Origin of the sequence: Cytophaga aurantiaca DSM 3654 (assembly GCF_000379725.1) — a bacterium.
GTDB classification, from domain to species: Bacteria; Bacteroidota; Bacteroidia; order Cytophagales; family Cytophagaceae; genus Cytophaga; species Cytophaga aurantiaca.
The window spans coordinates 1-57,671 of record NZ_KB903625.1 but is presented as its reverse complement, the minus strand read 5'-3'; the positions used below and the strand labels follow the sequence as shown (position 1 = coordinate 57,671).

Annotated in this window: 52 protein-coding genes (1 of these 52 running past the window's edge); 30 read left to right on the top strand and 22 right to left on the bottom strand. The window is 38.7% G+C overall.

Annotation, left to right across the window (positions count from 1 at the left end):
* The 3 genes from A3EE_RS0105090 to A3EE_RS0105080 all read left to right on the top strand — a co-directional run.
* On the top strand, positions 1–23 hold the final stretch of the coding sequence (locus tag A3EE_RS0105090; RefSeq protein WP_018342363.1) for an SAM-dependent methyltransferase. 880 nt of this gene lie to the left of the window's left edge; the window shows 23 of its 903 coding nt (coding positions 881–903); its start codon lies off the left edge, out of view; the stop codon is at positions 21–23.
* Between the two features lie 132 nt (positions 24–155).
* Positions 156–887, top strand: a complete 732-nt coding sequence (locus A3EE_RS0105085) for an SDR family NAD(P)-dependent oxidoreductase (protein ID WP_018342362.1) — start codon at positions 156–158, stop codon at positions 885–887.
* 58 nt (positions 888–945) lie between these two features.
* Positions 946–1,665 carry a hypothetical protein gene (locus A3EE_RS0105080; protein ID WP_018342361.1) on the top strand — a complete coding sequence of 240 codons (720 nt, stop codon included), beginning with the start codon at positions 946–948 and terminating at the stop codon, positions 1,663–1,665.
* Positions 1,666–1,856: 191 nt separating this feature from the next.
* Here the strand turns inward: A3EE_RS0105080 and A3EE_RS0105075 are convergent, their stop codons facing one another.
* From A3EE_RS0105075 to A3EE_RS21190, 6 genes are all read right to left on the bottom strand, one after another.
* On the bottom strand, positions 1,857–2,414 hold the full coding sequence (locus A3EE_RS0105075) for a DUF4256 domain-containing protein (protein ID WP_018342360.1): 558 nt from the start codon (positions 2,412–2,414) through the stop codon (positions 1,857–1,859).
* Positions 2,415–2,469: 55 nt separating this feature from the next.
* Positions 2,470–3,048, bottom strand: coding sequence for a YdeI/OmpD-associated family protein (locus tag A3EE_RS0105070; protein ID WP_018342359.1), 579 nt, complete (start codon positions 3,046–3,048; stop codon positions 2,470–2,472).
* A gap of 187 nt (positions 3,049–3,235) precedes the next feature.
* Complete coding sequence (locus tag A3EE_RS0105065; RefSeq protein WP_018342358.1) at positions 3,236–3,622, bottom strand: DoxX family protein; 387 nt, start codon at positions 3,620–3,622, stop codon at positions 3,236–3,238.
* Between the two features lie 279 nt (positions 3,623–3,901).
* Complete coding sequence (locus A3EE_RS0105060; RefSeq protein ID WP_018342357.1) at positions 3,902–4,360, bottom strand: SRPBCC domain-containing protein; 459 nt, start codon at positions 4,358–4,360, stop codon at positions 3,902–3,904.
* A 2-nt stretch (positions 4,361–4,362) separates the two neighbouring features.
* On the bottom strand, positions 4,363–4,680 hold the full coding sequence (locus A3EE_RS0105055) for an ArsR/SmtB family transcription factor (RefSeq protein WP_018342356.1): 318 nt from the start codon (positions 4,678–4,680) through the stop codon (positions 4,363–4,365).
* A gap of 241 nt (positions 4,681–4,921) precedes the next feature.
* On the bottom strand, positions 4,922–5,383 hold the full coding sequence (locus A3EE_RS21190; RefSeq protein ID WP_018342355.1) for an OsmC family protein: 462 nt from the start codon (positions 5,381–5,383) through the stop codon (positions 4,922–4,924).
* A gap of 170 nt (positions 5,384–5,553) precedes the next feature.
* Here A3EE_RS21190 and A3EE_RS0105045 point away from each other — a divergent pair, with 170 nt between their 5' ends.
* From A3EE_RS0105045 to A3EE_RS0105000, 10 genes are all read left to right on the top strand, one after another.
* Entirely contained in the window at positions 5,554–7,947 is a 2,394-nt protein-coding gene (locus tag A3EE_RS0105045; RefSeq protein ID WP_018342354.1) for a heavy metal translocating P-type ATPase, read from the top strand.
* Between the two features lie 91 nt (positions 7,948–8,038).
* Positions 8,039–8,200 carry a cbb3-type cytochrome oxidase assembly protein CcoS gene (ccoS, locus tag A3EE_RS0105040; protein ID WP_018342353.1) on the top strand — a complete coding sequence of 54 codons (162 nt, stop codon included), beginning with the start codon at positions 8,039–8,041 and terminating at the stop codon, positions 8,198–8,200.
* Between the two features lie 6 nt (positions 8,201–8,206).
* On the top strand, positions 8,207–10,336 hold the full coding sequence (ccoN, locus tag A3EE_RS0105035; RefSeq protein ID WP_018342352.1) for a cytochrome-c oxidase, cbb3-type subunit I: 2,130 nt from the start codon (positions 8,207–8,209) through the stop codon (positions 10,334–10,336).
* Between the two features lie 3 nt (positions 10,337–10,339).
* On the top strand, positions 10,340–10,546 hold the full coding sequence (locus tag A3EE_RS0105030) for a hypothetical protein (RefSeq protein WP_026209601.1): 207 nt from the start codon (positions 10,340–10,342) through the stop codon (positions 10,544–10,546).
* Positions 10,547–10,576: 30 nt separating this feature from the next.
* Positions 10,577–11,377 carry a cbb3-type cytochrome c oxidase N-terminal domain-containing protein gene (locus A3EE_RS0105025; RefSeq protein ID WP_245553803.1) on the top strand — a complete coding sequence of 267 codons (801 nt, stop codon included), beginning with the start codon at positions 10,577–10,579 and terminating at the stop codon, positions 11,375–11,377.
* Between the two features lie 133 nt (positions 11,378–11,510).
* Positions 11,511–12,929 carry a cytochrome c oxidase accessory protein CcoG gene (gene ccoG / locus A3EE_RS0105020; protein WP_018342349.1) on the top strand — a complete coding sequence of 473 codons (1,419 nt, stop codon included), beginning with the start codon at positions 11,511–11,513 and terminating at the stop codon, positions 12,927–12,929.
* Positions 12,930–12,934: 5 nt separating this feature from the next.
* Positions 12,935–13,372, top strand: a complete 438-nt coding sequence (locus A3EE_RS0105015) for a FixH family protein (protein ID WP_018342348.1) — start codon at positions 12,935–12,937, stop codon at positions 13,370–13,372.
* 1 nt (position 13,373) lies between these two features.
* Complete coding sequence (locus tag A3EE_RS0105010; protein ID WP_018342347.1) at positions 13,374–14,072, top strand: sulfite exporter TauE/SafE family protein; 699 nt, start codon at positions 13,374–13,376, stop codon at positions 14,070–14,072.
* Between the two features lies 1 nt (position 14,073).
* On the top strand, positions 14,074–15,432 hold the full coding sequence (gene hemN / locus A3EE_RS0105005) for an oxygen-independent coproporphyrinogen III oxidase (protein ID WP_018342346.1): 1,359 nt from the start codon (positions 14,074–14,076) through the stop codon (positions 15,430–15,432).
* Between the two features lie 7 nt (positions 15,433–15,439).
* Complete coding sequence (locus A3EE_RS0105000) at positions 15,440–16,186, top strand: acyl-CoA desaturase (RefSeq protein WP_018342345.1); 747 nt, start codon at positions 15,440–15,442, stop codon at positions 16,184–16,186.
* Between the two features lie 182 nt (positions 16,187–16,368).
* Here A3EE_RS0105000 and A3EE_RS0104995 read toward each other — a convergent pair whose 3' ends face one another.
* From A3EE_RS0104995 to A3EE_RS0104980, 4 genes are read right to left on the bottom strand one after another with little or no spacing between them, the layout of a single operon-like run.
* Complete coding sequence (locus A3EE_RS0104995) at positions 16,369–17,430, bottom strand: response regulator (RefSeq protein ID WP_018342344.1); 1,062 nt, start codon at positions 17,428–17,430, stop codon at positions 16,369–16,371.
* Positions 17,427–18,638, bottom strand: a complete 1,212-nt coding sequence (locus A3EE_RS0104990) for a PAS domain-containing sensor histidine kinase (RefSeq protein WP_018342343.1) — start codon at positions 18,636–18,638, stop codon at positions 17,427–17,429. The genes A3EE_RS0104995 and A3EE_RS0104990 overlap by 4 nt, the downstream gene beginning before the upstream one ends.
* Before the next feature lie 56 nt (positions 18,639–18,694).
* Positions 18,695–19,081 carry a hypothetical protein gene (locus tag A3EE_RS0104985; RefSeq protein ID WP_018342342.1) on the bottom strand — a complete coding sequence of 129 codons (387 nt, stop codon included), beginning with the start codon at positions 19,079–19,081 and terminating at the stop codon, positions 18,695–18,697.
* A 16-nt stretch (positions 19,082–19,097) separates the two neighbouring features.
* A complete protein-coding gene (locus A3EE_RS0104980; protein WP_018342341.1) occupies positions 19,098–19,493 on the bottom strand; it encodes a hypothetical protein in 396 nt (131 codons plus the stop codon).
* A 336-nt stretch (positions 19,494–19,829) separates the two neighbouring features.
* On the opposite strand from A3EE_RS0104980, the gene A3EE_RS0104975 reads away from it, so the two are divergent.
* The 4 genes from A3EE_RS0104975 to A3EE_RS0104960 all read left to right on the top strand — a co-directional run bounded on the left by A3EE_RS0104975 (position 19,830) and on the right by A3EE_RS0104960 (position 25,534).
* Positions 19,830–20,213: a hypothetical protein gene (locus A3EE_RS0104975; protein ID WP_018342340.1), complete on the top strand. Its 384-nt coding sequence runs from the start codon at positions 19,830–19,832 to the stop codon at positions 20,211–20,213.
* A gap of 243 nt (positions 20,214–20,456) precedes the next feature.
* Complete coding sequence (locus A3EE_RS21185) at positions 20,457–21,272, top strand: helix-turn-helix domain-containing protein (protein WP_018342339.1); 816 nt, start codon at positions 20,457–20,459, stop codon at positions 21,270–21,272.
* A 376-nt stretch (positions 21,273–21,648) separates the two neighbouring features.
* The gene (locus tag A3EE_RS0104965; protein ID WP_018342338.1) at positions 21,649–24,708 is read left to right on the top strand and encodes a sensor histidine kinase; all 3,060 of its coding nucleotides are present in this window, start codon (positions 21,649–21,651) and stop codon (positions 24,706–24,708) included.
* Positions 24,709–24,778: 70 nt separating this feature from the next.
* Positions 24,779–25,534 (top strand): LytR/AlgR family response regulator transcription factor, encoded by a 756-nt coding sequence (locus tag A3EE_RS0104960; protein WP_018342337.1) that lies wholly within the window; start codon positions 24,779–24,781, stop codon positions 25,532–25,534.
* A 98-nt stretch (positions 25,535–25,632) separates the two neighbouring features.
* Here A3EE_RS0104960 and pbpC read toward each other — a convergent pair whose 3' ends face one another.
* A complete protein-coding gene (gene pbpC / locus A3EE_RS0104955; RefSeq protein ID WP_018342336.1) occupies positions 25,633–28,029 on the bottom strand; it encodes a penicillin-binding protein 1C in 2,397 nt (798 codons plus the stop codon).
* The gene (locus tag A3EE_RS0104950) at positions 28,026–33,566 is read right to left on the bottom strand and encodes an alpha-2-macroglobulin family protein (RefSeq protein WP_018342335.1); all 5,541 of its coding nucleotides are present in this window, start codon (positions 33,564–33,566) and stop codon (positions 28,026–28,028) included. The genes pbpC and A3EE_RS0104950 overlap by 4 nt, the downstream gene beginning before the upstream one ends.
* 458 nt (positions 33,567–34,024) lie before the next feature.
* Here A3EE_RS0104950 and A3EE_RS0104945 point away from each other — a divergent pair, with 458 nt between their 5' ends.
* Positions 34,025–35,629: a Na+/H+ antiporter gene (locus tag A3EE_RS0104945; protein ID WP_018342334.1), complete on the top strand. Its 1,605-nt coding sequence runs from the start codon at positions 34,025–34,027 to the stop codon at positions 35,627–35,629.
* A 48-nt stretch (positions 35,630–35,677) separates the two neighbouring features.
* Positions 35,678–36,319 (top strand): suppressor of fused domain protein, encoded by a 642-nt coding sequence (locus A3EE_RS0104940; protein WP_018342333.1) that lies wholly within the window; start codon positions 35,678–35,680, stop codon positions 36,317–36,319.
* A gap of 476 nt (positions 36,320–36,795) precedes the next feature.
* Here A3EE_RS0104940 and A3EE_RS0104930 read toward each other — a convergent pair whose 3' ends face one another.
* Positions 36,796–37,236, bottom strand: coding sequence for a hypothetical protein (locus A3EE_RS0104930; RefSeq protein ID WP_018342331.1), 441 nt, complete (start codon positions 37,234–37,236; stop codon positions 36,796–36,798).
* A 279-nt stretch (positions 37,237–37,515) separates the two neighbouring features.
* Here A3EE_RS0104930 and A3EE_RS0104925 point away from each other — a divergent pair, with 279 nt between their 5' ends.
* Both A3EE_RS0104925 and A3EE_RS22165 read left to right on the top strand, forming a co-directional pair.
* Complete coding sequence (locus A3EE_RS0104925; protein ID WP_018342330.1) at positions 37,516–37,860, top strand: hypothetical protein; 345 nt, start codon at positions 37,516–37,518, stop codon at positions 37,858–37,860.
* Between the two features lie 51 nt (positions 37,861–37,911).
* Positions 37,912–38,037, top strand: coding sequence for a hypothetical protein (locus A3EE_RS22165; RefSeq protein WP_018342329.1), 126 nt, complete (start codon positions 37,912–37,914; stop codon positions 38,035–38,037).
* Between the two features lie 178 nt (positions 38,038–38,215).
* Here the strand turns inward: A3EE_RS22165 and A3EE_RS0104915 are convergent, their stop codons facing one another.
* Together A3EE_RS0104915 and A3EE_RS20030 are read right to left on the bottom strand one after the other, a co-directional pair.
* On the bottom strand, positions 38,216–38,662 hold the full coding sequence (locus A3EE_RS0104915) for a hypothetical protein (protein ID WP_018342328.1): 447 nt from the start codon (positions 38,660–38,662) through the stop codon (positions 38,216–38,218).
* Positions 38,663–38,782: 120 nt separating this feature from the next.
* The gene (locus A3EE_RS20030) at positions 38,783–39,256 is read right to left on the bottom strand and encodes a hemerythrin domain-containing protein (RefSeq protein WP_018342327.1); all 474 of its coding nucleotides are present in this window, start codon (positions 39,254–39,256) and stop codon (positions 38,783–38,785) included.
* Between the two features lie 144 nt (positions 39,257–39,400).
* Here A3EE_RS20030 and A3EE_RS20025 point away from each other — a divergent pair, with 144 nt between their 5' ends.
* The 3 genes from A3EE_RS20025 to A3EE_RS21780 all read left to right on the top strand — a co-directional run bounded on the left by A3EE_RS20025 (position 39,401) and on the right by A3EE_RS21780 (position 41,341).
* Positions 39,401–40,087: a hypothetical protein gene (locus tag A3EE_RS20025; RefSeq protein WP_018342326.1), complete on the top strand. Its 687-nt coding sequence runs from the start codon at positions 39,401–39,403 to the stop codon at positions 40,085–40,087.
* A gap of 170 nt (positions 40,088–40,257) precedes the next feature.
* Positions 40,258–40,953, top strand: a complete 696-nt coding sequence (locus A3EE_RS0104900) for an SH3 domain-containing protein (RefSeq protein WP_018342325.1) — start codon at positions 40,258–40,260, stop codon at positions 40,951–40,953.
* Positions 40,954–41,191: 238 nt separating this feature from the next.
* The gene (locus A3EE_RS21780) at positions 41,192–41,341 is read left to right on the top strand and encodes a hypothetical protein (protein WP_018342324.1); all 150 of its coding nucleotides are present in this window, start codon (positions 41,192–41,194) and stop codon (positions 41,339–41,341) included.
* A gap of 161 nt (positions 41,342–41,502) precedes the next feature.
* Here the strand turns inward: A3EE_RS21780 and A3EE_RS21180 are convergent, their stop codons facing one another.
* Complete coding sequence (locus A3EE_RS21180) at positions 41,503–43,875, bottom strand: sensor histidine kinase (RefSeq protein ID WP_018342323.1); 2,373 nt, start codon at positions 43,873–43,875, stop codon at positions 41,503–41,505.
* Between the two features lie 710 nt (positions 43,876–44,585).
* On the opposite strand from A3EE_RS21180, the gene A3EE_RS0104885 reads away from it, so the two are divergent.
* The 3 genes from A3EE_RS0104885 (at position 44,586) to A3EE_RS0104875 (ending at position 48,757) form a co-directional block, all read left to right on the top strand.
* Positions 44,586–45,593, top strand: a complete 1,008-nt coding sequence (locus A3EE_RS0104885; RefSeq protein WP_018342322.1) for an LLM class flavin-dependent oxidoreductase — start codon at positions 44,586–44,588, stop codon at positions 45,591–45,593.
* Between the two features lie 65 nt (positions 45,594–45,658).
* Complete coding sequence (locus tag A3EE_RS0104880; RefSeq protein WP_018342321.1) at positions 45,659–47,812, top strand: hypothetical protein; 2,154 nt, start codon at positions 45,659–45,661, stop codon at positions 47,810–47,812.
* Positions 47,813–47,905: 93 nt separating this feature from the next.
* Positions 47,906–48,757 (top strand): DUF2911 domain-containing protein, encoded by an 852-nt coding sequence (locus tag A3EE_RS0104875; protein WP_026209598.1) that lies wholly within the window; start codon positions 47,906–47,908, stop codon positions 48,755–48,757.
* A 109-nt stretch (positions 48,758–48,866) separates the two neighbouring features.
* On the opposite strand, the gene A3EE_RS0104870 is transcribed toward A3EE_RS0104875, so the two are convergent.
* The 5 genes from A3EE_RS0104870 to A3EE_RS0104850 all read right to left on the bottom strand — a co-directional run bounded on the left by A3EE_RS0104870 (position 48,867) and on the right by A3EE_RS0104850 (position 54,766).
* Complete coding sequence (locus A3EE_RS0104870; RefSeq protein ID WP_018342319.1) at positions 48,867–49,844, bottom strand: c-type cytochrome; 978 nt, start codon at positions 49,842–49,844, stop codon at positions 48,867–48,869.
* A 138-nt stretch (positions 49,845–49,982) separates the two neighbouring features.
* Positions 49,983–50,456, bottom strand: a complete 474-nt coding sequence (locus tag A3EE_RS0104865) for a hypothetical protein (RefSeq protein WP_018342318.1) — start codon at positions 50,454–50,456, stop codon at positions 49,983–49,985.
* Positions 50,453–52,159, bottom strand: a complete 1,707-nt coding sequence (locus A3EE_RS0104860) for a sodium:solute symporter family protein (protein WP_018342317.1) — start codon at positions 52,157–52,159, stop codon at positions 50,453–50,455. Before A3EE_RS0104860 ends, A3EE_RS0104865 begins: the two co-directional genes overlap by 4 nt.
* Positions 52,156–52,278, bottom strand: a complete 123-nt coding sequence (locus A3EE_RS22160) for a hypothetical protein (RefSeq protein ID WP_018342316.1) — start codon at positions 52,276–52,278, stop codon at positions 52,156–52,158. Before A3EE_RS22160 ends, A3EE_RS0104860 begins: the two co-directional genes overlap by 4 nt.
* Before the next feature lies 1 nt (position 52,279).
* Entirely contained in the window at positions 52,280–54,766 is a 2,487-nt protein-coding gene (locus A3EE_RS0104850) for a PIG-L family deacetylase (protein ID WP_018342315.1), read from the bottom strand.
* A 277-nt stretch (positions 54,767–55,043) separates the two neighbouring features.
* Here A3EE_RS0104850 and A3EE_RS0104845 point away from each other — a divergent pair, with 277 nt between their 5' ends.
* The 3 genes from A3EE_RS0104845 (at position 55,044) to A3EE_RS0104835 (ending at position 57,279) form a co-directional block, all read left to right on the top strand.
* Positions 55,044–55,283: a DUF2798 domain-containing protein gene (locus A3EE_RS0104845; protein WP_018342314.1), complete on the top strand. Its 240-nt coding sequence runs from the start codon at positions 55,044–55,046 to the stop codon at positions 55,281–55,283.
* 23 nt (positions 55,284–55,306) lie between these two features.
* The gene (gene fabF / locus A3EE_RS0104840; RefSeq protein WP_018342313.1) at positions 55,307–56,554 is read left to right on the top strand and encodes a beta-ketoacyl-ACP synthase II; all 1,248 of its coding nucleotides are present in this window, start codon (positions 55,307–55,309) and stop codon (positions 56,552–56,554) included.
* A gap of 113 nt (positions 56,555–56,667) precedes the next feature.
* Positions 56,668–57,279 carry a TetR/AcrR family transcriptional regulator gene (locus A3EE_RS0104835; protein WP_018342312.1) on the top strand — a complete coding sequence of 204 codons (612 nt, stop codon included), beginning with the start codon at positions 56,668–56,670 and terminating at the stop codon, positions 57,277–57,279.
* An 83-nt stretch (positions 57,280–57,362) separates the two neighbouring features.
* Here A3EE_RS0104835 and A3EE_RS22105 read toward each other — a convergent pair.
* Positions 57,363–57,671 (bottom strand): TolC family protein (locus A3EE_RS22105; protein WP_033417573.1); only part of this gene is annotated, 309 nt, incomplete at its 5' end.

Sequence of the window (57,671 nt, the reverse complement as noted above, 5' to 3'; positions counted from 1 at the left end):
GATTGGTTTTTGAAAAGAAATAATGTTTGCGGATTTAATGTATTTAGAAAAGCGCTGAAATTTTTCTTCAGCGCTTTTATTTTTTAAGGATTTCTGACTGCTCATAAAACTTTCAATTATATTGCAATTGCATCAATAACAATACTCCAATAGAAATGGCTCGGATATTTATTACAGGTTCAGCCGATGGGCTCGGTCAGCTGGCTGCAAAGTTTTTAATTGATCAGGGACATCAGGTTGTATTGCACGCGCGCAATGCAGAACGTGGGAAGGAAGCGTTGCATAAAGTGCCGTCTGCCGAAAAGGTGTTGATCGCGGATTTATCCGATATCAAAGAAACAAAAAAGCTGGCTGCAGAAGTAAATACACTAGGCCACTTTGATACTGTCATACACAATGCAGGTATATACAATCAACAACCCCAGTTAATGTTTTATGTTAATACGCTCGCACCTTATATGTTAACGTGCTTGATTGAAAAACCGAAGCGTCTTATTTACATGAGTTCAGGCATGCACGTACAGGGAAGTTCAACATTGCCGGATGCAGCGCATATAGATCGCATCAATTATTCGGATACAAAATTTCATGACGTACTATTGTCTATGGCAGCAGCACGCAAGTGGCCGGAGGTGTTTTCCAATGCTGTCAATCCGGGTTGGGTACCAACTAAGATGGGTGGTAAAGGTGCGCCGGATGATCTGAACAAAGGTGCAGAGACACAGGTGTGGCTTGCGGTAAGCAATGACGACAAAGCAAAAGTAAGCGGTCGTTATTTTCACCACAAAAAAGAACAGCGCTGCCATGCAGAAGCTATGAATAGTAAGTTACAGGATGAACTACTGAACTTGTGTGAACAGGTGAGTGGTGTGCGGTTTTCGGAATGATTTTATACACGCTTATCTCAAGAAAATATTTTTTTATCTTCACTAAAACAATTTTTATATGGCAGTTAAACTTATCGGGATCATTTCTTTTTTAATGATCATCTCATGCACTGAATCAACTAATCAATCTGAGAAGATCGTTACAAATGACAGCATACAAAAAAAGCTGTCTGATAAAAAAGATTCACTTGAAACAATTGTTGTTATTGATACTTTTTTATTCAAAGAATTGCCATTGGGTTATGCTGATTTATTTGCATTCAAATTTCCTAAAAGATGGGAATCGGGTACTGCGGAAAATGATGGAGACAACAATCCAAAGAATAGTGACTATGGAAATGCGAATGATAATTTCTTATATAATAAAGGACAGTATTATTATTCTGAGAATTATTTTTCACTACCTAGTTACAGTAATATCATTGATACAAGTTTAGTGGGGAAGGATAGTACTGGTTTGCGGATCGTAAAAAACATAAAATTCAGGTTGCCGGATTTTAAACAGTATAAGGTTTATTTTTCATACATGCTTCAGCCTTATAATGATGTTTACGTTGGTGAATATGGAAACCTTATTTTATATGATCGTAAAACGAAAGATATACGATTTGTACCTATTTATCTGTTTGAAGCAAAATTCGAGTATTGTGCTCAGCAATATTTTTATATAGATAAAGACTATACAATTAGACTTAGAAGTTTTTCCTGGGATGAGCCTTATATATATATGAATGCTAAAAGTATTTCTCTGGAGCAGTTAGAGCGTGGGTGGCGGTGAGATAGCTTATTGTCTGAACCGTTGATTAAGCTGATTTTTATGATTCACTATGATTGTTCATTGTTAAATAGCATAGCTTTAATTTTTCATTTCTTAAATAAATTAGATGATTGAAGAAATGTGTTTCAGAATGCTGTTCGTTAGCGTTTCAGCGTAATCATATAAATCAGTTTAATTAACGGTTCAGACAATCATACTTTCAATACACCTCTAAATCCTCTTGCAGCATAATACGATTCTGCACCGTTGTGATATAGAAAAACGGTATCATAACGACGGTCGCAAAAAAGTGCACCACCTAGTTTTCGGATCGGAGCAGGGGTTTGAATCCAGCTGGATGTTTTCAAATCAAATTTTCCAAGTTGCTGCAGCTCTCTGTATTGTTCTTCTGTTAACAGTTCAATGCCCATTTCTGAAGCCATTTCAACAGCACTGTTTGCAGGTTTGTTTTCTTTGCGTGATTCCAGTGCCTGGTGATCGTAACAGATGCTTCTGCGTTCCTTCGGACTTTCTGCTGCGCAATCCATAAAAATATATTCAGATGTTTTTTTGTCGAAGCCAACAACATCCGGTTCTCCGCCTGAATTTTGCATTTCATTCAGTGACCACAATTTCTCCGGACTCTTTTCAATTTTAGCCTGAACCTTTGACCAGTCGAGGCCTTTGTGACGCGCCATATTTTTTTCAAAACGTAAAGCAAGTGTATCAAGAAGTTCTTTGCTTTGTGCAGGAGATAATTTCTTTTTCATATTATCAATATCAATTTTTATCAATCAAATCAATTTCATCAATGGTTCAGACTTTCTAATCATTCAAACCTCTGCCTTCCATAATATCCGGAATACATTTTTCTATACGTGCTTCACGTGTTTTCGTTTGTTTGGCAGAAGAGAAGTGAAGCAAGTATCCGCGCTGCCTCCCGGGAGTTAAGGCATTGAATGCTTTTTTCAATGCAGCATCATCTTTTAACACCGCTTTAAATTCATCCGGCATGGTGTACTCCGAAGTCTTTTTCAATTCTACTTTCGCTCCTGATTTTTCAACGGCAATGGCTTCTTTGATGCAGGACTTGATTGCGGCTTTTAACTTTGTTATTTGCTGAACAGATGTAAACCGCATCTGTCGTGCTGCCTGCACATTTTCTGATTGCTGGATCAGAATGTCTTTCGGATCTTTTAATAACGCACCTTTAAAAAATAACAAGCCACAATATTCTTTGAATGTATGGATCAATACAATATTTTTGTTTTCATGTGTATAACACGGACAGCCCCATTTCAGAACCTCATCCAGTCCGCAGTCCAGAACAATCTCTCTTAATTGTTCAATTTCTTTCTGCCATTTCTTTTCTTTCGTGAAATAAAAATCAACTTTTGGATTCATGTTTCTAATTATGAGTTATGAATTATAAATTATGAATGATGTTGCTTAATTCAAAGAATTTTGTTGAATTGATTGATATAAATTCCATTACTGTTTACTAAAAGTCAACAGTAATGGAAGCCGGAAAAACCTTAATAATAACAACTGCCTGGCTTTCATTGCCGTCCCATTTATGGGACGGATAATTTTACAAACTCACCACGCCTGTTTTTCTATCTGCTGGCCTGAAGTACCAGGATGTTACTGTAAGCACCAATAATAACGATGGACCGAAATAGGCCAGTGCTTCTTTGTCGCACGTTGCTGCATGCGAAAAGAGTGCACCCGACATGGCAAAGAAGAAACCTGCATAAGCCCATTCTTTTACCAGAGGAAATTTCGGAACAAGTATAGCAACAACACCTAACAATTTCCAAATACCTAATATAGTAAGGAAGTAAAGCGGGTAGCCTAAATGTGCCATCATATCTGCTTCTTCTTTCATTTTAATTAGTTGTACAATACCGGTGGAAGTCATTCCTAGCGCTAACCAACAGGTTGCAATCCAATAGATGATTTTGTTTGTTTTTGACATAGTATATTTAGTTTAATTTAGTAAGTATTAATTTTTACGAGATCTTAACCAAGAACATTCAACGGCCTCATTTCAAATTGCGTTAAGAAATTTTGGTTCATGGAGCTTTTTGAACGCTACAACTAGTCCTTTTTCCAGGACGATTTTGTAGCGTTCGCGGAATGAACCAAAATTTTAGCTTATTTGAAATCAGCCTTGATTTTTTGGTTCTTTTGCATCAAGGCAAAAGAACAGAAGAATAAAAGAGAAAGATGAATTGAGTTAAGAAAGGAAAACTGTTCATCGCTTTAATATCTCCTGTATTCTATTATGCGCCATATTTATTCCTTGTGCAAACGGGAGCTGCAGCATGCGATCTCTGTCTGCAACAGATTTATATACGATCTGCATGGTGAGTTTGCTGGTGCCTGCTGTTAGCTTTTCAAATTCTAAATATTCGATCTGAACAGGGAAGGGCGTGTTCTCCATTTCAAATGTGCGTGTTATTTTTTTGTTCGAAACAAATTCGTGAATCACGCCATTAAATAAATGTTTGTTTCCTTTCGGATCCGAAGTTTCAAACTGATAACTGCCGTGTTTTTTACTTTCAAGTTTTATTACTTTAGTACCCATCCATTGTTCAACAATTTCAGCATCTTCATATGCTTTGAAAAGTAAGTCTACAGGTAAGTCAAACTCACGTCTAATGAAGAGTTCCTGTTTGCCGTCTTCTGCGTGAATCTTTGTTTTTGGTTCCATAACTATTTTTTATGCTTTTTCATAATGCTTTCCAACTTGCTGAATCGGTCTTCCCACATGCTTCGGAAGGGCTCAAGGAATTCTGCTACTTCTTTCATTTTTTTAGCATTGATGTGATAGTATATTTCTCTGCCGTTTTGCTCCTGCTTCAGCAATTCACATTCTGTTAATATTTGTAAGTGTTTGGAAACCGTAGGGCGTGCCGTATCAAAATTGGATGCAATGGCACCTGCAGTCATAGCCTGAGAAGCAACCAGTAAGAGTATGGCTCTTCTTGAAGGATCCGCGATGGCTTGAAATACGTCTCTTCGTAAATTCATTGTGTAGTTATTTGACTACAAATATATGTGAAGTTATTTGACTACGCAAATGTTTGTGCAATTAAATGAAGGGGCAGGACACGATTAAGGGAATTACAGGATAGACAGGATTAGTTCGGTTCAAAGAAATTCACAATTGTCCTTGAAAGATGGGTTTTATTAAAAAAGGATTTTGTTTATCGAAACGGTTTGGAATTTGTTTTTTGTTTTTTGAAATTTTGAAACAGATTAGAATTTACCTCTATGAATTTTTATACACGCTTCTTTTTGAATGCATGTATTCTACCTGCGGATGTATGTCTAGGGGAATACGTAAAATTTTGCTCATGCAGAAAAATGATTCGGCTTCGGTTATACAGTCGGTTGCAGTTTTGCGTGACATTTCGTCGCTTAATGTTATGGTAGGCTGTAATAAGATTGCAACAGGATGGTATGCATCCTTGCTTTGTTCCATTTTTATAAAACATTGACTTCGGTAACCAACGATTTTCAATCCGGCTGCTTCAGCAGAATCCAGGAAGGCTTTCATAAAACAGGAGGATAGTGATCCAGCCAACAGCTGTTCGGGTGTCCAACGTTTTTTCTCTTCAGACACAGGTGTTTCAGGTGAAAATGTTTCCAGCTCTGCTAAGCCTGGTGAGCGTAACAATCCACTTCTTTTTTCCTTCCAGGACAAATGTACTTCGTAAAAATATTCTTTCATGGTTCTTAGATAATTCTCAAAGATAGCATATCTGAAGAGCAGCAAAGATGATAAACCTTAGTCGAGGTAATGATTTTTATCATGCTTCCCTTCTGTTCGTTTCTTCTACTTTGTACTGTGAATTATAGCGTTTTAGCATCGTTTATACAGGCTATTAGAATACGATCGATATGGTACAGACATTGAAAGAAACAGCACTAACATGTTATCATTGCGGTGAAGTTTTTCGTGGTAACACGTTTCGTTTAGACGATAAATCCTTTTGCTGCAATGGTTGTAAGATGGTGTATGAACTGCTGGAAGAGCGGTCTATGTGTACCTATTATACATTGGAGAATCAGCCCGGAAATAAAATAAAAGACAACACCCATACAGATTTTGCATATCTGGATAATCAGGAGATTGTAGCTTCGCTATTGAACTTTCAGGATGGAACACTTTCCGGCATTACTTTTTATATTCCATCCATTCATTGCAGTTCCTGTATCTGGCTGCTTGAAAATCTGCATAGCATTCACAAAGGTATTATCACTGCAGATATTCAGTTTCAGCGTAAGGAATTGAATGTACAATTCAATACAGATATTACGTTGCGAGAACTCGCAGGTCTACTTGAATCCATTGGTTATGCCCCGCTGATTACGATGGAAGGTAAGGAGATGACAACGCATACAGTGCAGCGAAGTATTTATTATAAACTGGGTATTGCCGGTTTCTGTTTCGGAAATATTATGATGCTGAGCTTACCTGAGTATCTATCGGTCTTTCAGGATGAGAACGGAGATCTGAAACATCTGTTTGCATTACTGAGTTTGTTGCTGGCAATGCCTGTATTTTTTTATAGTGCTTCGGGTTATTTTACATCGGCCTGGCAGGCACTTAAAAATAAGGTGGTGAATATTGATCTGCCGATTGCATTGGGATTAACTGCTGCCTTTGCACAAAGTACAATTGAAATTCTTAACGGTACTGGAAATGGTTATCTGGATTCGCTTTCCGGATTGGTTTTCTTTTTGCTGATCGGAAAATGGTATCAGCAAAAAACGTATGCGTCTTTATCTTTTGATCGCGATTACAAATCGTATTTTCCTCTGGCTGCATGTAAGGTGACAGAGAATGGTACAACGTATGTAGCACTGCAAGACTTGCAGGTGAATGATTTGATCCTGCTTCGTAATCAGGACCTGATCCCTGCAGATGGAATTTTAATGGAAGGCACCGCACATATTGATTATAGCTTCGTAACCGGTGAATCAATTCCTGTAGTAAAGAGCAGCGGAGAACAATTGTTTGCAGGTGGTAGACAGAAAGGCGCCGCGATCAAAGTTAAAATTATCCGCCCGGTTTCGGAAAGTTATCTTACACAGCTCTGGAACAAAGATCAGACAAAGGATTCCCGCTATGGTATTACAGAATTTACAAATACTATAGGGAAATATTTTACTATTGCTGTATTGTTGTTGAGTGCAGGAACTTATCTCTGGTGGATGAATACAAGTTCATCAACCGCTTTGTATGCGGCAGTATCGGTGCTCATTATTTTTTGTCCGTGTACGCTGGCTCTTGCGATTCCGTTCTGCTTTGGTCATGCCATGAATGTACTTGGCCGCAATGGATTCTATTTAAAAAACCCGCAAACCATTGAAAAGCTTTCCGGCAACAAAGTGATTGTTTTTGATAAAACAGGAACACTTACATCTGCGGCTGATTCAGAAGTGATTTTTGAAGGAACACTTACTGCTGAAGAACAACGGGGGATAAAATCATTGGTGCAAAATTCTGCGCATCCCTTATCCCGTATGATCGATAATCATCTGAAAGATCAAAAAGGAATCGCTGTAGATGCTTTTACAGAGATCACTTCTCAGGGCATCAGTGGTGAAATAGGAAATATGCATATACACATCGGAGCTGCAGCATTTACAGGTGTATCCCAAGATAAACGTCCGATTGATGGAAACGGCACGCGTGTGTATGTAAATATAAACGGGATGATCAAAGGATATTACAGGTGTCGTAATGCCTACAGACCTCAGTTGAAAGAAGTTCTTACAGAATTAAAATCCGATTATCAGTTGAATATATTATCCGGTGATACCGATGCCGAGAAAAATTTCCTGAGCGGGTATGTTGAATCTTTCCGCATGCATTTTCAGCAATCGCCTGAAAACAAACGTGCCTACATCGAATGGCTTTCTGCACAACATAAAGTGATCATGATTGGTGATGGACTCAACGATGCAGGTGCATTGCAGCAGAGTACCTGCGGTATCAGTATGACAGAAACCAGCGGAAGTTTTTCTCCGGCATCAGATGTGATAGTAGATGCTGCCTCCTTTCAAAAGCTTCCAGCATTTTTGAAATATGCAAACGCCTGTACGAAAACAGTGTATTGGAGTCTGGGTGTATCGCTGCTCTATAATCTCATTGGATTGTATTTCGCCATGCAGGGATATCTTAAACCTCTTGTAGCAGCGATTCTCATGCCGGTAAGCTCCGTGTCTATTGTATTGTTTGTAACGGCAATGAGCAGTTATTGGGCAAAACGATTTAAGCTTCTCTGAAAAAAAATGATATCTGTCAGTCCGGATGCTGTCGTGGCTCATTCCGTGTGTAGGCAGCAGTATCTTTCTTTGTATACGAATTACACAAACTATGAACGTAATCATTATTCTGGTCTGTTGCAGCCTGCTTGTTGCAGGATCATTTCTTGGAGCCTTCTTATGGGCTGTTAAGAATGGTCAGTACGATGATGAATATACTCCATCTGTTCGGATGTTGTTTGATTCTGAAAAAAAATCACAAACAAAAAAATAGTATTGTATGCAGTTACAAAAGTTTTCCTACGATAATACGATCGTCCGGAATTTTGCCTTCGCAACCATTATCTGGGGTATCATCGGTATGCTGGTGGGCCTAACCGCTGCATTGCAGCTGGCTTGGCCTGCATTGAACTTCGGACTGGAGTTTACCACTTTCGGACGGATTCGTCCTTTGCATACCAACGCAGTAATTTTTGCCTTCGTAGGAAATGGTATTTTTACAGGTGTATACTATTCGTTACAACGTCTCTGTAAGGCACGTATGTACAGCGATCTGTTGAGTAAAATTAATTTCTGGGGCTGGCAGCTGATTATCTTTTCAGCAGTGATTACACTTCCGTTAGGGTATACTACCAGTAAAGAATATGCTGAACTGGAGTGGCCTATTGATATTGCAATCACGCTGATCTGGGTTGTATTTGGCTGGAACATGTTTGCAACAATTCTGAAACGCAGAGAGAAACATTTATACGTAGCCATCTGGTTTTACATTGGAACATTTGTAACCGTAGCGGTACTGCATCTGGTAAACTCTTTTGAAATTCCGGTTTCATTTATGAAAAGTTATTCCTGGTATGCAGGAGTGCAGGATGCATTGGTGCAATGGTGGTATGGCCACAATGCGGTAGCATTTTTCCTTACAACTCCATACTTAGGTTTGATGTATTACTTTGTACCAAAGGCAGCAAACAGACCGGTGTATTCATACCGACTTTCTATCATCCATTTCTGGGCACTCATTTTTTTATATATCTGGGCGGGTCCGCATCACTTGCTGTATACCGCGTTGCCGGATTGGGTACAATCGTTGGGTGTAGTATTCTCTATCATGCTGATTGCGCCATCTTGGGGCGGTATGCTGAATGGCTTGCTAACACTGCGTGGTGCCTGGGATAAAGTACGTGAAGATGTGGTATTGAAATTTATGGTGGTTGCTCTTACTGCTTATGGTATGGCAACGTTTGAGGGGCCGATGCTTTCATTGAAAAATGTAAATGCGATCAGTCACTTTACAGACTGGACGGTTGCTCACGTACACGTTGGCGGCTTGGGCTGGAATGGTTTCTTAACATTCGGTATGTTGTACTGGTTGTTCCCTAAAATGTTCCGCACAGAACTGTATTCAAAACGTCTGGCTAATTTCCATTTCTGGATCGGTTCATTAGGTATTGTATTTTATGCATTGCCGATGTATTGGGCAGGTTTCACACAAAGTTTAATGTGGAAAGAATTTACGGAAGAAGGTTTGCTTGCGTATCCAAACTTTCTTGAAACGGTAACACAGATCAAAACCATGTACATGCTGCGTGCCTTGGGTGGTGCCATGTACATTGTTGGTACAGTGGTAATGGCATACAATTTACTCCGTACGGCAAAGGCAGGATCGTTCCTTGCAAATGAAGAAGCGGAAGCATTCCCGATTCATACAGAAGCAGCGGATTCAAAAGAACACTGGCACCGAATGATGGAGCGCAAGCCGATACAGTTGATGGTGTTGAGTTTGGTAGTGGTGCTTATTGGTGGATTGGTAGAAATGGTTCCGACCTTCCTTGTGAAATCAAACATCCCTACAATTGCCAACGTGAAACCTTATACACCACTTGAATTAGAAGGTAGAGACATATATATACGTGAAGGCTGTAACAATTGTCATACACAGATGATCCGTCCGTTCCGCTCTGAAACCGAACGCTATGGTGAATATTCCAAAGCTGGAGAGTTTGTATACGATCACCCGCATCTGTGGGGATCTAAACGTACAGGTCCTGATCTGCATCGAATAGGATCTAAGTATCCAAACTCCTGGCACTACAATCACATGCTTGATCCCGAAAGTATGTCGCCCGGTTCGATCATGCCTGCATATCCATGGCTCTTTGAAAAGAATTTAAATATTTCTTCAACGGTTGATAAAATAAAAGCGATGCGTACAATGGGTGTGCCGTATGCAGCGGGTTATGAAAATATGGCTGTTGCTGATCTTGATAAACAATCAGCAGAGATTGCCGCAAATCTTGCAGAAGCAGGTATTAAGACCATGAAGGAAAAAGAAATCATTTCTCTTATAGCTTATCTGCAGCGGATGGGAACAGACATTCAGGTAAAAGAAACACAACAAAATAAGAAATAAGGTATGTTGAAATTTATCAAACATCATATGACGTCTATCGGAAACATTGAGATCTATCCGGTGATTTCATTTATTCTGTTCTTTCTGTTTTTCATGATTATGCTGATTGTGGTCATTCGCAGTAGTAAAGCATTCATTGCAAAAATGGAACATCTTCCGCTGGAAGATGGTACACCAGCAACAAGGATTGCAAACACTGAAACGCTTTAATATATTCTTACAACGATGAGCTTCTTATCTATGATACTAATAACGGCAGATCCGGCAGCAATTACAGAAGCTGCGGCAGCGGCAACAAAGTATGTCTATCTTCCTTCAGATCCTATGAGCGCCTTTGTTATTGGAACATTGGTATTTATAATAGTTGTATTTCTGTTTTTGATTTTTTCAATGCTTCAATTCAAACGAATTCTTTATCCTGATAAAGAACCGGCTTTGAAAGGATTCATGCAGAAGCTTACAGATACCGTACCCATAGAAAAAGAAGAGGAAATCTTAATGGATCACGTGTACGATGGCATACGCGAGCTGGATAACAATCTTCCACCCTGGTGGAAATATTTGTTCTATGCAACCATTGTGTTTGGATTCGGCTATATATATTACTACCATTTTACAGGTACAGACAGGTTGCAGATCGGTGAATACAATCAGGAGTTACTGGTTGCAGAAACTGAAATGGTTGAGTACAGAAAACATGCCGCTAACAGCATCGATGAATCGAATGTGAAAATGTCTGATGAAGCAGGTATCAAAGAAGGGTATACACTCTTCCAGGAAAATTGTATTGCCTGTCATGGCAAAACCGGTGGAGGCGGAGTAGGGCCTAACCTAACGGATGAATACTGGCTGCATGGCGGCGGACTATCCGATGTCTTCAAGACTATTAAATATGGTGTACCACAAAAAGGTATGATCTCTTGGAAGTCGCAACTCAGTCCACTTAATATGCAACAATTGACAAGTTATATCATGAGTCTAAAGGGTACAAATCCTGAGAAAGCGAAAGCTCCACAAGGAGAGCTCTACATTGCAAAATAAATTTATACTGTTGTGTAACATTACTGGTTCCGTCTCGGCGGGAGTGTTCTGCGAAATCTATAAGGGGGATTAAGCGGATCACTTACAACCAGCATATTCAATGGTTTCAGCCTAACATACATTTATCCTAATAATGGAAACCAAAACCTTTCTTGTTCAGCAGCATTCAGCCACTTTTCGTGATACGATCTCAACAGTTGATACGTCCGGAAAGCGGATCTGGCTCTATCCAAAGAATCCAAAGGGAAGGCTTACCAATTACAGGACGTTGCTTTCAATGTTTTTTATCATGCTCATGATAAGCGGCCCATTTATAAAAATAGATGGTGAGCCAATTTTATTGTTGAATATAATTGAACGCAAGTTTATCATTTTAGGTAAGATCTTCTGGCCACAAGATTTTCATATTTTTCTGCTGATCATGATTGCTGGTGTTGTGTTTGTCGGCTTATTTACAGTAATATATGGAAGAGTGTTCTGCGGGTGGGTATGCCCGCAGACAATTTTTATGGAATCGGTATTTCGTAAAATTGAATACTGGATCGAAGGTGACTGGAAAGATCGGATGGCCTTGGATAAGGCTAGCTTGAGTATTTCAAAATTCAGTAAAAAATTATTGAAGCATATTCTGTTTTTTGTGCTCTCCGCATTGATTTCATCTGTGCTGTTGAGTTATATCATTGGGGTAGATCAGGTAATGGCCTTAGCAACGGGGAATCCTTTAGACCATATAGGAAAGAGCATTGCAATGCTTGTGTTTACCTTTGCATTCTATTGGGTATACGCGAAATTCCGCGAACAGATCTGTACTACAATTTGTCCGTACGGAAGATTGCAAGGCGTATTACTCGATAAAAATTCTCTGGTTGTTGCATATGATTATGTGCGAGGCGAGACTCGTGGCAAATTAAAAGCGCATGAAACAAGAGCTGATTCTGGTAAAGGAGATTGTATCGATTGCAATCAATGCGTACATGTATGCCCCATGGGGATTGATATCCGAAATGGTACTCAGCTAGAATGTACCAATTGTACAGCATGTATAGATGCATGTGATTTCATGATGGTAAATGTAGGCTTGCCAAAGGGCTTGATCCGTATGGATTCTGAAGCGGGGATTTCAGAAAAAAAACCTTTCCGGTTTACAACACGGGTTATTGCCTACAGCGCTGTATTGATGCTCTTGCTTGGATTTATCTCTTTTTTATTGATCCTGCGTTCGGATATTGAAACATCTGTGTTGCGTACGCCCGGTGTTACGTTTCAGCAACTTTCAGATAATAAGATCAGCAATCTCTACAACATCAAACTTATTAATAAAACCAATAAAGAGATTCAGGTACATCTGAAGATCAAATCCGGTCCGGGTGAATTAAAGCTTATCGGAAAAGAATTGATTATCCCTTCGCAGGGAACGGCGCAGACTTCCGCATTCATAATCCTGGATCAGTCTGACATAAAGAAAACGAAAACGTCTATGCAGGTCGGTGTTTATTCCGAAGGCAAAGAACTTGAAACGGTTTCAACTACATTCATTGCACCTTTAAATTAACTCATATGAGCTGGGGATATCGCGTAATATTTATTACAGTAGGTTTTGTATGCTTCATGCTGTTCCTTGTGTTCAGTGCATTTCAGCAGACCTTTGATCTTGTAGCTGAAGATTATTATGGAAAAGAATTGAAATTTCAAAGTCAGATCGAAAAGCAAAATAATCAATTGGAAATGAAAGAGCATGTATTCTGTACGGTATATGGCAGCATGTTGCACATTCAGTTTCCTGAAAAAATAGCACGTGATACCATTGCCGGAACAGTATTGTTCTTTCGGCCTTCGGATTCAAAAAAGGATATTGTTCGTTCTCTACGTTGCTCAGAAGAAGGAGTACAGGAATTTCCTGTTGATTTGTTTTCAAAAGGCCGTTATCGGGTACAGATCGATTATACCGCAGGAGGTAAAAGTTATTATTGCGAACAAAATATTATGATTCCTTAGTATGATGCTGTTCTATGCTGCTTGTATCATGGGTTTGACAGGAAGTCTGCACTGCCTTGGTATGTGCGGGCCGATTGCGTTTGCATTGCCTGTACGTACGAATGTGTTGTATATAAAAATTCTCAAATATGGATTGTACAATATCGGTCGCGTTACTACCTACGCAATACTTGGAGCGCTTATTGGTATTGCCGGGAAAGGATTTGCATTGGCAGGTATGCAGCAGATGTTATCCATTGCAGCAGGAATATTGATTATTGTTTCTGCATTACTTGCTTATACATCTACTAACAATGTTGTTATGAATCGCATTGCAGATACTATACGCACACGTTTGAAATCAGCCTTTCATTTTTATTTTCAGCAGAAAGGAAACACGGCTTTGTTTATGCTTGGACTGCTGAATGGCTTGTTGCCATGTGGTATGGTTTATATGGCTATGCTTGCTGCATTGGCAGCCGGTAGTCCGGCTTCTGGAGCTGCATTCATGACAGGCTTCGGACTTGGTACGGTACCGATGATGTTTGGTGTTTGTCTGGCAGGGAATGTTGTTGGAATGAAATGGAAAAATTTTATATATAAAGCAGCACCTTTATTGGCCTGCATGGTAGGTGTACTGCTTATTTTACGAGGTATGCAGGTAAGTGTGCCACTTTTATCAGCAGGACACGATTGCTGTAGCGCTTCTACTTGCCATTAATATGAAAACAGATAAAGAATCCCTGATCCGGAAATACAATGTACCCGGGCCACGTTACACAAGCTATCCGCCCGTTCCTTATTGGGATGCAGATACATTCACGCGTTTGAAATGGATTGAAGCCATAGAGAAATCTGCTGATGAGGAAGGGATCAGTATTTACATACACTTACCGTATTGTGAAAGTCTTTGTACGTTTTGCGGATGCAATACACGTATTACAGTAAATCATGCGGTAGAGGATTCATACATTGATGCGGTATTAGAAGAATGGAGTCTGTATAAAGCGTTGATTAAAAAACAGCCGGTTATTAAGGAGCTGCATTTGGGGGGAGGAACTCCTACATTTTTCAGTGCAGAAAATCTGACACGGCTTATAAAGGGAATCACATCTGATGCACGGATCGCCTTAGATCCGGAGTTTGGTTTTGAAGGGCATCCCGCAAATACAACACAAGAACATCTACAAGCCTTGTATAATGTGGGATTTCGACGTGTGAGTTTTGGTATTCAGGATTTTGATCCGAAGGTGCAGGAAGTAATCAATCGCAAGCAGACTTTTGAACAGGTAGAAGAAGTTACAAGATGTGCACGTGAGATTGGTTATACGTCGGTGAATTACGATGTGCTGTATGGATTGCCATTGCAGACCTTAGAAAAAATCACAGATACGATGCAAAAGGTTATACAGTTGAAACCGGACCGGATTGCCTTTTACAGTTATGCACATGTTCCCTGGATCAAACCCGGACAACGGAAGTTTACGGAGCTGGATCTGCCGGATGATGAAGCAAAACGTGCCTTGTATGAATCAGGAAGGACACTGCTTGAACAGGCGGGTTACAGAGAGATTGGCATGGATCATTTTGCTTTGGAGACAGATGATCTCTATACTGCTTTTAAAAATAAAAAACTTCACCGCAATTTTATGGGATATACTACAGGTCATACGAATGTGCTTATTGGCTTGGGCGTATCTTCGATAAGTGAGTTGCCTAATGCGTATGCGCAGAATGTGAAGACGGTAGAAGAATATAAAGCCCTGGTGCAGGCTTCAGAGATCCCGGTATTCAAAGGACATTTTCTCACGCGCGAAGATCGGATTATTCGAAAACACATTCTGAATCTTATGTGTCGCCTTCAAACAGGTATTGAAAATCCTTCCAACCAATGTTCATCTGTATTGACTGGGATTGGGGCTATGGCTGTTATGGAAAAAGAAGGACTAGTAAAAATAGGACTGCATTCCCTTGAAATAACAGAAAAGGGAAGACCCTTTATCCGAAATATCTGTATGGCATTGGATGCACGCATGCAGAAAGCACAAACTAATAAAAATACATTCTCAAAAGTAATCTAACTCCTATATGATCATTCTATATTTCTTTCTTGCACACTGGTATCTTTCTTTATTTGCACAAACATTCTTTCTGCACCGATATGCGGCGCATCAGATGTTTACAATGAAACCATTCTGGGAAAAAGTATTTTACATTCTGACCTATATCTTTCAAGGTTCTTCTTTTTTAAGTCCGTATGCGTATGGGGTAATGCACCGCATGCATCATGCTTATGCCGATACAGAGAAAGATCCACATTCGCCTTCGTATTCAAAAAATTTGTTTGATATGATGTGGAAGACAAAAAACATTTACAATGATATTCTGAACAAAAGAGTAGCTATTGATCCGAAGTTTACTAAAAATGTTCCCTACTGGGGTTTTATTGAAAAACTTGGTGATCAGTGGATCTCTCGTATTGCATGGGGAACGGCATACAGTTTGTTCTATATTAAGTTTGCCACACATTGGTGGATGTATTTATTGTTGCCAATACATTTCCTGATGGGTCCGGTACATGGTGCAATCATTAACTGGTTTGCACATCGGGTAGGGTATATTAATTTCAAGGTTTCGGATACAGCTAAAAATTTATTGCCGGTTGATTTTTTAATGATGGGAGAGAGTTACCACAACAATCATCATAAGCTTGGCGGACGTGCAAACTTTGGTGTGAAGTGGCATGAATTTGATCCTACTTATCCGTTTATACTTGCATTCAATTTTCTACATGTCATTAAACTTAAACGGAATAATGATCTGAACTATATGTGATGTTATTTAAACCGTCATATACATGTGACGGTCCCGCCACGGTGGTAAAGCGCAGCAGATGTTATTAATAAGTAGTGCTGCGCTTCATTGACATTGTACTTTAGCCAACAGCGAATTCCCAAAATAAAAAAGCCGGCATGAAAACACACCGGCCTTTTTTATCAAAACGAAACTCAAAAAATTTAATTCTTCATATGGATCAGCTTGTCGGTTTTTATAAGTGTAATTGTACTACCCGAAATTTTTATCAGTCCTTCGTCTTTAAAATCCGAAAGCGTGCGGATAACAGTTTCTTTGGATGCACCTACCAGATCTGAAAGATCGTCTCGGGTAATGGCCATTGAAAAATTTCCAGTGTTTTCTTTTTGATACGTATTCTGAAGCATGATCAATGACTCAGCAACTCTTCTACGTACGGAGCTGTATGCCAGATTCAACAAACGTTCTTCTTTCTCCAGTACATTATTGGAAAGCATTTTAATGAATTTATTTGCCACGTCGCGGTTGTGATGAAGGAGTGCAAAGAAATCATCTTTGTGAATGGTGGATAGTTCTGTATCTTCAAGAGCTACGGCGTTTTCCGCATATACAGATTCCTCCAGGAGATCGGTGTATCCAAAAAAATCTCCCTCTGCATACAAACCTGTGATGAGTTCATTTCCCAAACTATTTGCACGAGATGTTTTAACCTTTCCTTTTACAATAAAATACAACGCATTGGGATAGCTGCCGTGTGTATATACATTGTGTTTTTTCGGAACTGTCACATAATGTTTTTCATCGCTTAGCAGGTTGTTCAGTTCCTGTAGGCCTTTGGCATGTGTTAAAAATTCCTCCAAACCTTCCGTATTTTTTGTGAATTCACTTTTCAGTGCTGTGTGTTTTTTCAACCGGATCTCGATCGCATTCAGCAATTCAATGTCGTCAAAAGGTTTTGTAAGATAATCGTCTGCACCCAGATTCATACCTTTGCGCAGGTCGTCTTTTTCAGATTTGGCTGTAAGAAAAATAAATGGGATGCCACTTGTTGCCGGATTTTTACTTAATACGTGCAGTACGCCATATCCGTCGAGTTCCGGCATCATGACATCACAGACGATCAGATCGGGGATGGTATTTTTTGTAATTCCTACACCGACTTTTCCGTTCTCCGCACTTAATACGTGGTAACCCGCCAGCTCTAGAATTTCTCCTATATTCTCACGTACTTTTTGATTGTCTTCAATCAATAATATTGTTTTCATGATACAGAAATTTTTGGTATTTCAATCGTGAACGTACTTCCATGGTCCATCTTGCTTTCCAGCGATATATGTCCACTCAGTAAATCTACATAGCGTTTTACAATATTCAGTCCGAGTCCGGTTCCTTGTATGTTCGCAGCATTGTGTGCCCTGAAGAAACGCGTGAAGAGAAATGGTTTGTCTTCTTCAGAAATGCCGATGCCCTCATCTTTTACGGTAAAAATGATATTGACATTGGTCACTGCAACTGACAATTCGATCACACCTTTTTCAGAATATTTTACTGCATTCGAAATCAGATTCAGTAAAATATTTTTGATGATGTTTTTATCCAGGTATACCGTTTCAGGGCCTTTATGCACGCAGGTGAACGTTTGCTTTTCTTTTAACGTGGATTGCATTTCATCCTGAATATCTTTTGCCAGCATGTAGATGTTGAATTCAGAAGGTGTATTTGGTACAACGCCTTCTTCCAGTTTGCTTAGAGAAAGAAAATCGTTTAAGATCACAGTCAGCTCGGCTACGCAAGTCTTGATACGGTCTATATGTTTGTTCATCTTGTCGCGGTCACCAATTTCCTCGTATTTGGCTATAAGCGTTGTAGAAGAAAGAATGGTGCTGAGTGGCGTTCTGAATTCGTGCGAAGCAAGTGTTACAAACCGCGATTTGAGTTCGTTCAGTTCTTTTTCTTTTTCCAGAGACTTGCGTACTTCAGCTTCCGCTTCTTTTTGTTTTGCATTTGTTTCTTTTAATTGTTTGATCGCATCAAACAATTCAGACGTACGCTGCTGTACACGTTCTTCCAGTTCGGTGTTCAGTTTGCGGAATGCATGTTCGGCTTCCTTTAATTGAGTAATGTCGTGTATGATACCCGTGTAAATGATCTTGTCCTTTAATGCAACCTCACTTACACTTAATAAAAAAGGAAAGGTAGTTCCGCTCTTTTTTTTCCCCAATACTTCACGGCCGATACCAATAATTTTTTTTGTGCCGGTACGCTGGTAGTTTTCAATATAGTGATCGTGATTACTGTGATCAGGTTCGGGCATCAGAATACTGATGTTCTTGCCGATCACTTCGGTTGGCTCGTATTCAAAAATAGCTGCAGCTGCGGGATTCAATGTTTCGATAATACCTCGCTGATCAATAGTAATGATCCCATCGATTGCGTTTTCAATAATTGCTTTTAATCTTGATTCGTTATCCATTTCTATCACAAGTAGTGATTCTTTTGTATATGTTACAGATTAAATATACACATGTTTCAGGCAACGAGAAATATTTTTTCAGGCAATGATACAGATTGCTGCGGAACTGTTTCCGGTAAATAACTGCAGATCAAATGGAAAGTATCTTCTGTCATGTATTTTTTTAAAACTGCAAGTATAATTGTATTTGTTTTTTTTAATGAATGAGATGAAACGGATAACGTTGTTGTTTGTTTTGGGAAATTTGTTTCCGTACAGAATGGTTTCAGATGCACTGGTAAAAGGCAAATCAGTGCTACTTTTTTTTCTGTACTTAGATCATGAGCAATCCATTGAAAAAATTTAAGCAGCATATGCTCTGAGTAATTCAGATTTACAGCAGAACAAAGTTCTAGAGAAAGATCGGTAAGCAGGTTGCTGGTGATTCCTTTGTATTTGATCATGACAGTGGTGTTTAAATTAGCAGGCAGTTTTCAAAGCACAGGCATTGCAGCCATTCATAAACGTATAAAAAGATTCCTTCAGCGACTTAAGTTCGTTGTAACATGCATCAAAAGAGGCTTGCAATTTTCCTTGTTTGTCCATTACTGTTTCTGCATGAATGAGACCTTCCAGATACAGGTTAATGAGTTTTGATTCTTCTTTCTGAACGGTTACGTCAAGCGTATCCAGGTAAATCTGCTGTTCTTCAAAATGTTTCCAATATCCATCCTGCAGTTTAAGTTGTTCCGCATGGATGGAAGACGAATAACAGTTCCCCAGAATTTTCAACAGAAAACTTATTTCCTTTTTCAAGAACAAAATATTGGAGCGCAATGCGGTACAATCGCTGGTTAATACATCTACTGTATGCATGTTGAATGAATTTTTATCAAATGTACAGGCTGTGGCCAGCTATAGAAATGACGAACGTTTGCAGTAAAGATGATCTATGTCATTTTTTGAAACTCTTTGAAGAAGAATTATGGAAAAAAAGATTTTTAATATATGTATAATTGGAACGTCGATTAACGGTTTTGAAGTCATAATTAGCCTCATTATAACTCAATTTTTCATAGCATAATAAAGTATAACCCGCTAATTGATCTTTTAACGCGGTTTCAAAAGCCAAACACCATGTAGTAAATGTATACTTTTTATGTAATCCATTTGTGTAACAACTCCGTTTATTCCTTTAAACACCCTAAAGCTATGGATACGAATCAATCAAATAAAAAGAGCGAACTCCTTGCATTAATTCTGGCAGATATGCGTAGTCGTAAACTGATTATGGGGCTTGATGAGATCGGACTTTCAACCGATGAGTTTAATACGAATTTGGCAGAACTTATTTTTAAAAAAGTAGGAGTTACAAAATCGAATAAAGATTACATGACGAACTGGTATGAAGAAACAGTCTTTAACTTGTTAGATATCGATCTGGATATATTTAGAGAACATCAGTTGTTTTTAGCACTGACACTTTACGATGCTTTACAAGTTGAAAGCAGAAAATTGCAGATGAAAATAATGTTAAAACCGAAACTTGAATTTTCCTTCAAACCATGGGTTGAATTACGACGGTTTGATAATTAAAATCTGTGAAACGAATCTTGTCGGAGTTCTTAAAGAATGTATGCATACAAGTTCTGTATATTTATTGAGTCTCCGACAAGTTCGAACTATTTTTTAACAGAGCCTTTTTTTATTTTTTTTCGATAAATTTCTTCCCTTATGAATAAAGGGCTCGCGTAAATTTTGCAAGAGCGCTGGTTACCATATCGTTGTATTTCTCATTAAGATTGGATATATTCAAATACCCCAAATAGAAAGACAGCAATGAGAAAGACTAGCCCATCGATTGATCTTAGTACGAATGAAGCGTTGGATATCTTAAAAAGATATACCAGCTATGCTTCAGAAGAGACAGAACACAAACAGCCGATTAGCACAGACATTTTTGCTACCATTTTAGAGCACCTGCCTGGTACGGTAATGGTTATAGATATGCATACCAATCTATACATCTATGTGAACACACCTGAAATTATAGGTTTTCCAAGTCAGGAATTTATAGATGGAGGAATGGCACGTGTGCTTCTTGCTTTCCCGGCTGCGCATGGTTATATGCTAACGGAACAGATATTTGCCGCCATGTTTAAGTACTTTGAAGAGTATACTAAAAAAGAAAATTCAAAAAATATAAAAGCTACCTACCAGACTCAGCTTATTCATAAAGATGGAAGTCTGCGTTGGTATCATCATACCGTGAGTGTCCTATCTACAGACAACTTGAAAAGACCTCGCATGCTGTTGAAAAGTCTTGTGGATATTCAGGAATATAAAAAAGATACGTACATCGATTTTGTAATTTCACATATCAATACAGATACGAATAAAACAGAAGTATTGTATGAAGAGCGTTACTTGCCTGAGATTTCAAACACCGTACTTTCAGAAAGAGAAGCACAAGTTCTTAGTTTGATTAGTGTGGGTATGACCAGTGCACAGATTGCAGAGAAATTATTTATCAGTCAGCATACAGTAAATACACACCGGAAAAATATTCTGCGTAAAACATTCTGTAAAGGCACTGCCGACTTAGCAATTTTTGCCTTAACTGCCAAAGAAGAAACGCTGGCTGCAATAAAATAATTCAGTTGAAATAACACTATACATGTCTGCAAAATGCCTCTCTCCCAAAGAGGCATTGCAGCATTGTGCCGGATGAAAGATGCATCAGGCTTTGAAACTCTTAGTCCACTTGTATAAAAAAGCCTCCGGAGAATGACGGAGACTAACCCAAAACGAAAAGTATCTCCGGAGGACAATGCATATAGGATTTTGAGAGTCACAATTTGCAACCGAAAGTTGGAAAAGAAAACGCCAGCAATCAATACCTAATTCTAGCGATTTCTTATATCTTGTAGCTCAAGGATATCATGGATGTTGATTATTCAGAGTCATAGCTTTAGGGAAAACCGGACTACTTAAAAAACTGATTTACACAATTATTCTTATCTTCGTTGCAATGAAAACCACGCTTTTTTACACTCGTTTTATTTTTGCGCTGCTGTTATTTTTGCAGTCTGAAATTGGTTTTTCTCAGCAGTATACATTCAGAAATTATAGTGTAGATGAAGGATTGGCTCAGTCGCAGGTTTATGCAATGTGCGAAGATAATAACGGCAATATCTGGTTTGGTACACGGGGAGGCGGTCTGAGTCGTTTTGACGGAATTGATTTTACCAGCTATACCACACAGGAGGGATTGGCGAATAATTACGTTCGGTGTATATTAAAAGATACGCTGGGTAATTTATGGGTCGGTACTGACAATGGGTTGTCTGTTTATGATGGTAAAAAATTTTCAACGTTTACAACAGCGCAAGGTTTAGGATCGGTATCCATAAATGATCTGATAGAGGACAATCAAGGGACGATCTGGATTGCTACAGAGAAAGGTGTTTTTCATTCCGCAAAGGGACGTATTGTTCCATTTTCGCTCGAACTACACGAAGCATCGAGCGTGCGCATCAACTGTTTGGTGCAGGATGCAGCAGGTAATTTATTGGCGGGTACAGATAATGGATTGTACCGTTTCAATAAAGAAAAAGGGAACTGGCAGACAGAATATTTTTCGACAGCTAAAGGATTGCCAAACAATATCATTACGTCCTTATCTATAAGAAGAGATGGTGGAATATGGGTGTGCACCTATGGCGGAGGTGTTGCAGTATTTCACGGAAATACTTTTTTTTCTATCCAAAAATCGGATGGGCTTGCCAACAATACAGTTTTTGATTGTGTAGATGCCGGCAATGGAGTGATATGGTTTGCTACCGCGAGCGGTGTTACGAAATACAACGAAACAGATACTTCTTTTACACAGATTACAGAAACAGAAGGACTGGCAAAAAATGTTGTGATGTGCACGATGAAAGATTCATTCGGAAATCTTTGGTTTGGAACTTCGGGTGGCGGCGTGAGCAAATTAAGCAGCGAACGTTTTATACACTACACTGCAATTAAAGGTGTGTTCGGTACATGGGTGTATTCTATTTTACAGGATAGCACCGGTCTTATGTGGTTTGGTACTTCGGAAGGTGGAGTAACGACATATGATGGAAAGATTTATAAACGTTTTTCCGAACGCAACGGCTTTACGGCTTCTAAAGTAAAATGTATGGCGCAGGATCAGAATGGTAATATCTGGCTCGGAACCATTTCAGATGGTGTATACATGTACAATGGAAAAACATTTCGTCACTTTAACAATCGAAATGGATTAAGCAGCAATTTTATTAATTATATTTTAATCGATGCAAGTGGCAGAATTTTATTGGCTACTGCGGGCGGTGGTATCAGTTGTTTGCTGCCTGCTAAAAACAATACGTATGCAGTTAAGAATATTCGTCCGCGTGATGGACTGGCCGGAGATCGCATCAATACACTAGTTGCAGACCGCAAAGGGAATATATGGGCCGGTACAGCAGGTAATGGTATCAGTGTAATTCGTTTTTCAGAAGACAATACCTATACAATTAAAAATTATTCGACGCAAAATGGTTTAACAAGTAATATGATCCGTTGTTCATTAGTTGATGAAAGGGGGAGTATTATATTTGGTACAGCCAATGCGGGGGTGATCGTATACGATGGAGTAAAATTTATTTCACTTACCAAACAGAAAGGGTTGTCTTCTAATAATATTTATTCCTGTATACGTGATCTTGAAGGAAGCCTTTGGATCGGTACAGATAAGGGAATTGATTGCATGTATTTGTCTAGTGTAAATGTAATTGAAGTGATTCGGCATTATGGGAAATCCGAAGGTTTTACAGGCATTGAAACCATGCACAATGCAATATGTCTTGACAATCGCAGCTGCATCTGGTTTGGAACTGTAAAGTCTGCAACGGTATTTAATCCTGCTGCAGAACGAAAATTAAAATCACCTCGTGTTCATATAACGGGCATGCATTTATTTTTCGATAAAGTTGAAACAACACCGTATGGCAAAGTGCTTACACCGTGGTATGCGTTGCCTAAAAATTTAGTACTTCCTTACGATCAAAATCATTTGAGTTTTGAATTTATTGGTGTGGAACAGGCCAATCCGGAAGCCGTTCAATACAGCTGGATGCTTGAAGGATTTGATAAAGAGTGGTCGCCGTCTACAACAAAAAGAGAAGCAATATATTCCAACTTGTCTGCTGGTACATATACATTTAAAGTAAAAGCAAAAAATGAACGTGGCAATTGGAGTGAAAGTGATGCTGTTTATACATTTACAATTAAGCCACCCTTCTGGCAAACGTGGTGGTTTATTTTTGCAGTACTTGTACTGTTTGTTTGTGCCGTCTGGTGGTTGATCTTATCGGCATCACGCAAATTGAAAAAGGAAAACGTGTTGGAGAAACAACGTCTTGAAGCCGAACGCGCTTTGATAGAACTTGAGCAGAAGGCACTTCGGTTGCAGATGAATCCGCATTTTTTATTCAACTGTCTTAATTCTATTAAAGGTTTGATTGCGGAAGATAAACCCGAAGAAGCAAAAATATATCTTTCAAAATTTGCTAAGCTGATGCGTTCCATGCTCGATCATTCGATGGATACATTTATCAGTTTAGAAAATGAAATTACAGGTCTGAGAATGTATGCAGAACTTGAACAACTAAGTCACGAAGATGCATTTGATTTTACTATTGAAGTAGAAGATGCGATTGATCCTTCGTTCGTACAAATTCCACCCATGCTGATTCAGCCTTTTGTGGAGAATGCAATTTTGCATGGAATGGCTGCAAAAGAAGGAAAGGGAACAATACATGTTGGGTTTAAATTGGAAGAAAATTATCTGCACTGTGTGATTGAAGACGATGGTATCGGCAGAGAGAAGGCTGCAGCGTTGAAACAACAATCCATGCAGCAACATAAGTCGGCCGCAATTACCGTCACACAAGAGCGACTGAATATATTAAATAAAAAACTGAATCTGGAAGCGATAAAAATTTCTGTAATCGATCTTATAAATGAACAGCAGGAAGCTGTTGGCACACGTGTAACGCTATTGATACCATTTCAGCAATAATTTATAACGTTATTCGTCAAACCACTTTTTTGTGGTCCGACGAATAACAAATAAGGCTAGACAAACTATTATGATAAAAGCATTGATCATTGACGATGTAGAAAAAGCTCGGAGCGCACTGAAGAGCGACATAAAAACCTATTGTCAGAATGTTCAGGTAATCGGAGAGGCAGATGGAGTAGAAAGCGGATTGCAGTTGATTAAAAGCACAACACCCGACGTGATCTTCTTGGATATCCGTATGTCGGATGGCAGCGGCTTTGATCTGATCGGAAAACTTCGTCAGCAAGGTGTCATTCCATTTCAGATCATATTTACTACGGCTTATGATGAATATGCGATTAAGGCATTTAAATTTAGTGCAATTGATTATTTATTAAAGCCGGTGGATCACGAAGATCTTATACAAGCTGTGCAAAAAATCAACGTACAGGATGTGCAAAGTTCCCTGAAAGAAAATATGGAACTGCTGCTGGAAAGCATGAAAGGAATTAAAACCTCGAACAAACGGATTGCATTGAATAGTGTAGATAAAGTTCAGGTTGTAAATGTGGATGATATTATTCAATGTGAGTCACAGAAAAACTATACCTTGTTTTATCTTACAAACAAAAAGCAAGTACTAGTAACCCGCACATTGAAAGAGTTTGAAGACATGCTTGAAGCAGATAATTTTTTACGTGTGCATCATTCGCATCTGATTAATGTAAAACATCTGAAAGAATATATAAAAACAGACGGTGGTTACGCTGTCATGTCGGATGGATCACAAGTGCCGGTATCTGTACGGAAAAAGGAACAACTGTTGAGTTTGTTGGGATTGTAAAAGAGTTCCTGGTTTCTAGGCACCAGTTGCCAGACAATACAAAATGTTCAAGTTTCTCCTAGTGGTTCATTTGTAATTTATAATTCATAACTCATAATTTATAATTGTGTTTTCAAATTTTCCAATACTTCAAATTCTATTTTTAATACTTCACCGCTGCTGTCTATCAATGTGAGTATATGGTTTCCCGATTCGGGATATAAAGCAAGTTCGTGCGTACCGTTTGTTTCTCCCATATAAAAATCATCGACGTGCCAGTAAATAGTTTCTCCTGCTTTCGGGTGTGTAGCTTGAAAAACAGTTTTGCTTAATGTACCATCCAGATTTACCGGAATGTAAATGCGACTTGATGTATGCGGATAGATCATTGCCATCGATTGTTCTTCATTGTTGATACAACCCTTTCTGAATGCAGGTAGAGAAGTATAGTCCGGATTTTTTCGTTTGTAATACAATGCCTGAATGGGTGGTAATACGAAGAAGGATTTAATAACCATTTCCGTAGGAGAGATACATGCGCCGTTGACACGATTGCCTTCAGCATCTACATATACAGGAATGTGATATGGGCAAAGAGTTGTTTTTAATCCTGCTTGCGGCACGGCCAATGATTCTGTGTCGGTACAGTATTCGCCGGCCTTGTGTCCGCTCTGTTTACACACTTGTATTGTTTTGGTATCGGCTGCGGGAAATTCAAACCAGATTGATTTTTGTTCAAGTACATGAAAGATATCGAATAGGATAGGTGCAGCTGCAGATATTCCTGTAAGCCCCGGGCGCCCTTCTCCATCTGCATTTCCTGTCCATACAGCTACAACATATTGCGGCGTACATCCAACTGCCCATCCGTCACGGAAACCAAAGCTCGTACCTGTTTTCCATGCAATCCTGCCGGAAGATTCAAAGTTCTGCCAATTGCTTTCTATATCGGGGCGTACAACTTCCGACATCGATTCAAATGTATGCCATACTGCAGCTGCATCAAGCAAAGATGTTGTACACATGGTTTCTTTTTTTGCGGGCATATGTGAAGCAGGCAGGTATATATTTAATGCACGAAATGCTTGCGGATCATATTTGTTTCCGTTTGTACTAAATTGTTTTAACGTTCTTCCCATACTTGAATAGATTGCACCTAAATCCCACAGGCTTGTTTCTGCACCACCCAGAATTAGAGACAAACCGTAATGCATAGGAGATTGATCCAGTGTGGTCATTCCCATTTTTTTCAGCTCATTATAAAACCGATCGGTACCATGCTGCTGCAGCATACGTGCTGCCGGAATATTTAATGAACGTGCAAGTGCTTTGCTTGCCGGCACTGCACCATCGTATGTCAAATCAAAATTTTTGGGGGCGTATCCATTAAAATGCGTTGGAATATCGGGCACAAGTGTATTCGGAAGAATTTCTCCGGCATTCAGCATCTGTGCATATAACAAAGGTTTTAAAATACTTCCGCTGCTTCTTTTTGCATGTACGATATCTACCTGGTTATGATGTGCATTGGTGGAGTCGGTTGTATTTCCGATGTATGCAAGCACATCACCTGTTTCTGTATCGATCACAAGTGCTGCTGCATTGTAAATATTATTTTCTTTTAATTGATGATACTGTCTGTTTATAACATGTTGTACATGCTGTTGTATATGAATGTCGATGGTAGAAACAATTACTGCGGATATTGCAGCATCTTTTTTTTGTGATTGACGGATTGTTTCGGTAAGGTGTGATGCGTTATCGGGTAGATTTAATGGTCGATCCGGAAGTTGTTCGGTTTTAGAAAGTACACATGTTACAGAATCGATCGTGCCTTCCTGATACAGCTTGTTTAACAGCCGGTCTCTTTTTTTCTGTAATATCTGCCTGTTTCTTCCCGGATGAATAAGAGCTGGACTGTTTGGAAGTACTGCTAATGTTGCTGTTTCAGCCCATGAAAGTTTTGTTGCATCACGCCCATAATATTTCCATGCAGCGGCTTCTAATCCAACTACATTGCCACCAAAAGGAGCATTGGCCGCATATAAAGCCATAATTTCTTTTTTCGAATATCGAAGTTCAAGCCGCGTAGCTAAAATAATTTCAATCAATTTCTCTACGATTGTTCGTGGCTGTCCTTTGCGGGAAAGTCGTATAACCTGCATGCTCAACGTACTGCCGCCGCTTACAATTCTGTTGTTATGAATGTTATGATTAAAAGCGCGTGCAAGAGCAAACGCATCTACACCCGAATGCGATTCAAAACGCTTGTCTTCAAAACAGATGATGGCTGTTTGAAATTTAGCCGGTACTTCTTCTGTATGAGGAAAACGCCACTGTCCATCGCTGGCAATACGCGCGCCTAACAATTCATGATTTCTATCCAGAACTACCGTGGATACCGGATCCTGAAACAATGGATCAGGCAAGCAAAAATAATATCCGGTTAGGATTGCAAAGAACAGAATTCCGAATAGAATCCTGATCTTTTTTTTACCTGTAAGAATGCGTTTCATAATTCTACCGTGTTTGCAGTTACTTCTACCCACATGCCGTGTTGACGCGCATTGATGGCATGATCGTACATTGCCTCAGAATAAACGGTAGGCAAATAAAAACGTCCTTCATAACTTGCGTGCAGCAACACCATAAATGTTTTTTTCTCTTTTACTGCCAGATCGTAAAAACTGTTAATACGGTCATCACGGATGTCTTCATAATCGGGCACATCATAGTGGTATACTTTTCCGGATGGATCCATACGTGAATTGTGAATCTCCCATCCCGAAGGAAATATTTGTGTAAGCGACATTTGTTCATAATTACGTGTACCTGTATTTACCAGCGTTACGAGTGCCATAAAATCTGTGCCTTGTGTTACGGAAGCAGGATTTAATTTTTTTCCATCCATAGATATATAATCTATGCTCAGACGCAAACCATTCGAAGCATCTGTTTTGTCACCTTCTACAGGAATGCCAGTTGTAATTACTTTTGTGAAAAGGATACCTTGTCCGGTATTTTTAATTTCAACTGTTTTAGCTTCGTTGTTATCCCAGCTATATTGCCAGATTGGTGAAGTTGCATTCACTTCTTTCCATGTGCCTTCTTTTGTACGGTAGCTGAATAACATATTGGATGTTGTGCGAGTGCTGCCGGTATATGTTGCTATAGCTACCAATGCATAGGCTGTTTCCTGTGTATTTAAATAGGCATTACCGTTTAATGTTGCAGCAAGTTCACGCATCAGCGGAGCAGCTTTTGTTTTTTGTCCGAGGATACTAAGACTTTGTAAAATGATGGCTTTGTCCCGTTCATCCGAACCAAATGTATTCGATAGTTCCTTGTAATCTGTAACGGTTAACGCAGTATTTGCAGTCATTTCTTTCGCAACTTCCGTTTGTCCTGCTAAATGATATGCCGCAGCCAGATACCAAATTGCTGGTATAGATTTGAGCTTAGCTAAGCGCAGACGATTCATTGCACCTATTTCCGGAGATTTTGCCAATGCCAGCAAATACAAGCGATACGCCTGAGGAACTTCATCGTCATTGTCCCAGTTACGAGCGAGTGTTTTTTGATAATTGATCCATTTATCTTTAAAACCATATGGAAGAATATACCCAATACGTTCTGCTTCGATCATGAAATGCCCGGCATAACAGGTACCCCAATTGTTTGTTTCATAATCACCCGGCCAATAAGAAAGACTGCCATCATTTAATTGAAATGTTTTTAGCCGTGCAATACCCGCTTTGATATTTTTATCGATTTCATTTTTTTGCTGAGCAGAAAGTGAAAGTAATTTGCTTAAGAACAATTGAGGAAATACAGACGATGTTGTCTGCTCTACACATCCATAGGGATAATGGATCAGATAACCCAGCCGTTTGGTAAGATTCAATGGTGGTATCGAAGAAACTTCTATCGTTGCACGATTGCTGCCTGTCATACCTGCCGGTGTACAGGATTGTGTCCAGAGTTTTCCTGCATCCAGTGTTGTTTCAGAAACAGTGTATATACGCGGATTCGGATTGCGTACTTCAATTTCTGTTTCATATACGGCAGTTTCTTTTCCGCTGCGTGCTGTCACGCGTACAGTTGCTTTTCCGATCATACCTTTTACATTCAATGGAAAGGAAATAAGTTTTTCTCCTGTTTCAGAAAAAGAAATTTGTTGGATAGTACTTCCGGTTGAAGTAAGTAAACCATTTACTTCTAATTGTACCGAAACATTTTTGATGCGGGATTCCATGGCAAAAACGGTTACAGGAAATTTGAAAGATTCATTCGGGCCTAGCACGCGTGGTAGTGTACCAAGCAGCATCAATGGTTTTTTTATCGCCACTGTTTTTTCTTCCGTACCATAGGTTCCGTTCTCTGCTGCAATAACCATCACACGTACAGAACCGACATAGTTTGGCAACGTGAATGTATGTGTTTTGCTTTCACCTGCGCCCGCATGATATGGGCCCATAAATAAAACAACGGGTTTGAAACGGTTTGCTTTTGCACCTTCAAGCGGACCGCGACTGCCATCTCCACCGATGCTTAACAGATTTTTAATTTTTGATGCATCGGCACCGGCTACTTCATCAAACATGTCCCAGGTTTTTACATCCAGTGCCTGACGTTCATTGAAATTACTCCACACATCCGGCATTTTATAACGTGTAAGATCCAACAAGCCTTCATCTACAATTGCAATCGTATAGGTCATCGGTTTTCCATCGCGTTCATTAATACGAACACTTGCTTTCTGTTCCGGCTTGAGCTGATCGGCCATAGCAATGACGGGGTGCAGGTGTGTAGCAGGATCTTCCACACGTAAAGGAAGAATACCATACATGCGCATTGGCAAGTCGTTACTCGTTTGTGCATGCGGTTGTATGAGCGTGATGTGCGCATATACATTCGGTGCCATATTCTTTGTTGCCGGGAATGTAAATTGCGTCATCCCTTTCTGTGCCTGAATCCAGTATGAACCGATTACTTTTGTTCCGGATTCTAAACTCAACAATGCTCTCCCTGCAAAACCAGTAGGGATATTCAGTGTAATGTTTTCTCCCACAGCATAGACTTGTTTGTTTGCACTGAACACAAGCATTTTTGTGCCTTGTGGATTTTCTTCTTCACCACGACCGCCCCAACCCGGCCAATCCATGTATACAATTTTTCCGCTGCAGTGTCCATCTGCATCCCATACTTTTATCAGATACCGTCCCCAGTCTATAGGACGCACACGCAGCATCCATTGCGCTTTTCCATTGATCGTTGTAAGGCTGTCTTTTTGAACACACTGTGCGAATGATCTTCCGTTATAATTGAATTCATCGTCTTCGGTTGCATCCCACCACCATTTCCAGGAAATCTTATAAAGTTCTACCGTTAATTTTTTACCAGATACAGGTTTGCCTTTTGCATCTACTGTTACCAGTTTAATTGCATGTTCTTTATCCGTTGATAGCATATTTTCGGAAGAGCCAGCTTCGTCTTGAATGCCTACATACGTTTGATAGGTATGAAATGGAATGCTGAAATACGATGTGCTGAAATTTCCACCCGGCTCATACACGCGAGCTTTTACATTCGCTTTCAGCATACTTGGCACTTCACCTTCTACGTGCAGATCTGCGGTAATGTCTGCAGCGCCTGTTGCGCTTAAGTTTCCTTTGAAGATCTCTTTTGTTTCAGTAATGAATTTTTGAGATGGATCATCAAAGACATAGTTTTCATAATTTTTAAATGTTGCTTTGGCCTGCGTAAACGTTACCGATGCTTCCGCCTTTAGGTTTTGTGCAATAGCGCCATGCAGCCAGTGCGCGCTGAGCTTTCCTTGCAACTGCTGATCTTTCTTTTCAATCTCCATTGGTTGCCAATCCAAATTGATTTTTAATCGGTTTGCAATAATGGTTTCGATCTTAATATTTTTTTCGAATGTGGCACCTCCGGCAATCACTTTTACAGAGTAGGTTCCTGTGCGTGCGTCTGCATCGGTCGCGGTATGGAATGCATAAAAATTATGCACCGATGTTGTCTTTACAATTCTTCGGATAAGTTCCTGCTGTGGATTGTATAACTCAAACACAACGGGGTGTGCAGCCGGCAGCGATTTTAATTTATCCTCCAGAACAAAATTCAAATAAATCGAATCTCCCGGTCTCCACACATCGCGTTCACCGAAGATGAATCCTTTCATACCTTTATGATATTCTTTACCACCGGTATCAAACCGGCTTAATGATAAAGAAGAACCATTGTCCATGTGCAGGTAACCACGCTGTTTGCCATATTTGGCAATAAGCAAAAATGGTTTTCCTTTCACCTTCATATTTGTTGTGCCATCTTGTCCTGTTTTACCGGATGCGATCAGTTGTTGCTGATAATCGTAAATTTCTATTGTAACGCCTGATAATGGAGCAGTACTTAGCAGATCTGTAATGGCTGTAAATACAGTACCTTCAGAGCCTCTTTTTGTAAAGATTCCGAGATTGCTGGCAAGAATATTACGCACAATGGTTTTTTCGTAATTGTAATAATATTTTTTGCATGGATTCTGCCGGTCGTCATAGTCTTCATCTTCGTAGTATGAATAATCGTAGTCATAATAGTAGCTATCCGGATCACCCCATGTATCTGCATCGATTTCTAAAGAGTTGTTTGAATCGGTAGAAGATGTGTCATCACATGGATAGAGCGAATACGATTTTCTAAAACCAAGTGCTACCTGATATATGGCTCCCGGTTCTGTTTGAATCAGTTTGCTTAGATCGATTACATGCCTGTTCCAGTTTTTTAAATCGATTTTTTTGTTTTTATCAAGCTGTACTTTTTTATTCAACAGAATTTTACCAACACGTTTTAACTCGCTGTGTTGATCCATTTTATTGATCTGCAGAAATTGTGGAATGTTTTTTTCTGTGATCTGAATGATGCGTACATCTACTGCAGAAATGTTTGCAGCTTCAAAAGCAAAAGGTAATATGGTTGAGTGCGGAATGATTGTACCTTTTCCCACTTGCCTGATTTCCGGATATAATTCTTCGAACAATACAGTAGCAGAAGATTTGCTTTGTAATACATGTCCTTCTGTATTCTGAATGTTTTGTTCAATCGTTATTTCTTTTTCACCCAGCAAACGTTTTGTAGGAAAAACGTGGATTTTATTATCTTCGATTGTGAAGGTTGCATCTGCATTGCCAATACGGATTAATCCATCTAAGACCTGATTATTTTTTATTGGATCTGAAAATTCAAGCGTAATAGATTGTGCCGGATAACTGTTGCTGCTTGTATGAATGTGTGAGAAATTCCCTAAAGGTAAAATCGAAATTTTTGTTGTTCCGTTGCATTCAAAACTACTGTAGTAGTTGCTGCTCCATTTTATTTCTACTTCTGAAGGCGTATTCGTTCGCAAGATGCTGTCAATCGAGAAACGATAATTGTTTTCTGTTATCTCTTTCCATATCATCTTAACAGGTTGCTCTCCATGATATGCAGCAAACAGTTCGGAGATGTTTTCCATTGATTCAGCATCCAGAAGTGTAATGACTCCTTCAATTTTTTGCCATTGTGGTTTTTCATTGTCTATAGGAGCAGGCATTCCTACGTCAACTTTCATTGCCTGTTTTTTTGTTCGGAATTTAAATTCAAATTTTTTGAGTGAATCCGGAATGCTCGGAAGAATATCTTTTAAATTCAGGCTTGCTTTAAATTCTTTATTGTGATCTAAGTCTGAAGATGGAGTGAACTCAATGGTACGTGTATCGATCCATCTTACACTGCCCCAAATAGATGGTTCAAATGCAAAGGTATTTCCATAGACATCTTTATTAATTTCTGAAGCTTTTATCATCTCATCTACGAATCGTACCCGTATAGACGACTTGCTCGAAATTTCTCCGCCGGTAAAAGCTGTAATGTATTTGTTGTAAAGCGTTGGCGATTTTATTTTTTTAGGAATTTGTGCATAGCGGAATACAACTGCGCCAACAAAAATGGCTAAAATAAGAAATGGGATGTTTCCAGAAAGGAAGGGAGCTTTTAGTTTCATGATACGTAGGATTAGCAATGGAAAAATAGGAGATCCCTCTATCTTATTTTAGGGGATTGAATAAGTGTAGCGATTCGGCAGATAAGTGTTGGGGGAGGGTGATTATTGTTGGAATTATGAATTATGAATGTATGCTCTTGTCAGCAAACGAATCTATCCGTAGAGTTAGCGCAGCGCTCTACGGATCTTTTAATAAAATAGAGTCTTTGACTCGTTTTAATTATTCTTCCTGAGTTTTTGAAATCGAGTCGGAGACTCTCAATTATTGATCATCCGTAGAGCGCTTCGCTAACTCTACGGATAGAGTAGCCTTCGCTTTATGCTAAGGCTAAGGGCATCGGAGCAAGACTGCGTATAAAACAATCCAAATTCAATAACTTCTTCTCTTCAATGTTTGCATATTATTTTTTATATTTAGTAGAGTTGGAATCAATTTGTGGAAAAGGGGAATCTGAAACATGCAGCACGTATTTATTGAATATGTTTATTTGATATTGGCAATTCTTGCCCTGGTTACTTTTGCGGACATCATTAAGTTGGCTTATCCCATTATTCTTGTGATTGGTGGTCTGGCCCTGAGTTTTCTTTCTGAGTTTTCAGACATGACCATTGATCCGGGCGTTGTGTTATTTATTTTTCTTCCGCCGCTGTTGTATGAAGCAGCCTGGCAAACTTCCTGGAAAGAATTCTGGAAGTGGAAACGAGTAATTACCAGTATGGCGTTTCCGATCGTAATTATTACGGCCTGTGTGATCGCTTTTTTCTCTTATGCAATCATACCGGGCTTTACCTTGGCATTAGGTTTTCTTTTAGGCGGAATCATTTCTCCGCCCGATGCAATTTCTGCAAGTACCATCATGCGTCAGGTGAATGCACCGAAACGATTGGTGAGTATCGCGGAAGGAGAGAGTTTACTGAATGATGCCTCTTCTTTGATCATCTTTCGTTTTGCTTTGGCTGCTGTTATTACCGGACAGTTTCATTTCGGCGAAGCCACATCCAGTTTTTTTCTTGTGGTACTGATGGGTACATTAATCGGACTTGCTGTAGGTTTTGTCTTTTACAGCGTGCACCGTTGGCTGCCGATACCTCCGCGTATTGAGATCATCATGACATTCGTAACACCATATTGCATGTTTTATGCAGCGGAACATTTTCATTTCTCCGGTGTACTTGCAGTTGTTAGTGGCGGTTTGCTGCTCTCCAGTAAACGTCAGCAAATGCTCAGCTACCGTAGCCGCATTCAATCTGAAAACGTATGGACCAGCATTGTCTTTGTGATGAATGGTTTGATCTTTTTATTGATCGGTTTGCAATTGCCTTCGATCATAGAACAATTGGGCGATATAAGTGTGTGGACTGCTACCTGGTACGGCATCGCAATTTCAATCATGTTGGTTGTAACACGTATCCTATGTACATTAGGAGCTTCTGCTTTTACCATATTCATGAGCCGGTATATAACAGTTGCAGACGCACACCCGGGCTGGAAGGGACCGCTTATCCTTGGATGGGCAGGTATGCGTGGTGTTGTATCGTTGGCTGCAGCACTTTCAATTCCTTTATACATAAGCGATACAGAAACGTTTCCCTATCGAAACCTTATACTTTTTATTACATTTATTGTAATTCTGGTGACCTTGGTTTTTCAAGGACTTACGCTTCCGTTACTTATCAAATGGCTGAAGGTTGAAAATTACGATTCGGATAAATCCGATGGTGAACAAGAGAAACTGATTCAAAAAAAATTATCTCATTCTTCTCTTATGTTCTTAGAAAAGAAATTTGAAGCGGAAGGGGCCGATAACGATCACATCGTTAACCTGCGCTCGAGGTTTGAATTAGAATTTCAGTTCTTTAATGCAGAGCTGCTGGAAGATGTAGATCCAACGCATAAAAATACGATCAAAGAATATCACGCCACCTATCTTGAATTGCTGGATCACCAGCGGAGCCTGTTAGCAGAGATCTATCACGACGAAGAATTTGATGAAGAAATGATTCGTAAATATCATGCATTGATTGATTTTGAAGAATTACGGATTCGTGAACAATCGTTGTAATAAACTTATCGGAGCATTTTTCGTATGCTGATCTAATAAAAGAATTATATGACTACAGAAGAATACAGCAAACAGTTTTCTGAAGAAGAGGCACCTGGTTGGTTGGCGATGGATGCAGCTTTAGAAAAGATCTACGGAACGCAGGAACCAAGGCATTTTGCATCGGTAATTAAATACATGATCGGCGGTCCGGATCCGTTGGATGGGTCAAGCATCTATGATTCACATGAACAGACGTTTCATCGTCATGTGGTGAGTTATGGGATGTCTGAATTGTATTATGCTCCTGAGAGTGTTGGGAAAGATTTCAGCAACTGGGGATTTGAATTTACCATGCGCATTAAAAGTAAAGAAGGAGAGGATGATCCGAAATGGGTGATCGGTTTGATGAACAACTTAGCGCGTTATGTTTTTCAAAGCGGTAACTGGTTCGAAGACTATCATTATATTCCTGCAAACGGTCCCATTAAATTGGAATCTAAAACCAACAAAGTAGGTGTTTTGTTTATTACAGATCCGCAGTTGGGTGTAATCGATACACCACATGGTAAAGTTACGTTTTTGCAGATGATCGGAATCACTGAAGAACAGCTTGAGCGCTTGAAGCAATCACCTGAAGAAGGTCCGGCATTGATCGAAGAAATACGAGTGAACAATCCATTGTTTATTACGGATCTGGATGAAGTGTAAAATATAGATCTTTAATTATGCAGGGTATGATTTTAATCGTTAACTGAATAATTGTTAAATGCCCAATCAGGAAGGTGATGAACAACGGTAAAAAAATATCTAATAAATATATTTCACTAGTAATTACTTTAATATATGTGTTATCAGGCACTGTATACAGTTTGCTATATTGGACGGATAGTGGTATAGGACTTGAAGGATTTGGGAAATTTGTATTTGACTTTTTTCTTCCGGTTTCATTTCTTCCGATAACATTGATATTCACTCTCAGGGAACCGTTTTCAGCGATCTTAATCGGGCAGATCATTTCTTTTTTTATCGTCTGGGGACCAATTCATTTTGCGGTTTTTGTAGTTAGAGAAATTATTTCAAATAATAAAAAAGTGAAAAAAACTATTAAATAGAAATGCTATAAAAAAAGAGCGTCTTGCCGGACCCCTAAACCGACAAGACGCGTATTCACACTTCTAGAAAAATTATTTTTTGAGCGACTCTATTGTTTTGTAAAGTACTCCTTCAGAATCGAACACGTAACTTTTTGTAAGAGCAGTTATTTCGTAATTTATAGTTCCGTTTGCCTCCATTACTTTATAATACTCCTGTATTCCCTGAGTATTATTTTCTTTGATGTAATCCTGAGTAGCGGCAGGAAGGTCTTTCGCAAGTATCCTCCATTTACTTTCAATTAATCCACCATCTAAATCATATACCGTCCAGAGGTTATAACTTGCTTCTCTGTAAGAAACAAGATAGGTGCTATTTGCTTTAGCCCAGTTTACAAGTTTTGCGTCGGGGTGAGCCTTAGCAAACGAAGCCACGATTTCTTTCGGAACCGTCGGATTTCTAATTGTATCAGATTTTGCAAATCCTTGAGATGCAAAACCGATGAATAGCAGAAATAAATATACTTTTTTCATAACTATATCGGTTTGGTTACCCTCTTATATACGTCAAATCTCATATTTTAAAAGAATGAATTTGTTACATATTTTCAGGAAATCGTTACATAATCTCAATGTTTTAGAGCAAAAAGTGCCTAAAAATGCGTTTTTAACATTAATGCAGCTGTAATTATGTAATAATTTCAATTTTTAATGTAATACTTCCACTATTGAAAATCAGGAAATTGTATACATCAAATCGTAAGTTTCATCCATGCAGCTGGCAAAATCAGTCGCATTTAAACACGAAAGATCATGGTACAATCAAAACTCAGCAGTACGGAAATGAAAACATTATCGGCCTGCACCAAGATGTTAGAAGAAAAAGGTTTTAATACACAGTTTCTTGTTTCAAAAGAAGGAATCAAGTCTGTCGCTTCAGACCGTTTGTATAAACCTGAACAGGTAAGCATTGTAGATTTTTATCGCTTTGAAGGAAATTCAGATCCGGAAGACAATGCAATCGTATATGCCATTGAAGCCATAAGCGGCGAACGTGGTTTGTTGATTGATGCCTATGGTTCTGAAGCAGATGCCAACATCAGCGACTTTGTTGTACACATCGAAAGCATTCATAAAAAAGAACATACCAATAATTAGTAGAGTGAAAACAACCGGATAAAAATTTCTAACCAGCTAAACACAATCACTATGAAAAAGTTACAATTAAAAAAAACAAATCAAAAGCGTTTGCAAAAAAGCACTAAGCAAGAAGATAAAAAACCAATGTCCGATATGGGTATAGGTTTCCGAGTGGTGATGCAGGCAAATTATTAAAATATAAATTTTTCAATAAGTAAGGTTGTTATTCATCTTGTATGATAACAACCTTATTTTTTTTAATACATCATCCATTCATCACAGCAAATCTTAACATAAAAAAACGCCTTGTTGATCCCGATCCCGATAGCTATCGGGATCGGGATCAACAAGGCGTTTTTTATGTATAAAATAGTTAGTCTTTGCAATCTTCTGTTTTGATGTAATTGCCTTTTGAATCAAAGATCAATTTTTTATCATTCGCTTTATAGGCGTATGTTACGACACCTTTCGCGTCAGTGATTTTATAATAATCTTTCCCCAGTATATCTTTGTGATTGTTATTTGCATAATCAACCACAGCTTGCGGAGCTTCAGATTCTTTTATTTTTACTTTTGTTTCAACCAGTTTACCCGATGCATCATAAACAGACCAGGTCTTTGTGCTGTTCTCATCGTATTCAGCGGCATACTTGCCATCCATTTTCTTCCAGGATATCATGGATGCATTTGGATGTGCTTTTTTAAATGTACCGGATACCGCAGTTGGAACATCTTTGTCCATTACTTTTTCCGGAGTTGTTTGTGCGTTTACCTGTAGTGCAAAAGCTGCTGCTGCAAGAAATACAATTACTTTTTTCATAGCTGTTGTTGTTTAAAATGTTTTGGTATTGTTTTAACACTTCAAATATCAGCGATCATTCAAGAGATTGTATTACACGTTTCTATAATTCTTTTGCAGAATTCAATTAAGCGTTTGTTGTTATGACCAGAAGATGTCTGACCATTCATTTACATTTGTTGCAGTACGAAAATTATTCCGTAACGCATTTTTAAATTCTGTGGTTGTTATTTTTTTTAATTCTGTAAAAACATTTTTTTCTTCAAAACGAATATGCGCTTCCATAAGTTCTTCCAATAAATTGATGGACTTCATCACATCTTCGCTCTCATAGATCAATCGCTTTATTTTTCGATGTTCTCTTAATGCTTTTTTAACGAATGGATGACTGTTACCCAGCAATGGGAATATATATTGTTCTTCAACATTGAAATGTGCTTCAATATGTTCTTTGAAAAACCATGCACAATATTTTTGTATACGTTCTGGTTCAATATTTTTTCTTAGCCCTTGATGGATATTGTGGCATAAGATCAAGCCGCGGTGGTGTTCCTGTATTAAATGCGGTAGAATGTCTTCTTCCGGAAATGCAAAGTGGATGGAATTTTCAGCCATAAAGGAGTCAGCAAATAGGGGAGTTTGAATCTACATGGAAAATCTGTTTTTTTTCTGAGCATTTGATCCTGAATGCATCGAAAGGACTGATAATTATGCAATAAACTTTTATATTGTATCCTGGAATCAGAATTGAAAGTTGCTATGTACAAACAATTAAACATCGATAAGATCATCGAAATCATTCACACGTTATCTTTACGCATTGAAGACCGTTTTCCGCAAGCCGATCTGCTGAATGTGAGCAATGAACTGAATGAGCTGGCAATTAAAAGCAAAGCAAGCAACGCCAAACTGGCAAAGCCCTATATCCTGATCCGGATTGCATTGGTATTGCTGATTGTTATTGCATCTGCATCGATTGTTTATACTCTATTTATGTTGAGATTTGATGATTCGTTGTTGACCGTGCAGAATTTCATAACGGTAAGCGAAGCATTTTTAAATGAAACCATAACCATTGGTTTTGCTTTTTACTTTCTGTATAAGTTTGAAGATTTTATCAAACAGAAAAAAATATTAACCGCCTTGCAGGAATTACGAACCATAGCACACATAATCGATCTGCACCAGCTTACCAAAGATCCTACACATATACTTGCTGAAAAAACAAAACATTCACCTAAACGGGAGTTTACAAAAGCTGAAGTAAGCAGATACTTAATTTACTGCAGCGAAATGTTGTCGCTTACTTCAAAAGTTGCTGCAACCTATGCATTCAATAACAAAGACGAAATGATCCTGAATACGATTCACGACATTGAAGTATTGTGTTCAACGTTATCCAGCAAGATCTGGCAGAAGATCGAACTGAATAAAGTGCTTAAGTAACCTCATTCGTCAGACCACTTTTTTGTGGTCCGACGAATTCTTGTTAGAAGTTATGAATTATGAATTATGAATTATGAATTATGAATTATGAATTATGAATTATGAATTATGAATTATGAATTATGAATTATGAATTATGAATTCATTTCGCTTAATATTAAAAAAAAATTATGAAACAGTTTTTACTTTTAGTTATTTTTTGTTTGACTGCTTTGGGTACGCAGGCACAGCTTGCAGTTATTCAAGATCCGGATGGATATGTAAATGTGCGTTCGAAACCTGATATTTCAGGTGAAGTAATTATGAAACTTACTACTGCAGATATATTTTATTGTTTTGAAGAGGAAGGTCAAAATGATTGGTATCCGATTGATGTATATCAGAATGGTGCACAACATAGTTCCGGTTATATTCACAGATCGAGAGTGAAATTTATTCATGATTATGAATCGATTTCAGTAAGCCAAGCATTAAAAGATAAAATCGTTTTCAAAAATAAAACTATTCAAGTGGACGTGAAAACAAAACCATTTGATCCCAAATCCAATACAATTGAATATGACACAGAGCATAAATATGTCGAAAATATCAATCATAAGAAAGCCTGGGGAATAGATGGGAACATACCACGAAATGCGTATGAGTATATGACGGTTACAATGAATGGGAATAAAATTATACTTCCTGCAGAAGCATATAAACAGTTGTTTGAGCCAACCCTTGAATACATGAATGTTTATTATGATGTACAACATGATATTCTCTACATTGAAGGATTAAATAGCGATGGTGCCGGTGGATATACTTTTGCTATTATTATAAAAAATAAAAAATTTGAACGGACAATTGCGATGATTCCTTTTTAAGTCCGAATCAATTCCTGTTTAAACACGCAATTATGATTTCGTTTCGTTAATGTTATGAAATACACTTTTTAGTCCTTTTTCATTATCCTTTGTTAAAATCTTTTAAAAATATTTCCGCTTTTGAATGAAAACAGCGGATAAATATGTAGCTTAAAATACAACTCGTATTATTTGATGTGCGTACAAACACATATATGGGTATTTTTTACATGTTTATTTTAACACAACCGTAACCGTTATGAAAAACACAGCAACACCAGAACCGAAATCTGTTTCGAAGAAAACAGAAAAGGACAATGTTCAACCCGTTCGCGTTTCAGATATGGGAATGCGCAGGAAAGTTACAAGTGAGGGAGAAGTAAAGCAGTCCGTTACAGCTACCGTTTAATCGAAACCGTTAACATAACAAAGGCTCTGATTTATTATAAATCAGAGCCTTTGTTTTTTATTAAACCTATGAGGTTTATATTACGATTATCTCTGCTCATTTGGAGATCATACGTTCTTTTAGCTACAAAACCTCATAGGTTTCGACTCTTAATAGAAAGCTTACAAATTCGGAAAATGAATTTTAAATGTAGAGCCTTCAGTCAGAACAGATTCTACCGTAATATTTCCGTGCAGCTTATCAATGGTTTCCTTAACTATGTACAAACCCAATCCATCGCCTTCATTGTTACTGGTAGCTCTGAAAAACATATCATAAATGTGTTGAATGTATTTCGGTTCAATGCCAATGCCATTATCACGGATGATGACGTCACATCCGTATGAATTGTCCTGTATAGATAACTTTACAAAGGATTGTTCTTTAGAAAGATCTGCGTATTTGATTGAATTTGAAATGATGTTGCTTAATATAATTTTGATCCTTCTGCTGTCGGAATAAAAGGTGTTGTTTAACAAGATCTCCGTACTGAATTGAATGTGTGAGAAATTAGATAAGGAACTCAGGTTTTCCAATACATTTGAGATAATACTGTCAAAGGATATTACTTCACGCGCTACATCAATACGGGCATTGCGCGAGTAGTCAATGATGCCTTGCACCGTTTCATCCAGTCTTTTTACCGAGCGTTCAATTCTGGAATTGTATTCATTGAGTTCTGTATAATTTTCATGTTCAATTTCATGACGCATTAAATTGGCAAGTCCTAAGATGGATTTCAACGGGGCTCTTAATTCATGTGAAGCGCTGTATACAAAACGATCCAGGTCTTTACTCGTTTGGATCAGTTGTTTTTCATTTTCTTTCAATTCGGTTACATCCTGTACGGTGCACAATACAGAGATGACATTTTTAGAACTGTCGAATTCCGGTACGCAAATCACATGGGCATATCGGAATGGTTTGTCAACCAATTCCGGATTTTCAAAATAGAGCGATGTTGCCTTCCCGATCGCAACGGTTTTCTCAACAATGTATTCGATCCCTGTACACAAATGCTCTTCGAAGCCGGCCTCTTTAGCTGTCTTTCCTGAATAATAATCCAGCTGCTTTCCTGTAATCGCTGTGATTGCTTTGTTGATGTATACGAATGTCAGATCGGTATTGATCCGTGCAATGATATCCGTTGAATTGTCGGTAAGTGTTCTGAATTCTTCTCTGCTTTGATACAGTGCCTGTCGTGCTTTGATTCTGTCCGATACATCCCGAACAATTACCTGCTCAGCATCTATGCCATTGTATATAAAGGATACAGACACTACTTCAATGTCTATGATCTCACCTGTTAAGGTAATTGCTTTTTGTTCAGATATTTTCCCATTGAGTGATGCTGAATTTCCGATTCTGTTTTCTACTTCATTCAAAGAATCCGGATGTATGAATTGCATCACGGATTTACCTAACAGGTCGTTCATGTCTGTTGCTCCGAGCAGCTTTACTCCGGAAGGGTTGGCAAACAATATGTCGCCTGATTTGCTTTGTATGTAAATCGCATCGGGAGATATTTCAACCAGCTTTTGAAATGCCTCCATGCTCTGGTCGTATTCCATTTGTAGGAAACGTACCTCTGTAAGGTCAACGGATACACCCAAAATTCGTAACTCGCCGTCAACCGGACTGATCACAGGAATTTTTGATGTATGCAGATAATATTTACGTTCGCCTAAGGTGATCACTTGTTCCGGAAGAATAACAATCTCACGGCTTTCTACGGTAGCATCATCGCTCTCTTTGATTACTTTGTATTCAGCTTTATTGAAAACAAAATCTACATCAGTTTTTCCTAACAGCTCACTCGAATCTTTACCGAACAATTTGCCTTGTGCACCATTCGCTAATAAATATTTTCCTGTTTTATCCTTTAAGAAGATCGGATGGGGTACAAGGTCAATTATTTTTGAAAGCCAGTGATTGGTATCCATTAGCGTTTCCGTGCGCTCAACAATCACTTCTTCCATGGCTACGTGTTCCAGTTCCAGTTCACGTTCTCTTCGCGAAAGTTTGAAGCCATTCATTACTTGCTTAGCCAATAATACAAGAGACGTCTTTTGACTATCAGAAAGCATTCTGGTTTTTGTGTCTATTACACATAGAGCGCCCAGTTTATCACCTGTACCTTCATCGATCAGCGGCGCTCCACAATAATAACGTACATAAGGCTCTCCGATAACATAGGGATTGTGTTTGAAGATTTCATCCTCTAACGCATCTGTAACTTCATGTATCTGGTTGCTTTGAATGGTAATCCTGCAAAAAGAAAGTGTTTGGTCAATGTCACTCAGTACAAACTGTTTTGATGCTAAAAAATGCAAACGTTCGTCATCTATCAATGTGATATAAGCATTCTCCGTATTACAAACGGATGCTGCGATAATTGTTAAATCTTTGAATGCTTCCTGGCCTTTTGCATCATTTAATAAATACTGTTGAAGCGCATGCACTCGATGCTTTTCATTGTCACCTAATGGATTCATTTTTTCTAAAATAGTAAATAAGAAAAAAATGTTCGTTTGATTTCAAATTATGGTTTTTATATCATATTGTTATGATTATGTAAGTATTCAATTCAACTTGAAAAGTATTGCCTTATTTTAAATAATAAAGTTGTTAAATGATAGCTATTTGAATGGAAATGAATTCGGTGTATACGTCAGTAAATACAAGGTTTTTAATCTTTCTTGTTATAGCATAAATCTATCTGTGAAAAGTTCAACGATATAGTAATGTACCGGAGCATTTTTTGTAGTCTATGCAGTAAAGTCAGATTTTTTTTACGGTTCATATGAATTATTTCGGTGCAGCGAATTATGGATGAGCAAGTTAAAATTGATATTGACTTTATCGATCTCAGTAATTACTCCATCGGAGTAATATATCTGTAGAAAACGATCGCCAACGAATTCTTACGCACGGAGCTCCGTATAGGAGCGACTCGTAACGATTTTACTATGTCGTCCCGATGGGACTCGTGCATGTTTTGATTCGGATTAATTCTTTTGCTACAGATATTATATCCCTAACGGGATTAGGGAAAAGGAATATTCTCCAGCTTTGCCAGACCATGCCATTACCATAACATTTTTGGTATCAGACTTTTGTGATTCAATTTCATTTGAGCATTCAAATGTGGAACTTTATGAAGCATAAAATCCTTATACAAACTGTTGTAGTAGATTGATTCACAATGAGGAAAATTAAAATAGGAATTTTAGATCAATCGGTTGTTCAAAAAGGCAGATCTGCGAAGGAAGCAATTGAAGAAACGATTGAAACTGTGAAGCTTGCAGAGCATTTGGGCTACTCCCGTTTTTGGGTTTCGGAACATCACAATTCTACCTTTATTGCAGGATCGGCACCGGAAATTTTAATGGTGAAGCTGGCGAGTGAAACACAACACATCCGGATCGGTTCAGGCGGGATCATGCTTCCTAATCACAGTGCCTTAAAAGTGGCAGAAAATTTCAGAATGTTAGAAACACTTTTCCCCGGGCGCATCGATCTGGGGATGGGTAGAGCGCCGGGCACAGATCGTCTTACGTCTTCGTTGTTAAATCCTTCCAATGAATTTGCAGAAGAAGATTATCTGCGCCAGTTGGATCACTTACAGAATTTCTTTACGGATAGCGCCTATACACGTGATAACCGACAAATACTTGCTGTACCGCAGTCTACAACAGTTCCGGATCAATGGATATTGAGTTCAAGCGGCGGAAGCAGTGAGATCGCTGCACGATTCGGTCTTGGACTCGTTGTTGCAAAATTTATCAATGGCTTTGCAACGCGCGCGGTAATTGATACCTACAAGAAAAAATTTAAGCCTTCGGACTATTTTCCGAAGCCACTTGCAATGGTTTCTATTTTTGTGTTGTGTGCTGATACAGATGCAAAGGCAGTAGAGATGCGAAAATTTATGGATTATATTTTTCTGCAATTTGAAGCAGGGAAGTTTCATGATTATCCGGATTATGAAACCATACAAAAATATGTTTTTACACAGGAAGAACTTCAACGCATCGGCCGTAATAATGGCAGAGTTATTTCAGGAACGAAAGAATCGGTAAAGAAACAGCTTGAAACTTTGGCAGAAGAATTTGAGGTAGATGAAATCATTATTTCTACCATGGCCGGGAAGCCCGAAGACCGCAAACGCTCGTTCGAATTGATTGCAGAAGCCTTTGAGCTATCGAATTAAACATGTTTTTTTTGAAAGATCATTTGCTATATTTATGTTTTCTATAGCATTCAATTTTATCGTATATGTCAACTAAAAATTACGAATGGAGTTTTTCTTCCGTAGGAGGAGTTAAGAGAGTAAATTTTGATTCAGGTAAGGATATTCTTGCTCTTGAACATTTAGATCAGAAATTATGGACGGTATTAAGCTGTCCAACGAGCGGATTGGAAATTGATGCTGCAACCTTAGAATTGATTGACAACGACAACGATGGTCACATTAAAGTCGTGGAAATGCTTGCCGCTATTAAATGGATCGGATCGATCATTCATAATCCGGATGATCTGATGAAACAGGATACTGTATTTCCGCTAAGTGCCATTAATGAAGATACCGCTGAAGGCAAAATATTAATGGCTTCAGCAAAAAATATTTTAAAGAATTTAGGTCGACCGGACGCAACAACCTTAACGGTAGAAGAAACCTCAGACCGAGTTAAAATATTTAATGGTACAGCATTTAACGGAGATGGTATTATAACAGAAGATTCCACCCCGACAGATGAATTAAAAGCACTTCTGAAGGATATCATTACCTGCATGGGAAGCCTTACAGACCGTGGTGGTAAAGAAGGTATCGATACAGAATTCCTAAATATATTTTTGGAGCAATGCACTGCATATTCAGAATGGTATAAAAAATCAGAAGATAATAAATCAACCATTTTACCTTTTAATGAAAATACGGAATTGTCTTATCAAACCTATCTGGCGGTTAAATCTAAGATAGATGATTATTTTCTGCGTTGCCGTTTGGCTGCATTTGATCCCGAAACAACAACGGTGTTAAATCTTCTTACAGCACGTGTCGAAGTAATTACTGCCAAAGATCTCACAACGTGTTTGGAAGAGATCGAAACATTTCCGTTGGCAAAAATTGAAGGACAAAAAGAATTACCCTTACATCAAGGAATAAATCCAGCCTGGGAAGATAAGATCAATCAGCTGAAGACGCATATAACGAATCATCTTTTTCCAAATAAAAAAACCTTGTCTGAATCGGAATGGAATTCAATTTCAGAAAAATTTCAAGCCTATGAAGTATGGAAATCTGAAAAAGCCGGCCATCAGGTTGAAGCGCTAGGTCTGGAGCAGATCAGAAAGGTTTTGTCCTCAACTATTTCTGTACAATTGTTTGACTTGATTGAAAAAGATAAAGCCTTAGAAACAGAAGCGAATAATATTATTTTGGTGGATAAGCTGGTGCGTTATTACCGCGACTTATTTACGTTGATTAAAAACTTCGTAACCTTCTACGATTTTTATTCGCCCGATCATACTGCCATCTTTCAGTCCGGTACATTATACATTGATCAGCGTAGTTGTGACTTATGTATCAAGGTAAGCGACATGGCTAAACATGATATGATGGTATCATTGAGCGGTATGTTTTTGATCTATTGCAAATGTGTATCCAAATCTACCGGCGAAACCATTATTATTGTTGCTGCTTTAACCAATGGAGATATTGACAACCTGATCGTAGGTCGTAATGCTGTATTCTATGATAGAAAAGGCGTTGCGTACGATGCTACCATTGTAAAAATTGTAGAAAACCCGATCAGCATCATTCAGGCATTCTGGTCTCCGTATAGAAAAGTTTCGCGTTTTGTTGAAAAGCAGGTTAATAAATTTGCTTCCGAACAGGACAACAAAGTATTAACAGACGTAACAACCAAAATAGAAACAGTACCTGCTAAAGTTGAAACACCAACAGCTGCTGCTGCTCCGCCTGTACCATTTGATGTTGGTAAATTTGTCGGAATCTTTGCTGCAATTGGTTTGGCTTTGGGTGCTATCGGTACTGCACTCGCATCTGTAATAGCAGGTTTTATGGGCTTAACATGGTGGAAGATGCCGTTGGCAATATCCGGATTGCTATTGCTAATATCCGGTCCTGCAATGATCATGGCGTTTTTTAAATTACGTCAGAGAAATCTTGCGTTGATCCTGGATGCAAATGGCTGGGCAGTGAATGCGAAAGTAATTGTGAATATTCCATTCGGAAATACACTTACACAAATAGCCGCATTGCCTAAACATGCGAAGATCAATACAAACGATCCTTTTAGTTCAAAAGGAAGACCGCTGTGGCAAGTAATGCTTTTCTTCCTTATATTGATAGGTCTTGGACTCTATGCAGCATGGAGACTGGGATGGATTGTTCTTCATATGTAAGACATAAGTGAAGTAACAGAAAAATAACTTTTGTTTAACGCATAAAACACATAAATTCAAATATAATAATTCAACCTAAATTAAAAACCACAGATGAATAAGATCTCTATGATTGCAAGTGCAATTGCATTCACATTCGTAACGCTTGTATCTCAAGCTCAAACATTAAAGACACCGGCACCAAGTACTTCTCAAACGATTAAGCAGGCTTTCGGATTAGGTGACATTACCGTTGATTATTCTCGTCCGTCTGTTAAAGGCCGTACCGTATTTGGCGACCTTGTGCCTTATGGAAAAATCTGGAGAACAGGTGCAAATGCTGCTACAAAAATTACGTTCTCAGATGATGTTAAGGTAGAAGGCAAAGATGTAAAAGCTGGGACATATGCGATCTATACCGTTCCGAATAAAGACAGCTGGGAAGTTATGTTGTACAGCGATTTAACAATAGGCGGAAATACTTCGAACTACAAAACAGAAAATGAAGTGATTCGTGTAGTTGTTAAACCAACAGCTTTGAGTAAAAGTGTTGAGACGTTTACAATCAATTTGTCAGATGTAACAGCAACTTCTACTACATTAGAAATTCTTTGGGAAAAAACTTCTGTACCGGTTAAGATCACTACAGAAATTGATTCTAAAGTAATGAAGAACATTGAAACTACGATGGCTGTTGATTCACGTCCGTATTTTCAGGCTGCAAATTACTACTATGAAAATAACAAGGACCTGAATCAGGCATTGATCTGGGTGAACAAAGCAATTGAACAAAATCCAAAAGCATTCTGGATGACAATGTTGAAAGCTCGTATTCAATTAAAATTGAACGATAAGAAATCAGCAATTGCTACAGCAGAACAAACAGTAGCTTTAGCAACAGAAGCAAAAAATGATGACTATACTAAAATGGCAAATGACTTGATCGCTGAAGCGAAAAAGAAATAAGTTTGTTTCTATTAGATACAATAAAAAAAACCTTCCCACATGGGAAGGTTTTTTTTATTGTAAACATTAATGTAGAGACGCAATTTATTGCGTCTGAATATGCACCGATTTATTTTTTAGTTGTGAATTTTACAACATTATTTTTTATCGGAGTAATGGTTTGTAAATAGGCATAGATAGCTGCAAGATCTTCACGTTTCATTGTAGCATACATGGTCCATGGCATAATCGTATTAAACTCACCGGCAGAAACTTTTGCAGGTGTGTAGCTGCTGTCTGCATACGTTTTAAAACGGTTAATGAAGGCTGTTTCAGACCAGTCACCAATCCCTGTTTCTTTGTCAGGTGTAATGTTTGATGAACGTACTGTACCAGTTGCAATCGGAAATTCAAATCCACCTGCGAAATCCATACCCGCGATCTTCTGACCTTTTTCCTGCTTCGTATGACACTCTGCGCAAGCAGCTGCATTCAATAAATATTTACCGTATTCAATTTTACTTGCTGTGTCCGGAATTGCCTGAGGAGTTGCTTTAGCAGGAATGGTATTGATGATGAAATTCATCGGGAAATCCGGAATGGATTGTGCTACTTTATTATCGATCGGTTTTAATGTTCTTAAATATGCGATAATCGCGTAAATATCTTCTGTAGCCATTTTACCATAATTCGGGTGAGGCATTACAGGAAATAAGGCTGAACCATCTTTGCTTACACCTGAAGTGATTGCACGGTACACTTCACCATCTGTCCAGCTGCCGATACCTGCAGGTGTAATGTTTCTTGAATAGAATGCACCCGGGAATCCAAAGCGTTGATCAAAGGCTTCGCCTCCTTTTCCCCAGGTTGTTGTATCCGGCGGACCTGCAAATCTAGACCAGTCGCGGGTTGAGTGACAATCCATACAAGCGCTCACAGAGTGTGCAAGGTAGCGTCCACGTTCTACCAATGCAGGTGTAGAAGCGATTTTAATTTCGGGAGCAGGGCCAACATTGGGCAGAGCAGTTTTGACGTATGTCAATAGACCAGTTACCAAAACAAGTACACCAATAAAAATGTACAGAACAATGCGTAAAATTTTTTTCATGCGTAAAAAAGGGTTGGGGTTTTANCTATTCAAATTAGTTAAAAATACACTTTTTTACTTTTGGTTCTTACTAAGTGTATGAATTTGAAATTGTTCTAAATAAAAATGTGAACAATGGAAGGATGTGTTTTGATGATTTTAATCAATACCAGGGGTAATCATAATTGAATCAACTTTTCCTTTGCTTGTAAAAATTTGAAAGGAGTCATAAATAACCAGCTGTTCTTTTTTATAGCCTTTCGGATTAATTGATTTTTGTGGATACGCCATCAATACATTTTCAATACTGCTGCCAATACCGATGTTTTTTTCAGTTGTCCCTGTACAAGGTGCTGTAATGTTTATTTGAGATAAAAAAACGTTATTCAAGTCATCTGCAATTTTATAAATAAAGAAAATTTCTACTCCTTGTTCCGGAAAATTAATAGAGACCATTTTTTCGTCATTGCCAAGATCATAAAGTGCACGATCTTTTTCCGGATACATTTCATTAATATAAGCGAGAGAAGTTTTTCCAAATAAAAATTCCCCATATCCATCTTTTGTGATGTGAGATGCAAAGGAATATAAATTCAATAACAGTAGAATGGGAATGAAAAGAATTCGTATCATATAGTATTAGAATTTTTCTGTGAGATATCAATCACCATTTGGGTGATCCATGCAATAACAATCAGTAACACACAACCAACTGCATTCAACCATAGATAAGCCATCATGTTATTCATCCAGATAGCGATCACAAAAACTTCAGTGATGATGGCTGCATAAAATACAGCAGATCCTTTTACCTTTTTTAAATAGAACGCTACTAAAAAGATTCCTAGTATGTTTCCATAAAATAAAGATCCCAGTTTATTTACTGCTTCAATCAGGTTGCCAACTTTGCCAGCATATAAAGCTATTACTACACAGAATACGCCCCAGGCTGCTGTTGCCCAGCGCGAAGCATCTAAGTATGTTTGAGGATTTGCAGTTGTATTTATAAAACGTTTGTAAAAATCAATGACGCTGGTTGATGCAAGTGAATTGATTCCGCTCGCTGTAGAACCCATAGATGCTAATAAGATGATGGCGATCAACAAGCCGACCAGACCTACCGGTAGATATTTTGTTACGAAGCTTAAGAATACATAGTTGGTGTCGTTTGTATCCGATATCGAACCATTTTCTTCCATGAGATGTATGAATTCAAGTTTTGTTAACTGCGTAATGGTATCTTCCTGGCGTAAATGGAATTGAGCTATGGCTATGGCCTGTTCGTCGTTTCTATCTATTGCTGCAATGAGCGCAGTTGCATGTATTTTCTTTTGTTCGCAGGCAATGTTGTGTTCTGTTTCGATGAGTTTATAATCCGATTTATACGGGCTGTTTTCAATGCGTGCTACTTCTGTTTTGTTAAAAAACACGGGTGGCGTATTGAATTGATAAAATACGAATACTAAAATACCAATCACTAAAATGGCAAACTGCATCGGGATTTTTATAATGCTGTTCATGATCAAACCAAGTCTACTTTCTTTGATGGATTTTCCTGTTAAGTATCGTCCGACTTGTGATTGGTCAGTTCCAAGATAAGAGAGCTGAAGGAAAAAACCACCGATCAAACCCGACCAGATGTTGTAGTCGCTGTTGATATCAAAACTCAGATCGATGGTATTTAATTTATCCATTTTACCGGCAATGTGTAAGGCATCTATAAAGCCCACACCTTCGGGTAAGAGGTGGACAACCATAAATGCGGCAACAAATAATCCTGAAAAAATAATGGCCATCTGAAACATTTGAGTGTAAGCAACTGCTTTGGTTCCGCCGTAGACAATGTAACTGATCACAATGCCGCCTGTAAAGAGGGTTGTGTAGGTGATATTTATTCCGAGTATAACAGATAGAATAATGGAAGGAGCATAAATGGTAAGGCCTGTGGATAGACCTCGCTGTAAAAGAAATAGGAAGGCGGTTAGAGAGCGGGTCTTGGTATCAAAACGTCGCTCTAAATATTCATACGCCGTATAAACATTTAATGTTCTGAAAATAGGTATGAACGTTTTACATAAAATAACGGTAGCAATCGGTAAGCCGAAATACAGTTGTACAAAGCCCATCCCACTTCCATAGGCCTGTCCCGGAAGAGCCATAAATGTTATAGCACTGGCTTGTGTAGCCATCACCGATAAGCCTACCTGATACCAGGGAAGTTCTTTATCGGCCAATAAATATCCTTCAATGTTTTTTGCCCCTCTGCTTTTCCATAACCCATAAGCAATGATACTAAGGATCGTTAAGCTTAATACGCACCAATCAATGACACTCATTTGAAGTATATGGTAAAGATGTAAAAGAATAGCATCGTAATAACGAGCCAGCCAAGAATGAATGCATATACATTATTCCATGTACCAAAAAACGAAGGTTTATCTTCCGGTTCAGACATGTTATTTGTTTTGAGGAATACTTAACAGATTTACAAACAATCGGTAAGCCCCCGGAACGCCCGCAGGAAGCTCTCTAAAGAATACCAGACCTGTATACACAAAATTTCCCTTGCCATATTTTGCAACGATCAAACTTCCTTCGTTTGCTTTTTCATTCGGGTCGTTCATGGATATCAACGTTTGATATTTGGGATCGATATCGGATGCAAAATAAATTCCGCGCTCCTGTACCCAGCCATTAAAATCAGTCGAATCAATTTTGTTCGGATAGGTGAACACCGAATGCTTTGGATTCAGAATGCGAACTTCTGCAGTCTCATTTGTAACTCGGTCTCTTGAAATTGCAAACGGGTAGGGACCGATCTTCGCTAACAGCGGACCGATGCGGTTATTGGTATTGTATTGAACAATTAAGTTTCCTCCCTGTTCAACATATTTCATTAATGTATTGTAATAGATCTGAAGTCGGTCGTTAGTATTGTATGCACGTATGCCTGCAACAATCGCATTGTATTCTTTTAAATTTCCTTTATCTAAAAGATCGTCTGTTAAAATGGTAACGGTATAACCCATTTGTTTCAGGCAGGCAACTACATCGTCTCCCGCACCCGGAATGTAGCCAATGTTTTTGCCGGCAGTTTTTAAATTGATGTATACTAAATTTGCTTCGGCATCACTTAAGATAAACTGATAGGGAATGTGATCGTATTCAATACGCGTGATGCTTTTTGAAAATGTTTCAGAATTTATTTTTAACGATGCGGAAATTTTTCCATTGGTAGCAATTCCATTCGGTTGTACCAATACATTAATAATAATTTCTTCTCCTTTTTCTTTTAAGGTGAAATTGGGTTGCGCGCACGTTGCTTTCCATCCTTGCGGCATCGACCATTGCAAGGTTCCGCTTACATTCGGCTGGTTTGCTTTTACAGTGAATTGTATGGTCTTAGGTGTATTGTCGTTGAAGGCATATACTCGTTCAACCAAATTCACGGTTGCTTTAGGAAGCACTTCAAGCGGACGATACAGTTCGCCTTTAACCGGATCTGTATATTTATATACAACAGGTTTGGTAATGGTTAAGGCGATGTCTTGAATAACAACCTGAAACGCAATACTTGCAGCAGCATCGTTCTCTGCCTTGCCGATTAATAATTGATTGTTGACAACATACAAGCCACTACTGTGTTTTTGATTCAACCAATACGGATTGGAATAGGCGTAATCAACGGCAAGTTTTTCAGTATGCTTGAATGTATACAGTTCATTTGTTTTTAATGTAAGTGCAAGACTTGAATCCTGATTGATGTAACGGATGTTTTTTAAAGAAACAGCAACATTGTTGCGATTGATGATTTGCAAGGTGGTTTGAATGGAGTTGCCGGGAATGGCAATGTATTCTGTTGCGTATGCTTCAAGCCATAAGCCAGAGCAGGATATGAGCAATGCTTCTGTTTCCTGCAGCTTTTCTTTTTTCCAGCGTGCAAGTGTTTTATCTGTTTCATCTAAGGCCTGAATTTGTTTATACAATGCTGCTAAATCCGGAACAATGGTTTCCGGGTGTTGTGCATCAAATTTTGAAATAATTTTTTTGATAGATTCTCCGATTGGTTGCGTTGCAGTGAATCGTGTCCATGAGCTGTTGATGTTTTCAAAAATATCTGTTGTTACTTTATCACCGCCAAGTTGTTTGAAGTATTCGGTGTTGTCGCCGCGTGTCTTTGCTGTGCCGAAACCCTGGCTTTTATGCATCGATCTGTTTTCGGAAGAAAGTTCTCCGTATGATTTTCCCAACAAGGGATTGTAACCGCCGATATTAATTTTGATCTGATCTTCCGAAGTTGTGTTAATCGTACCAAAACTGAAGGTGTTCCAGAAAATACGTTGAGCCTGCCATACCGTTGTGTATTTTAATTGTTCCGGGAAACGTGTAGGATCTGCTGCGGCAGTAAACGCTTCTACAGCAAGAATAGCTGAAGCAGTGTGGTGGCCGTGTCCGCCTTCACCCGTAGTAGGGAAACGGGTAATGATCACATCCGGTTTGAATGTGCGAATCACCCAGACAACATCTGCCAGTATGCTGTCCTTGTTCCAGAAGTTAAATGTCTCTTCCGGATTTTTTGAAAAACCAAAATCATTTGCACGTGTAAAAAACTGTTCCGCGCCATCAATACGGCGGGCAGCTAAAAGTTCTTGTGTACGTATCAATCCAAGCGGTTCACCTTGTTCTTTACCAATCAGATTTTGTCCGCCGTCGCCGCGAGTTAACGATAAATACGCTGTTCTATATTTACGTTCATAAGTAAGATAAGGAAGCAAGCGAGTATTCTCATCGTCGGGGTGCGCCGCAATGTATAACACCGAGCCGACAGTATTTAGTTTATTGAGTTTTTGTAAGATATCAGCGGAAGAAACAGCTGGAGTTTGAGCTAGAAGACTATTTGTAATAAATAGTGTTGTAAGGAAAAGGATGAACGATCTTTTCATGAACGGATATTGAAAATGGTATAGATATGTGGATTCAAGGTATAAAAAAGGTGACTTTATAGCAAGCAGTATAGACAGACACATTAATTATAGGTTTGTTCTGCAGTTTTGTTTAGAAGTTTTGCTAAACAAAGCAGTTATCGATAATGTTCCATTCACATATAATAGTATATGTTTTTATTTTTTTGAGTAGAAAATATGACAAATAATTTGGTGTTTTATACCGTTTGGTATATTTTTGAATAAATAATACCAAACGGTATAAAATTGATCGATTATGAAAAATAACAAGGGATTACAGAGAAAAATTCTCTTTGCATTGCTGATGGGGAATGTAACAACAGGTATTATTTCCTTTACATTGATTTCTATGAATGTTGGTTTTGGCGAACGGTTTCTGGCAATGTGGTTTAAATCGTGGGCAGTAGCTTACATGATTTGTATACCTATCATATTAGTAGTAGGTGCGCAAATTCAGAAACTCGTTGAACGTGTCATTCCAATTGAAAGTAAATAATCCGTATCCTAAACAATACTGAAATGATTAAGCGAGTTGTAGTCACAGGTGTTGGTGCGCTGACACCTATTGGGAATAATGCAGAGCTATTCTGGCAAGCGTTGCTTGACGGTAAAAGCGGAGCCGCACCCATTACAAAATTTGATGCAGGGAAATTCAAAACACGGTTTGCGTGTGAATTGAAAAACTTTAATCCAATTGATTTTATGGATAAAAGTGAAGCACGTAAATACGATCTATTTACGCAATATGCCTTGGTTGCTGTAGAAGAAGCGGTTCAGCATGCGCAGCTAAATTTCGATACATTAAACCGAAACCGAATCGGAGTTATATGGGGCAGCGGCAATGGAGGTATTGGTACATTTCAGGAACAAGTGACAGAGTTTGTAAAAGGAGATGGGATACCACGCTTTAATCCTTTCTTCATTCCTAAAATGATTTTAGATATTGCGGCAGGTGTGATATCTATCAAGTATGGATTGAGAGGTGTGAATTTTGCAACGGTATCGGCATGTGCTACTTCGAATACAGCAATCTTAGAAGCATTCAATCACATTCGCTGGGGCAAGGCAGACATCATCATTACGGGCGGCTCTGAAGCACCGATCAATGAAGTGTCGGTCGGTGGTTTTAATGCGTCCCGTGCATTATCAACGTTCAATGAAAATCCACAGATTGCATCACGACCATTTGATGCGTATCGAGATGGCTTTGTGATGGGCGAAGGAGCCGGTGCGCTTATTCTGGAGAGTTATGAAAGTGCAATAAAAAGAAATGCTCCGATACTTGCTGAAATTGTTGGCGGAGGAATGGCTGCCGATGCATATCATTTAACAGGTACACATCCGGAAGGAGAAGGTGCGTATTTAGGAATGCTGGAAGCGATGGCAGAGGCCAATATACAGGCGAGTGATATTGATTACGTCAATGCACATGCTACGTCTACACCGCAAGGAGATATCAGTGAGATGAAAGCAATTGAACGTGTATTTGCAGGATCTTCTAAATTGAATGTAAGTGCAACCAAATCCATGACCGGCCACTTATTGGGTGCAGCCGGAGCTGTTGAGGCGATTGCATGTATCAATGCGGTGCAGAAAAATTTTATTCCGCCAACTATTAATACAACAGAACTGGATGCTGCTGTTTCAAGTGCGTTTGATTTGACTTTGGAGAAAGCACAACAGAAAAATGTGTATTACGCAATGAGCAATACGTTTGGGTTTGGTGGCCATATTGCAACCGCAATATTTAAAAAGTATGAAGAATAAAGAATAAAATACTCGACATATCGGCTGAATCGGTTAAATCATTTGTAAATGAATGAGAGTTGCATAACTTCGCATTCAGTCGATATGTCTTTTTAAGAACACACTTCTTACGTATGAACGAACTCACTAAATCTGAACGTACACGAAAATTTATCATCGAATCAACAGCTCCCATCTTCAATGTAAAAGGAGTTGCAGGTACATCGTTATCGGATTTGACAGAGGCCACTCATCTCACCAAAGGAAGTATCTATGGAAACTTTGAAAACAAGGAAGAAGTTGCTCTGGCAGCATTCGATCACAACTGGGCATCCGTCAAAAATGTAATTACGCAAAAAACGCAGGAATGTGGTACCTGTAAAGAAATGCTTTTGGTATACGCAGGACTTTATAATCACATCGATAACCCACTTTTCCCTGCCGGTGGCTGTCCCTTGCTCAACACAACGGTTGAAGCAGATGATACAAACGAAGTACTTCGCAAGAGAGCCGGAGATGGAATATTAAGTTGGAAAAAGAATCTGGTTTCGATTATTAAAAAAGGAATTGCTGCAAAAGAATTCAGGGCAGATGTAGATGCAAACAAAATAGCCTTTTCAATGATCGCCTTAATTGAAGGAGCAATCCTGATTAATAGAGCAACAAAAAATAAAGCAAATTCAGATCATGTTTTTGCTGTCTTAGAAGATCTTGTCGTAAGCATGGAGTTTAAAAAGAAGATTTAATTTTTATCTTTTTAATTGGCTAAAAAAAAGGACGTCTTGAATTCAAGACGTCCTTTTTTTAATTATTTATTTGGGCTGTAGTATCAACCTCCACCCAATGCCTTGTATAAATACACGGTTGCTTTAAGTTGTTCTTTTTTTGTTTCGATCAACTCCATTTTGGATTCCAATGCATCGCGTTGCGTTAANAATACTTCCATNTAATCCGCTCTTGCNGAAAGAAAGAGATTACCTGCAATTGTTACAGATTCGTTTAACGCTTCAACTTGTAAGCTTTGCAGTTGAAAGCTGTTTTGCAAATTCTGTATTTTTGCAACCTGGTTTGCTACCTCAACATACGCATTCAGAATCGCTCGTTCGTAATTATAAGCAGCCTGAATCTGTTTCGCATT

Coding starts and splice junctions, on each gene's coding strand:
- A3EE_RS21190 (WP_018342355.1), bottom strand. CDS start 5,383: ATGAAAGAATATTTTTACGAAGTACATTTGTCCTGGAAGGAAAAAAGA.
- A3EE_RS0105080 (WP_018342361.1), top strand. CDS start 946: ATGGCAGTTAAACTTATCGGGATCATTTCTTTTTTAATGATCATCTCA.
- A3EE_RS0104835 (WP_018342312.1), top strand. CDS start 56,668: ATGAACGAACTCACTAAATCTGAACGTACACGAAAATTTATCATCGAA.
- A3EE_RS0105010 (WP_018342347.1), top strand. CDS start 13,374: ATGATGCTGTTCTATGCTGCTTGTATCATGGGTTTGACAGGAAGTCTG.
- A3EE_RS22160 (WP_018342316.1), bottom strand. CDS start 52,278: ATGTCTGAACCGGAAGATAAACCTTCGTTTTTTGGTACATGGAATAAT.
- A3EE_RS0104925 (WP_018342330.1), top strand. CDS start 37,516: ATGGTACAATCAAAACTCAGCAGTACGGAAATGAAAACATTATCGGCC.
- A3EE_RS0104850 (WP_018342315.1), bottom strand. CDS start 54,766: ATGAAAAGATCGTTCATCCTTTTCCTTACAACACTATTTATTACAAAT.
- A3EE_RS0104965 (WP_018342338.1), top strand. CDS start 21,649: ATGAAAACCACGCTTTTTTACACTCGTTTTATTTTTGCGCTGCTGTTA.
- A3EE_RS0104915 (WP_018342328.1), bottom strand. CDS start 38,662: ATGAAAAAAGTAATTGTATTTCTTGCAGCAGCAGCTTTTGCACTACAG.
- A3EE_RS0104995 (WP_018342344.1), bottom strand. CDS start 17,430: ATGAAAACAATATTATTGATTGAAGACAATCAAAAAGTACGTGAGAAT.
- A3EE_RS0105015 (WP_018342348.1), top strand. CDS start 12,935: ATGAGCTGGGGATATCGCGTAATATTTATTACAGTAGGTTTTGTATGC.
- A3EE_RS0104875 (WP_026209598.1), top strand. CDS start 47,906: ATGAATAAGATCTCTATGATTGCAAGTGCAATTGCATTCACATTCGTA.
- A3EE_RS0105060 (WP_018342357.1), bottom strand. CDS start 4,360: ATGGAACCAAAAACAAAGATTCACGCAGAAGACGGCAAACAGGAACTC.
- A3EE_RS0105070 (WP_018342359.1), bottom strand. CDS start 3,048: ATGAATCCAAAAGTTGATTTTTATTTCACGAAAGAAAAGAAATGGCAG.
- A3EE_RS0104900 (WP_018342325.1), top strand. CDS start 40,258: ATGAAACAGTTTTTACTTTTAGTTATTTTTTGTTTGACTGCTTTGGGT.
- ccoS (WP_018342353.1), top strand. CDS start 8,039: ATGAACGTAATCATTATTCTGGTCTGTTGCAGCCTGCTTGTTGCAGGA.
- ccoN (WP_018342352.1), top strand. CDS start 8,207: ATGCAGTTACAAAAGTTTTCCTACGATAATACGATCGTCCGGAATTTT.
- A3EE_RS0104945 (WP_018342334.1), top strand. CDS start 34,025: ATGCAGCACGTATTTATTGAATATGTTTATTTGATATTGGCAATTCTT.
- A3EE_RS20025 (WP_018342326.1), top strand. CDS start 39,401: ATGTACAAACAATTAAACATCGATAAGATCATCGAAATCATTCACACG.
- A3EE_RS0104950 (WP_018342335.1), bottom strand. CDS start 33,566: ATGAAACTAAAAGCTCCCTTCCTTTCTGGAAACATCCCATTTCTTATT.
- A3EE_RS20030 (WP_018342327.1), bottom strand. CDS start 39,256: ATGGCTGAAAATTCCATCCACTTTGCATTTCCGGAAGAAGACATTCTA.
- A3EE_RS0104980 (WP_018342341.1), bottom strand. CDS start 19,493: ATGCATACAGTAGATGTATTAACCAGCGATTGTACCGCATTGCGCTCC.
- A3EE_RS0104975 (WP_018342340.1), top strand. CDS start 19,830: ATGGATACGAATCAATCAAATAAAAAGAGCGAACTCCTTGCATTAATT.
- A3EE_RS0105075 (WP_018342360.1), bottom strand. CDS start 2,414: ATGAAAAAGAAATTATCTCCTGCACAAAGCAAAGAACTTCTTGATACA.
- A3EE_RS0104870 (WP_018342319.1), bottom strand. CDS start 49,844: ATGAAAAAAATTTTACGCATTGTTCTGTACATTTTTATTGGTGTACTT.
- A3EE_RS0104960 (WP_018342337.1), top strand. CDS start 24,779: ATGATAAAAGCATTGATCATTGACGATGTAGAAAAAGCTCGGAGCGCA.
- A3EE_RS0105085 (WP_018342362.1), top strand. CDS start 156: ATGGCTCGGATATTTATTACAGGTTCAGCCGATGGGCTCGGTCAGCTG.
- A3EE_RS0104880 (WP_018342321.1), top strand. CDS start 45,659: ATGTCAACTAAAAATTACGAATGGAGTTTTTCTTCCGTAGGAGGAGTT.
- A3EE_RS0105065 (WP_018342358.1), bottom strand. CDS start 3,622: ATGTCAAAAACAAACAAAATCATCTATTGGATTGCAACCTGTTGGTTA.
- A3EE_RS0104930 (WP_018342331.1), bottom strand. CDS start 37,236: ATGAAAAAAGTATATTTATTTCTGCTATTCATCGGTTTTGCATCTCAA.
- ccoG (WP_018342349.1), top strand. CDS start 11,511: ATGGAAACCAAAACCTTTCTTGTTCAGCAGCATTCAGCCACTTTTCGT.
- A3EE_RS21185 (WP_018342339.1), top strand. CDS start 20,457: ATGAGAAAGACTAGCCCATCGATTGATCTTAGTACGAATGAAGCGTTG.
- A3EE_RS0104940 (WP_018342333.1), top strand. CDS start 35,678: ATGACTACAGAAGAATACAGCAAACAGTTTTCTGAAGAAGAGGCACCT.
- A3EE_RS0104990 (WP_018342343.1), bottom strand. CDS start 18,638: ATGGATAACGAATCAAGATTAAAAGCAATTATTGAAAACGCAATCGAT.
- A3EE_RS21780 (WP_018342324.1), top strand. CDS start 41,192: ATGAAAAACACAGCAACACCAGAACCGAAATCTGTTTCGAAGAAAACA.
- A3EE_RS0105030 (WP_026209601.1), top strand. CDS start 10,340: ATGTTGAAATTTATCAAACATCATATGACGTCTATCGGAAACATTGAG.
- fabF (WP_018342313.1), top strand. CDS start 55,307: ATGATTAAGCGAGTTGTAGTCACAGGTGTTGGTGCGCTGACACCTATT.
- A3EE_RS22165 (WP_018342329.1), top strand. CDS start 37,912: ATGAAAAAGTTACAATTAAAAAAAACAAATCAAAAGCGTTTGCAAAAA.
- A3EE_RS0104865 (WP_018342318.1), bottom strand. CDS start 50,456: ATGATACGAATTCTTTTCATTCCCATTCTACTGTTATTGAATTTATAT.
- A3EE_RS0105045 (WP_018342354.1), top strand. CDS start 5,554: ATGGTACAGACATTGAAAGAAACAGCACTAACATGTTATCATTGCGGT.
- A3EE_RS0105055 (WP_018342356.1), bottom strand. CDS start 4,680: ATGAATTTACGAAGAGACGTATTTCAAGCCATCGCGGATCCTTCAAGA.
- A3EE_RS0104845 (WP_018342314.1), top strand. CDS start 55,044: ATGAAAAATAACAAGGGATTACAGAGAAAAATTCTCTTTGCATTGCTG.
- A3EE_RS0105000 (WP_018342345.1), top strand. CDS start 15,440: ATGATCATTCTATATTTCTTTCTTGCACACTGGTATCTTTCTTTATTT.
- pbpC (WP_018342336.1), bottom strand. CDS start 28,029: ATGAAACGCATTCTTACAGGTAAAAAAAAGATCAGGATTCTATTCGGA.
- A3EE_RS0105025 (WP_245553803.1), top strand. CDS start 10,577: ATGATACTAATAACGGCAGATCCGGCAGCAATTACAGAAGCTGCGGCA.
- A3EE_RS0104885 (WP_018342322.1), top strand. CDS start 44,586: ATGAGGAAAATTAAAATAGGAATTTTAGATCAATCGGTTGTTCAAAAA.
- A3EE_RS0104985 (WP_018342342.1), bottom strand. CDS start 19,081: ATGATCAAATACAAAGGAATCACCAGCAACCTGCTTACCGATCTTTCT.
- A3EE_RS0104860 (WP_018342317.1), bottom strand. CDS start 52,159: ATGAGTGTCATTGATTGGTGCGTATTAAGCTTAACGATCCTTAGTATC.
- hemN (WP_018342346.1), top strand. CDS start 14,074: ATGAAAACAGATAAAGAATCCCTGATCCGGAAATACAATGTACCCGGG.
- A3EE_RS21180 (WP_018342323.1), bottom strand. CDS start 43,875: ATGAATCCATTAGGTGACAATGAAAAGCATCGAGTGCATGCGCTTCAA.